Source organism: Variovorax sp. FW305-3-2-15-B-LB1, from assembly GCF_058787635.1.
Genome location: NZ_JBYSZY010000040.1, coordinates 1 through 54686, shown reverse-complemented (window position 1 = coordinate 54686; position 54686 = coordinate 1). Strand labels below are relative to the sequence as shown.

Sequence of the window (54686 nt, the reverse complement as noted above, 5' to 3'; positions counted from 1 at the left end):
GCCCCGGTCCCTGCCCCTTCGAGGAACACCGTGGAACCGGCTCTGCCGGGCCGCTGGTGTTGCCCCCGGAGGGGGTTGGCGTAGCGACACGAAGTGCGCGAAGCCTGGGGGAGAGCCCGTACTTTCCCTGTAAGCATTTGTCCGTACCGTCGCGGTCAGCCGACGGTCAGCCGCTGGCGACGACCCTCGTCCCTTCGAAAACAGAGGGTCGAGACAATGAAAATCAAGAGACAGGCGGACTTCTTCTCAGGAGTCATGTTCGCCGCCGTCGGTGGCGCGTTCGCCATCGGCGCCACCACCTACACCATCGGCGACGGCGCCCGCATGGGGCCGGGGTACTTCCCGCTGATGCTGGGCATCCTGCTGGCGCTGCTGGGCGCGCTGATCATGTTCCAGGCCATGGTGGTCGAGAGCGCCGACGGCGACAAGATCGGCAAATGGGCCTGGAAGCCGCTGGCTTTCGTGCTCGGCGCCAACCTGGCCTTCGGCGTGCTGCTGGGCGGCCTGCCCAGCGTCGGGCTGCCGGCGATGGGCATGATCATCGCGATCTACGCGCTCACGATCATCTCGAGCATGGCAGGCGAGCACTTCAAGCTGCGCGACGTGCTGGTGCTGGCGACCATCCTGGCAGCCGGCAGCTATGTGGCCTTCATCTGGGCGCTCAAGCTGCAGATCCAGGTCTGGCCCACGTTCATTTCGGGTTGAGGAGCACACCGCCATGGAACTGTTCCACAACCTGGCGACCGGCTTCGGCGTCGCCTTCACCTTCACCAACCTGCTGTACTGCCTGGTCGGCTGCATCCTGGGCACGCTGATCGGCGTGCTGCCGGGCATCGGCCCGGTCGCGACGATCGCGATGCTGCTGCCCGCCACCTACGCGCTGCCGCCCGTGTCGGCGCTGATCATGCTGGCCGGCATCTACTACGGCGCCCAGTACGGCGGCTCGACCACGGCCATCCTGGTGAACCTGCCCGGGGAGTCGTCCTCGGTGGTCACCTGCATCGACGGCTACCAGATGGCAAGGCAGGGCCGCGCAGGCCCTGCGCTGGCCGCGGCCGGCCTGGGCTCGTTCTTCGCGGGCTGCGTCGGCACGCTGATCCTGGCCGCCTTCGCGCCGCCGCTGACCGAGCTGGCCTTCAAGTTCGGCCCGGCCGAGTACTTCTCGCTGATGGTGCTGGGCCTGATCGGCGCGGTGGTGCTGGCCTCGGGCTCGCTGCTCAAGGCGGTGGCGATGATCGTGCTGGGCCTGCTGCTGGGCATCGTGGGCACCGACGTGAATTCGGGCGTGGCGCGCTTCAGCTTCGACATTCCCGAGCTCACCGACGGCATCGGCTTCGTGGTGATCGCCATGGGCGTGTTCGGCTACGGCGAAATCATCGGCAACCTCTCGCAGCCCGACGACGAGCGCGAGGTGTTCACGCACAAGGTCAAGGGCCTGTGGCCCACCAAGGACGACTTCAAGCGCATGACGCCCGCCGTGCTGCGCGGCACGGCGCTGGGTTCGGCGCTGGGCATCCTGCCGGGCGGCGGTGCGCTGCTGGCGGCCTTCGCGGCCTACGCGCTGGAGAAGAAGATCAAGATGCGCCCCGGCGAAGTGCCCTTCGGCAAGGGCAACATCCGCGGCGTGGCCTCGCCCGAGTCGGCCAACAACGCCGGCGCGCAGACCTCCTTCATTCCGCTGTTGACGCTGGGCATTCCGCCCAACGCCGTGATGGCGCTGATGGTAGGCGCGATGACGATCCACAACATCCAGCCCGGCCCGCAGGTGATGACCAGCAACCCCGAGCTCTTCTGGGGCCTGATCGCCTCGATGTGGATCGGCAACGCGATGCTGATCGTGCTGAACCTGCCGCTGATCGGCATGTGGATCAAGCTGCTGACGGTGCCCTACAAGTTCCTGTTCCCTGCCATCGTGCTGTTCTGCGCGATCGGCGTGTACTCGACCAACAACAACACCTTCGACGTGTGGATGGTGGCGATCTTCGGCTTCATCGGCTACCTGTTCCTGAAGCTGCGCACCGAGCCGGCCCCGCTGCTGCTGGGCTTCATCCTCGGGCCGATGATGGAAGAGAACCTGCGGCGCGCGCTGCTGCTGTCGCGCGGGGCGTGGAGCGTGTTCGTGACGCGGCCGCTGTCGGCAGGGCTGCTGATTGCCGCAGCCTTGCTGCTGGCCATCGTGCTGTTGCCCGCGATCAAGGCGAAGCGCGAAGAGGCCTTTGTCGAGGACTGACCTCGGCGCCCCGAAAAAAAGCCCCTGGCCAGACGCGAGGGGCTTTTTTTTATTTCAGGAACGCGTCGTAAGCCGTCTTCAGGATCAGCGCACTCACCACCACGATGAACACGATCCGCACGAAGCCCGCCCCGTGCTTCAGCGCCACGCGCGTGCCGACCAGGCTGCCGGCCACGTTGGCCACGGCCATCACCAGCCCGTAGTGCCACCAGACGTGGCCCTTGGCGGCCAGCAGGATCAGCGCGGCGGCGTTGGTCAGGGTGTTGATGACCTTGGCCGAGGCCGAGGCGTTGAGGAAGTCGTAGCCCATCCAGCGCACGAACAAAAACACCAGGAAGCTGCCCGTGCCCGGCCCGAAGAAGCCGTCGTAGAAACCGATGGTCAGGCCGATGGTGCTGGCCGCCAGCGTCTCGGCGCGGCCGCTGAAGCGCGGCGCATGCAGCCGGCCCATGTCCTTGCGCGCCAGCGTGTAGACCAGCACACCCAACAGGATGACCGGCAGCGCCCGGCGCAGGAAGTCGCCCGGGAAGACCGTGACGGTCCAGGCGCCGAGCATCGAGCCGCCGAAGCCCAGCAGCGCGGCCGGCCACATCGCGCTCCAGCGCATCTGCACCCGCTGGCTGAACTGGGCTGCCGAGGCCGCCGTGCCCCAGATGGACGCGCTCTTGTTGGTGCCCAGCAGCGTGGCGGGCGGCGCGCCCGGAAACACCGCAAAAAGGGCCGGCACCAGGATCAACCCGCCGCCGCCCACGATCGCATCGATAAAACCCGCGAGCAGTGAGGCGCCCGTGACCACCAGCATTTCCATGCGGGCGATTGTCTCACCGGAATCGCTATCGAAACGATAGCTGTGGTGGCCGATACCGGCTGGCCAGGAGGCTTGTTTGGCCTGGAGGAAAGCGCCTGCATTCGCGCTGCGAACAGGCAAAAAAAAGCGCCGACCAGCGGCGCTTTTCAAATATCAGACAGGCATCTCGTACGGAGCCTTTGAAGAATGTTCTTGTTGATCGATCGGAAGCTTGTCTCCTCGGACCCTCGGCAGTACGAGCAGGGCCCGTCGCGAGTGCGCAGATTGTGCAAGCGCGCACCCGCCCGGTGCATTAGGAATTACCCGCTTCGTGTTACTTCGACCCTCCGGTTGGGAAACCAAAGTGTTTCAGTCAGTTAACAAGATGGCATGACTCGTGCACACAGGCCTCTTGTCCACCACTCCAAGAAGAAACGGTCATGGCCCTGCTGGCACCCCAAGCCTCCCTGAACGCGGCCGACACCGCCTGGATGATGACCTCGACCGCGCTGGTGCTGCTGATGACGCTGCCCGGCATCGCGCTCTTCTATGCCGGCATGGTGCGGCGCAAGAACGTGCTGGCGACCATGGCCGGGGTGGTGGCGATCGCCGCCGTGGTCTCGCTGACCTGGTTCGCGCTCGGCTACTCGCTGGCCTTCACGCCCGGCTGGCCCTGGCTGGGCAAGCTCTCGCGCATCGGCTTCTCGGGCTTCGAGTACCTGAAGGAGGCCGGCCAGGTGGCTGTGAGCCACGTGGCGCCGAACGTGCCGGAATCGGTCTACGCCATGTTCCAGCTGAGCTTCGCGATCATCACGACCGCGCTGGTGCTCGGCGCGTTTGTCGAGCGCATGCGCTTCTCGGCGCTGCTGTGGTTCGCGCTGCTGTGGAGCGTGCTCGTGTATGCGCCCGTGGCGCACTGGGTGTGGGAGCCGGGCGGCTGGCTCGCGCAGATGGGCGCGCTCGACTTCGCGGGCGGCTCGGTGGTGCACGTCAACGCGGGCATCGCGGGGCTGGTGTGCGCCTATGCGCTCGGGCCGCGCCGGGGCTACGGGCGCGAGGCCTTCGAGCCCTACAGCCTGGCGCTCACCATGACGGGCGCGGGCCTGCTGTGGGTGGGCTGGTTCGGCTTCAATGCCGGCTCGGCGGTGGCGGCCGACGGGCGCGCCGGCCTGGCCATGCTGGTGACGCACATCGCGGCGGCGGCCGGCGCCATGAGCTGGATGATCGGTGAATGGATCGTGCGCCGCAGCCCCTCGCTCTTGGGCCTGTGCTCCGGTCTCGTGGCCGGGCTGGTGGCGATCACGCCGGCGGCCGGCTTCGTCACGCCGCTGTCGGCGCTGGCCATCGGCGCCATCGCCGGGCTGGCCTGCTACTGGGGCGCCACGGGCCTGAAGCACCTGCTCGGTGCGGACGACTCGCTCGACGTGTTCGGCGTGCACGGCATCGGCGGCATCGTGGGTGCGCTGCTCACTGGCGTCTTCGCCGACCCGCGCATCTCGGGCGCGACGGGCAATGTGCTGACACAGGCGATCGCGGTCGCCAGCGTGGCGATCTACAGCGCGGCGGGCACGGCCATCGTGTTGTTCCTGGTGCATGTGCTGGTCGGATTGCGCGTCGACCCCGAGAGCGAACTGGTGGGCCTCGATCTTGCTCAGCATCGTGAACACCTGGGAGCCTGACCACCCGAGGGAGACGCCATGCCATCCATGTCCGAAAGCGAACGCATCGCGCTTGCAGCACGCCTTCACGTGGCACTGCGGCGAAAGCACGGGCGCGTGACCGACACCGAATGGATGGCCACCAACGCCGAGTACGCCGCCGAGATCGTGCGCATGACGCGCCAGCACGCCGCCGAGACGAAAGACGACGAACTCGACCAGCTCGCCACGCGGCTCGAGCAGGCCATGGAGCCGCTGGCCCGCGCCGCGCGGCTGGCGGCGCGCCAGCCCGACGGCCTGCCGCCCACGCCGCCGCCGCGCTACATCGGCGGCCTGCGCTGACGACGCCTCAGTTCGCGGCCAGCGCGGCCTTGCGGATCGACGCCAGCGTGCTCGCGGGCGTGATCGCCTCCGGGTCCAGCAGGCAATGCAGGATCGCCGGCTTGCCGCTGGCGCGCGCACGCGCCAGTGCGGGGCCGAATTCTTCCGTCGTGGTCACGCGCTCGCCGTGCCCGCCGAACACCTCGGCATAGCCACGGAAGTCGGGGTTCTTCAGCTGCGTGGCGCTGATGCGGCCGGGGTAGTGCTTTTCCTGGTGCATGCGGATCGTGCCGTACATGCCGTTGTCCAGCAGCACCACGAGGATCGGCAGGCCGTACTGCACGGCGGTCGCGAACTCCTGGCCGTGCATCATGAAATCTCCGTCGCCCGCGAACACGACCACCTCGCGCTCGGGCCACAGCCGCTTGGCGCCTACGCCGGCCGGCAGGCCGTAGCCCATCGAGCCGCTGGTCGGGGCCAGTTGGCTCGCGAACGCGCGGAACGGCCAGAAGCGATGCACCCAGGTCGCGAAGTTGCCCGCGCCGTTGCAGAAGATGGTGTCGGCCGGCAGCACCTCGCGCAGGTGCTGCATGACCTCGCCCATCTGCAGCGGGCCGGGGATGCGGACCGCGGCCGGATCGCTCCAGCGCAGGAAGTCTTCGCGCGCGGTGTTCGTCTCGGCCTGCCACACGGGTGGCGACGCGGGGCGCAACGCGGACACCGCTTCGGCAAACGCCTGCGGCGTGGCGTGGATGCCCTGCGTCGGGCGGTAGAGCTTGCCGAGCTCGTCGGCATCGGCATGCACATGGACCAGCGCCTGCTTCGGCTGCGGGATCGCGAACAGCTCATAGCCTTGCGACGGCACTTCCGACAGGCGCCCGCCCACCAGCAGCACGAGGTCCGCATCGCGGATGCGCGCCAGCATGCGCGGATTGGCGCCGAGCCCCAGGTCACCCGCGTAGCAGGGGTGCTCGGCGGACATCAGCATCTGGCGGCGGAACGAGCAGTACACGGGCAGCGCATGCGCCTCGGCGAACTGAGCGAACTGCTGCGTCGCGGCTTCGGACCAGCGGCTGCCGCCCAGGATGACGACCGGCCGCTGCGCCTGCGACAGGCGCAGCTGCAACTCGGCGATCTGCGCCGCGCCCGGATGCGTTTCGGTGACGGCATACGGCAGCGCATCGGCCACCACGGCGGCTTCGGTCAGCATGTCTTCGGGCAGCGCGATCACCACCGGACCGGGCCGGCCCGAGGTCGCGACATGGAAAGCGCGCGACACCAGCTCGGGCACGCGCGCCGGGTCGTCGATCTGCACGACCCACTTGGCCATCGTGCCGAAGACCGCGCTGTAGTCCAGCTCCTGGAAGGCTTCGCGGCCCATCGCGTCGCGCGCGACCTGGCCGACGAACAGCAGGAGCGGCGTCGAGTCCTGGTGCGCGATGTGCACGCCCGCCGCCGCGTTGGTGGCGCCGGGGCCGCGCGTGACGAAGCAGATGCCGGGCTGGCCCGTGAGCTTGCCCTGCGCCTCGGCCATCATCGTCGCGCCGCCTTCCTGCCGGCACACCGTCACGTCGATCGATGCGTCGTGCAGCGCGTCGAGCACGGCCAGGAAGCTTTCGCCGGGCACGCAGAAGAGCTGCTGGACGCCATGGGTGATGAGCTGGTCGACCAGGATCTGGCCGCCGGTGCGGGAGGAAGTCATGAGGGTTCCAGTGGAATGAAGAGGAGAGGTCAGGAGAGCGCGGCGCAGGCGGCGGCGATGCGCGCGCACGCCTCTTCGAGCTGCGCCATCGACGTCGCATACGAGATGCGGAAATACGGTGCAAGCCCGAACACGCTGCCCGGCACCACCGCCACCTCGACCTCCTGCAGCAGGTAGCGGCAGAAGTCGCTGTCGGTCTGCAGCAGCGCGCCGGCGGCGGTGCGCTTGCCGAGCACGCCGGCGCAGCTTGCGAAGGTGTAGAAGGCGCCCTCGGGCACGCGGCAATGCAGGCCTGGCGTGCGGTTGAGCGCGGCCACGACGACATCGCGGCGCTGTTGAAAGGATGCGCAGCGCTCGGCCACGATGCCTTGCGGCCCGGTGAGCGCCTCGATCGCCGCGGCCTGGCTCACCGACGAGGGGCACGAGGTCGACTGGCTCTGCACCACGGCCATCGCGGCGATCAGCGCGCGCGGTCCCGCGCCGTAGCCGACGCGCCAGCCGGTCATCGCATAAGCCTTCGACACGCCGTTCACCGTCAAAGTGCGTTCGCGCAGCCGCGGCTCCACGGCCACCGGCGTTGCGAACGCGAGGCCGTCGTAGAGGATGTGCTCGTAGATGTCGTCCGCCAGCACCCAGACGTGGGGGTTGTCGAGCAGCACGTCGGTGATCGGTTTCAGCTGCGCCGCGCTGTAGGCCGCACCGCTCGGGTTCGACGGCGAGTTGAGAAACAGCCAGCGCGTGCGCGGCGTGATGGCCACTTGAAGCTGCGCCGCGGTCAAGCGAAAGCCGTTCTCCTCTCCGCACGCCACCGACACCGGCACGCCGCCACAGATCTGCACGATGTCCGCGTACGACGTCCAGTACGGCGCAGGCAGGATCACCTCGTCGCCCGGGTTCAGGCTCGCCATCAGCGCATTGAAGATCACCTGCTTGGCGCCCGCGCTCACGCTGATCTCGTCGAGTGCGAAGTCCAGCGCGTTGTCGCGCTTGAACTTCAGCTGCACCGCCGCCTTCATCGCCGGGCTGCCGTCGAGCACCGTGTAGCGCGTGTCGCCGCGCGCAATGGCCTGCGAGGCCGCATGCCGGATGTTCTCGGGCGTGTCGAAGTCGGGCTCGCCCGCGCCCAGCACGATCACCGGGCGGCCGGCGCGCTTGAGCGCCTGCGCATGGTCGGTGATGCGCAGGATCTCCGAGACGTGGATGGCGCGCACGCGTTGCGCCGGCGAGAACACGGCGGCGTCCGTCACTTGGCGTAGGTCTCCAGCGGCTTGTCGTTGGGTTCGAGCACGAGCTGCTTGAGCGCGGGGCTCATCGGCAGGTTGAGGCTGGTGTTCTTCGGCGGGATCGCGGCCACGAACCACTTGGTGTAGATCTTCTCGAGCTCGCCGCTCTTCATGAGCTTGCGCAGCGAATCGTCCACCGCCGCCTTGAAGGCCGGGTCGTCCTTGCGGAACAGGAGCGCGATCGGCTCCGAGCCCAGCGCCTCGCCGGTGATGCGGTAGGCCGTCGGGTTCTTCGAGTTCGCGATGATGCCGGCGAGCAGGTTGTCGTCGAGCACGAAGGCATCGGCGCGGCCCGACTCCATGAGCAGGAAGCTTTCCAGGTGGTCCTTGCCGAGCATCGTGTTGTACGAGACGTTCTGCGCACGCTCGCGCTTGCGCAGCAGCTGCACGGCGGTGGTGCCAGTCGAGGCCGACACGTTGCGGCCCGCGAGCTGGTCGAGCGTGGTGATGCCCGAATCGACCTTGGTCGCCATGCGCACTTCGCTCACGTACGTGGTGAGCGCGAAGGCCACCTGCTGCTGGCGCGCGGTGTTGTTGGTGGTGGGGCCGCAGCCGATGTCCAGCGTGCCGTTCTGCACCAGCGGGATGGTGTTCTGAGCGGTCACGGCCATGTACTCGAGCTTGGCGTTGGGCGTGATGTCCTTCAGCACGCGCTCGCAGAGCTCGACGTGGTAACCCACGTACTTCTCGCCCGCGCCCAGCATGTAGGCCATGGGCGGCGAGGCTTCGCGCACGCCGAGCACGACCTTGCCGCTGGTCTTGATCTTGTCGAGCGTGCCGCCCGTGGGCGCCTGCTGCGCGGTGGCGGTGGTGCCGAAAGCGAGCGCAAGCAGCGCGGCGGTGGCGAGGGTCTTCAGTTGCATCTTCATCTTTGCTGTCTCCTGGTGGTTTTTCTGGGGGGATAGGTGCGGCCGCTGCCTGGCCGCTGCGGCGAAATGCCGCGCAGCAGGCACCACGGGCCGGGGTTGTTCAGTCGCCGATGTCGAAGGTCACGCCTTGAGCCAAGGGCAATGCCGTCGAGTAGTTGATGGTGTTGGTGGCGCGGCGCATGTAGGCCTTCCAGCTGTCCGAGCCCGCTTCGCGCCCGCCGCCGGTTTCCTTCTCGCCACCGAAGGCCCCGCCGATCTCGGCGCCGCTCGGGCCGATGTTGACGTTGGCGATGCCGCAGTCGGAACCGGCGCTGGACATGAAGCGCTCGGCCTCGCGCACATTGAGCGTGAAGATCGACGACGACAGGCCCGCACCCACCGCGTTGTGCCATTCGATGGCTTCGTCGAGCGTGCGGTAGCGCACCACATAGAGGATGGGCGCGAAGGTCTCGCGCAGCACCGGGCCGTCGTGCGACTTCAGTTCGACCAGCGCGGGGCGCACATAGAACGCGTCCTGCGTCCCGATGCCCTCGACGCGCTGGCCGCCGTGCACCGTGGCGCCGGTCTCGCGGCTTTCGCTCAAGGCCTTCTGCATGCCGTCGAAAGCGGCGCGGTCGATCAGCGGACCGACCAGCGTGCCGGCCTCGCGCGGGTCACCCACCTGCACGTTGCCGTAGACCTTCACGAGCTGGGGCACCAGCTGGTCGTACACGCTCTCGTGCACGAACAGGCGCCGCAGCGTGGTGCAGCGCTGGCCGGCCGTGCCCATGGCCGCGAAGGCGATGCCGCGCAGCGTGAGGTCCAGGTCGGCCGAGGGCGTGACGATGGCAGCGTTGTTGCCGCCCAGTTCGAGGATCGCGCGGGCGAAGCGCGCCGCCAGCTTCGGTCCGACCTGCCGGCCCATCGCCGTGGAGCCCGTGGCCGAGAGGATCGGCACGCGGGGGTCGTCGACCAGCACCTCGCCGATGTCGCGCCGGCCCAGCAGCAGGCCGAGCAGGCCTTCGGGCGCGTCGCCGAAACGTTCGATGGCGCGCTGCGCGATGGCGTGCACGGCCAATGCGGTGAGCGGCGTTTTTTCCGACGGCTTCCAGACCACCGGGTCGCCGCACACCAGCGCGAGCGCCGCGTTCCACGACCACACGGCCACGGGAAAGTTGAAGGCCGAGATCACACCGCACACGCCCAGCGGATGCCATGTTTCCATCATCCGGTGCTCGGCGCGCTCGGTGGCCAACGTGAGGCCGTAGAGCTGGCGCGAGAGGCCGACCGCGAAGTCGCAGATGTCGATCATTTCCTGCACCTCGCCCGCGCCTTCGGACGGGATCTTGCCGGCCTCCAGCGTGACGAGGCGGCCCAGGTCGCGCTTGGCGGCGCGCAGCTCTTCACCCAGCAGGCGCACCAGCTCGCCGCGGCGCGGCGCCGGCACCAGGCGCCAGGCCTTGAAGGCCTCGTGCGCACGGCCGATGGCGCCGGTGGCTTCCACGGCCGTGGTCTGCGGCACCTGCGCGATCACCTCGCCGCTGACCGGCGAGCGCACCGTGAGGTCGCCGCGGGTGTGGGCGGTGCGGGGCACGCCCAGGCGATGCAGCAGTTGGTCGACCTCGGCGGGAAGGGACACGGGGGTCTGGACTTCTGGCATGGACGCTCCAGGGAGAAGGAAGGACAGAAGAAGAAATGCGACAGCAGGAACGGGCCAATATGTGCGAAACCCGCGCCCTTGCCTAGCGAAAAATTGGAAGGACTTGGTGCGTTTTGCGAATGAACTTCGTGGTGACACCTTCGTTCGACGCACGATAAGCGCCTGCCCGCACAATGCGCGCGTGCCTCAAAACCCGCCCGATCCCTCGCCGCCCCCACCCTATTGGCTCTACCTGCTGGAATGCGAAGGCGGCGTGTACTACGCGGGCATCGCGCTCGACGTGGAGCAGCGCTTCTTCCAGCATGTCTTCGGGCTCGGCGCCAAGTTCACGCGCGCGCGTCCGCCGCAGCGCGTGCTGGCGGCGCGCCAGTACCCCGACAAGGGCGCCGCGCTGCGGGCGGAGATCGCGCTCAAGGCGCTGCCTCGCGCGCGCAAGCTGGCGTTCTTCGACAGTTAGCCCCCCGCCGCGGGCGACCTGCGCAGCATCACCGGCAGGCACAGCAGATAGAGCACGGCGCCGGCCAGCCCTGCGCCGTGGGCTGGAGGAACAGGCGGCACCGCCCGATGCGGAAATTCGGCAGCAGGCGCTCGATGCCGCCGCGGCCTCGCGCCCGCTGCTGGCCAAGGCCTTCGCCAGCTACCGCAAGGCCGGCCCCGATGCGATGTTCGAGGTCGGCGTGGACCTCATGCTCGAAGGCGCCAAGGCGCCAAGGCGCGCCTGGAAGCTGACACCCAGCGCGGCACCAAGCCGCGCCGCTGAGCCGCCTCAGCGGTGGCGGTTATCTTCCAGGATCCAGCCCGCCGCCTTCTCCGCCATCATCAGCGTCGGGCTGTTGGTGTTGCCGCTCGTGATGGTGGGCATCGCGCCCGCATCGACCACGCGCAGGCCGTGCACGCCGCGCACGCGCAGGCGCGCATCGAGCACCGCCATCGGGTCGCCGTCGGCGCCCATCTTGGTGGTGCCGACCGGGTGGAAGATGGTGGTGGCGATGTCGCCGGCCAGCCGCGCGAGGTCTTCGTCGGTCTGGTATTGCACGCCGGGCTTCCACTCCTGCGGCTTGTACTTCGCGAGCGCGGGCTGCTGCGCGATGCGGCGCGTCACGCGCAGCGAATCGGCCGCGACCTTGCGGTCTTCCTCGGTGCTCAGGTAGTTGGGCGCGATGGCGGGCGCATCTTCGAAACGCGCGCTCTTGATGCGCACCGTGCCCCGGCTCGTCGGGTTCAGGTTGCACACGCTCGCGGTGAAGGCCGGGAAGCTGTGCAGCGGCTCGCCGAAGGCGTCGAGCGACAGCGGCTGCACGTGGTACTGGATGTTGGGCCACGCGCGGTCGGGCGAGCTGCGCGTGAAGGCGCCGAGCTGCGACGGCGCCATGCTCATCGGGCCGCTGCGTTTCAGCAGGTATTCGAGACCGATCTTCGCCTTGCCGACCAGCGACGAGGCCAGCACGTTGAGCGTGGGCGCGCCCTCGATCTTGTAGACCGCGCGGATCTGCAGGTGGTCCTGCAGGTTGGCGCCGACGCCGGGCGCGTCCAGCGCCACGTCGATGCCGTGCTGGCGCAGCAGATCGGCCGGGCCGACGCCCGACAGCTGCAGGATCTGCGGCGAGCCGATGGCGCCCGCGCTGAGGATCACTTCGCACTCGGCGTGCGCCGTGGTCATCTCGGTGCCGTCCCACACCTGCGCGCCGGTGCAGCGCTTCGTGCCGTCGGGCAGCGTCTCGAACAGCAGGCGCGACACCTGCGCGCCGGTCCACAGCTCGAAGTTGGGGCGGCCATAGCAGGTGGGCCGCAGGAAGGCCTTGGCGGTGTTCCAGCGCCAGCCGTTCTTCTGGTTGACCTGGAAGTAACCCACGCCTTCGTTGCTGCCGCGGTTGAAGTCGGCGGTGTGCGGCACGCCGGCCTGCACGGCCGCGTCAGCAAACGCATCGAGGATGTCCCAGCGCAGCCGCTGTTTCTCGACACGCCACTCGCCGCCCGCGCCGTGCATCTCGTCGGCGCCGAGGTAGAAGTCTTCGTGCTTGCGAAAGGCCGGCAGCACGTTCTCCCAGCGCCAGCCTTCGTCGCCCGTGAGTTCAGCCCAGTGCTCGTAGTCGCGCGACTGGCCGCGCATGTAGATCATGCCGTTGATGCTGGAGCAGCCGCCCAGCGTCTTGCCACGCGGATAGCGCAGCGTGCGGCCGTTCAGGCCCGCGTCGGGCTCGGTGTTGTAGAGCCAGTCGGTGCGCGGGTTGCCGATGCAGTACAGGTAGCCCACCGGAATGTGGATCCAGTGGTAATCGTCCTTGCGGCCGGCCTCGATGAGCAGCACACGCTTGGTCTTGTCGGCGCTCAGCCGGTTGGCGATGAGCGAGCCGGCGGTGCCGGCGCCGATGATGATGTAGTCGAAGGTGGTGTCGCTCATGGCGGCTGGCTTTTTGTCTCTCGTTGTTCTTCGGATGCGAAGCGCCGCGCGTGCGGCGCCCCCTTTTACCTTTACTTCGCCGTGGGCATCACGAACTCGGCGCCCTTGCCGATGCTCTCGGGCCAGCGCTGCATGATCGACTTCTGCTTCGTATAGAAGCGCACGCCCTCTTCGCCATACGCGTGCATGTCGCCGAACAGGCTCTTCTTCCAGCCGCCGAAGCCGTGCCAGGCCATCGGCACCGGGATCGGCACGTTGATGCCGACCATGCCGACCTGGATGCGGCGGCCGAACTCGCGCGCCACGTTGCCGTCGCGCGTGAAGCAGCTCACGCCGTTGCCGAACTCGTGCGCGTTGATGAGGTCGACGGCTTCCTTGAAGGTCGCGACACGCAGGCAGCCCAGCACGGGGCCGAAGATCTCTTCCTTGTAGATGCGCATCTCGGGCGTGACGTGGTCGAACAGCGTGCCGCCCATCCAGAAGCCATCGCCGCAGCCTTCGCCAGCCTTGTTGCCGTCGAACTGGCGGCCGTCGACCAGCAGCTTCGCGCCTTCCTTCTCGCCCTGCGCGATGTAGCCGGTGATGCGCTCGTGCGCGGCGCGCGTGACGATCGGGCCCATCTCGGCCGCGAGGTTCTCGCCGTTGAGCACCTTCAGCGTCTTCGTGCGCTCGATGAGCTTGGGCAGCAGGCGGTCGGCCACGTCGCCCACCAGCACCGCGACGCTGATCGCCATGCAGCGCTCGCCGGCCGAGCCGTAACCGGCGCCGATGAGGGCGTCCACGGCCTGGTCGATGTCGGCGTCGGGCATGACGACCATGTGGTTCTTCGCGCCGCCCAGCGCCTGCACGCGCTTGCCGTGGCGGGCGCCGGTCTCGTAGATGTAGTTGGCAATGGGCGTGGAGCCCACGAAGCTGATCGCCTTGACGTCGGGGTGCTCCAGCAGCGCGTCGACCGCGGCCTTGTCGCCCTGCACCACGTTGAACACGCCGTCGGGCAGGCCGGCCTTCTTGAGCAGCTCGGCCATCAGCAGCGACGGGCTGGGGTCGGTCGGGCTGGGCTTGAGCACGAAGGTGTTGCCCGCGGCGATGGCCACCGGGAACATCCACATCGGCACCATCACCGGGAAGTTGAAGGGCGTGATGCCGGCCACAACGCCCAGCGGCTGGCGCAGCGTCCAGTTGTCGATGCCGGTGCTCACCTGGTCGGTGAAGTCGCCCTTGAGCAGCTGCGGAATCCCGCAGGCGAACTCGACGATGTCGATGCCGCGGCTCACCTCGCCCTGCGCGTCGGTGAAGACCTTGCCGTGCTCGGCGGTGATGAGGTGGGCGAGCTCGTCCTTGTGCTGGTTGAGCAGCTCCAGGAACTTGAACATCACGCGCGCCCGGCGGATCGGCGGCGTGTCGGCCCAGGCCGGGAACGCGGCCTGCGCGGCGGCCACGGCGGCGGCCACCTGGGCGGCGTCGGCCAGGCCGACCTTGCCGGTGACGGCGCCAGTGGCGGGGTTGGTCACGTCCTGCGTGCGGCCGGAGGTGTTGGCGGCAGGGGCGCCGGCGATGTGGTGATCGATATTTCGGGTGCTGATGGACATGTGCGGGTCTCCTGAAGGCAATTTGGCCCAATCCACGAAGAGAAAGCCAATGAATTCGCGTCGATGGCGCTATAAATCAGTCTTATATGACTACGTCATCGATGGACCTCCAGATTCTGCGCGCCTTCATCCTGGCGGCGCGCGAAGGCAACGTCTCGCGCGCCGCCGAGAAGCTGCACCTGACGCAGCCTGCGGTGAGCCTGCAGCTCAAGCGTTTCGCGGAAGAAACCGGGCTGGTGCTCTTCACCCGCACGCCGCACGGGCTGGCGCTCACGGCCGACGGCGCGGCCATGCTGCCGCAGGCCGAGCGCGTGCTGGCGGCCGTGGGCGACCTGCAGCAGGCCGCGCGCAACCTGCAGGTCACGGTGCGCGGGGCGCTGCGCATCGGCACCATCCTCGACCCCGAGTTCACGCGGCTGGGTGTGTTCCTGCGCGAGCTGGTCGAGGCCGCGCCGCAGATCGAGACCGAGCTGCGCCACGGCATGAGCGGCAGCGTGCTGGCGCAGGTGCTGCGCGGCGAGCTCGACGTGGGCTTTCACCTCGACCCCGGCAATCCGGACGACACACCCGACGACGCCGCGCCGGCGCCGCTGGCGGTGCGCACCCTCACCCGCTTCAGTTACCGCGTGGTCGCGCCGGCCGGCTGGGGCCCGCAGGTGCTGGGGCGCGACTGGAAGGCGCTGGCCGCCCTGCCCTGGCTCGCCACGCCGCCCGAGTCGGCGCACCACCGTTTGCTGGAACGCGTGTTCGGCCCGCTCGGCCTGGCGCCCCGGCGCGTGGCGCTGGTCGACCAGGAGGCCTCGATGCTCGACCTGCTGAAGTCGGGCGTGGGCCTGAGCCTGGTGCGCGACTCGATCGCCATCCGCGAAAGCCAGGCCCACGGCCTCGTGCTGGCCGACCGCGTGCGGCTGGATTGCGCGCTGCGTTTCGTCTCGCTGGCCGCGCGGCGCGACGAGCCCGTGATCGCCAGCGCCTGGGATGCGCTGGCCCGGGCCTGGAGCTGAAGATTGGCTGAAAAAAACGGCGTCTGGCCCTACGCAAACGAAGGGCCAGACGCACACAAGTGCCGGATGCACGCGGTTACGATGCGCGCTCTCGCTTGGACCTTTGTTTACGTTTTGTCCCGCACCTTTGCCCATGTCGCCCACCCCGTCGCCCGCTGACGCCCCCGCCACCGACGACGCCTTCGCGCCGCCGCGCGCGCAGACGCAGGACGTGGACGGCCGCACCTGGGCCGTGGCCAGCGGTTGCTGGACCACGCTGGCGATGTCGACGCGCCCGGCCTGGGAGGCGTTGGCCAGGGACCTCGCGGCGCTGCCGCCCGCGGACGACCGGGCCTGGGACCTGCGCCCCATCGGCCAGCTCGACCACATCGGCGCCCAGCTGCTGTGGGAGCACTGGCGCCAGGCCTGGCCGGCCACGATCGAGCTGTCGCCGCAGCACCAGGCGGTGCTCGACCAGGTGGCGAAGTTCACGGTGGCCACGCCCGACGAGCCGCCCAAGTCGCTGAGCGACCGGCTGCACGCACTGGCCCACCACGGCCCGCGCGCGATGGTCGTGCTGCGCGACTTCGTCGGCCTCATCGGCCAGCTCGCGCTCGACCTGTGCACGCTGGCGCGCGCGCCGCACCGCGCGCCGTGGCGCGACTTCTCGGGCCACCTCTATCAGTTCGGCGCCACGGCGCTGCACATCACGGCGCTGGTCGGCCTCTTGATCGGCGTGGTGCTGGCGTACCTGATCTCCCAGCAGCTGCGCAACTACGGCGCCGAGGCCTTCGTGGTGAACATCCTCGGGCTGTCGCTGATCCGCGAGCTCGGGCCGGTGCTGGCCGCCGTGCTGATCGCGGGCCGCTCGGGCTCGGCGATCACGGCGCAGATCGGCGTGATGCGGGTCACCGAAGAGCTCGACGCGATGCGCGTCATGGGCATCCCGCACGGCTTCCGTCTCGTGATGCCGCGCGTGCTGGCGCTGGCCATCGCGATGCCGCTGATCAGCCTGTGGACCTCGATGGCGGCGCTGGCCGGCGGCATGCTCGCGGCCGACGCCGCGCTGGGCATCTCGCCGTCGTATTTCCTGTCGGCCTTGCCGCGCGCGGTGCCCATCTCCAACCTCTGGCTGGCCCTGGCCAAGTCGGCGGTGTTCGGCGTGCTGATCGCGCTGATCGGCTGCTACTTCGGCATGAAGGTCAAACCCAACACCGAGAGCCTGGGGCGCGGCACCACGTCGTCGGTCGTGACCTCGATCACCGCGGTGATCCTGGTCGACGCGCTCTTCGCAGTGCTGTTCAAGGGCATAGGATTCCGCGGATGAACGCCGCCGTGACGTCCCCGTCGAACACCGTGGTCGACATCCGCAAGCTCTGGACCGTGTTCAAGAGCCCCGATGGCGAACAGGTGGTGCACCGCGACCTCGACCTGCACCTCGACCGCGGCGAGGTGCTGTCGCTGGTCGGCGGCTCGGGCACCGGCAAGACGGTGCTGCTGCGGCAGATCCTCGGGCTGCAGAAACCCACGAAGGGCGCGGTCGAGGTGCTGGGCCGGGCGCCGGGCGAACTCAGCGCGGCCGGTGCGGCCAACGTGGGCATGCTGTTCCAGCACGGGGCGCTGTTCTCGGCCTTCAGCGTGCTGGAGAACATCGCCTTTCCGCTGCGCGAACTCAAGCTGCTGCCCGACGAGCTGATCCGCAACGCCGCGCTCGTGAAGCTGCAGATGGTGGGGCTGGAGCCGCAGCATGCGAACAAGAGCCCGTCGGACCTGTCGGGCGGCATGATCAAGCGCGTGGCGCTGGCGCGCGCGCTCATCATGGACCCGCCGCTGCTGCTGCTGGACGAGCCCACGGCCGGCCTCGACCCCGAAGCCTCCGACAGTTTCTGCGACCTGCTGCGCGGCCTGCACCGCGAGTTGGGCCTGACGGTCGTGATGGTCACGCACGACCTGGACACCCTGTTCGACCTGAGCACCCGCATCGCGGTGCTGGCCGACCAGAAGGTGATCGTGAGCGGCACGGCGCGCGAAGTCATCGCCTACCCGCATCCCTTCATCCACGAATACTTTCTCGGCGGGCGCGGCCAGCGCGCCCTGGAGGCGCTGCACGACAAGCCCGCCGCCGGCAAAGCACCACCCGCGCCGCAGCCCGAGGCCGCGCGCGCTGAAGAAAGGTAGGTCCCCTCATGGAAAACAAGGCCCATGCCCTCGCCGCCGGCGCCTTCGTGCTCGGCCTGATCGCCGCGCTCGTCGCGCTGGTGGTCTGGTTCACGCGCGACAACACCGTGCGCAACGTGTACGAACTCTCCACCCGCGACGCCGTGAGCGGCCTGCAGCCGCAGGCCCAGGTGCGCTACCGCGGCATCTCGGTCGGCAAGGTGACCTCGATCGACTTCGACCCCAAGACCAAGGGCAACGTGCGCGTGCGCATCACGGTCGACGAGCGCGTACCGCTCACCACCTCCAGCTTTGCCACGCTGAGCTACCAGGGTGTGACCGGCCTGGCCTTCATCGCGCTGGACGACGAGGGCGAATCGACCGTCGCGCTCAAGCCCGACAACAACAACCCGCCGCGCATTCCGCTCAAGCCCTCGATGCTCGCGAAGCTGCAGGACCGCGGCGAGGAAATCATCGACCAGGTGGAAGAAGTGACCAAGCGCGCCAACGCGCTGCTGGCCGACGCGAACCAGAAGCGCGTGGCCGACGCGCTGGAGAACATCGCGGCCGCCTCGGCCAGCGCCAATACGCTGCTCAAGCAGCTCGACAACACCGTCAAGACCGGCCTGAACCCGACGCTGGCCGCCATGCCCGAAACGCTGTCGACGGTGAAGAAGGCGGCCGGCGACGTCTCGCGCGTGGCCAACAACTTCAACTCCACCGTGGGCCGGCTCAACGCACCCGACGGCCCGGTCGAACGCCTGAGCGAGGGCACCAAGGCGCTGGCGCAGGCGGTCGACTCGTTCAACGCCGCCACCCTGCCGCGCGTGAACCGCGTGGCCGACGACACCGCCCACGCGGTGCGCCGCCTGGGCCGCGCGGCCGACAGCATCAACGACAACCCGCAATCGCTGCTGTTCGGCAATGGCGGCGCCGCCGCGGGCCCGGGCGAGCCCGGCTTCGTTGCACCCGCCGCACGCCACTGACCGGGAGCAGACACACCATGCGCATGAAGAACACCCTCCCCGCCCTCGCCAGCCTCGGCTGCGTGCTGCTGGTCGCCGGCTGCGGCATGCTGCCCGACAAGCCGGCGCGCGCCACGCTGTACGACTTCGGCCCCGGCCTTTCGGCCACTGCCCCTGCAGCAGCGCCTGCCACGGCGTTGCCGGCGCTGTCTCTCGCGGAGTTCGACAGCAACACGCGCCTGGACGGCACGCAGATCCTGTACCGCCTGGGCTACGCCGACGCCAACGAACTGCGCCCCTACGGCCAGTCGCGCTGGAGCCTGCCGCCCGCGCAGCTGCTGCGCCAGCGGCTGCGCGACACGCTGGCCGAGCGCCGCACCGTGCTCGGCCCCGAAGAAAGCGCGACGCTCGCGCGCACCGAGGGCATCGTGCCCGACACGCTGCGCATCTCGCTCGACGAGTTCAGCCACTACTTCGACGCGCCCGCCAGCAGCACGGGCCTGGTGCGCCTGCGCGCCACGCTGGTCCGCACCGCCACCGGCGGCGACCGCGTGATGGGCCAGCGGACCTTCACCGTGCGTCGCCCCGCCGCCAGCGCCGACGCGCCCGGCGGCGTGAAGGCGCTCATCGCGGCGAGCGACGCGGCCATGGCCGAGGTCGTGCAGTGGGTCGACCAGTTGCAGCAGCAGGAGCCGCCGCAGCCGCGCACGGCGGCGCCGCGGCGCTGAACCGTCGGCGACCTGCTTTTCTCTTCCTTCCAACCAACCCTGAGGAGACCCGTCCCATGAACGCAACGCGCATCGTCGGCATCCTGCTGGTCGTCGCCGGCATCGCCGGGCTCGGCCTGGGCGGCTTCAGCTTCACCAAGGAAACCCACCAGGCCAAGCTGGGCCCGCTGGAGTTCTCGGTGAAGGAAAAACAGACCATCAACATCCCGGCCTGGGCCGGCGTGGCGGCGATCGTGGTGGGCGGCGCGCTGGTGCTGCTGGGTGGCAAGAAGGGCTGAGCGCCCGCCAATCACTGCCATGGCCGACGCCTTCGTGCCGCTGGAAGGCGGCTGCACCTGCCGGCAGGTGCGCTACCGCCTGAACGCCCCGCCGCTGTTCGTGCACTGCTGCCACTGCCGCTGGTGCCAGCGCGAGACGGGCTCGTCCTTCGCGCTCAACGCGCTCATCGAACCCGAGCATGTGCAGGTGCTGCAGGGCGCGGTCGACCTGGTGCTCACGCCCTCGGCCAGCGGACGCGGCCAGAAGTACGCGCGCTGCCCGGCCTGCCACGTCGCGCTGTGGAGCCACTACGCCGGCGCCGGCGACGCCGTGAGCTTCATCCGCGTGGGCACGCTCGACACGCCCGACCGGTTGCCGCCGGACCTGCACATCTTCACGATGTCCAAGCAGCCGTGGGTGGTGCTGCCGCCCGGTGCCGCGGCGGTACACGAGTATTACGACCGCAAGGACTACTGGCCTGCCGAGAGCCTCGCGCGCTGGCGCGTGCTGCGCGAGAAGATGCGGGCCGACTAACGCTTCAGTCGCCCGCCATGCCGGCGACCAACTTCGGCAGCAGGTCTTCCGACGCCCCCCGCAACACCACCGCCGCCGCATCGTCCAGATGCGGCAATGGCTCGATGTTCAGCGTGACCAGCCGCGCACCGCGCGCCATCGCCAGCTTGGGCAGTTCGGCCGCCGGGTAGACGATGGTGGTGCTGCCGACCACCAGGAACAGGTCGGACTCCTGCGCCGCCACCTGGGCGTCGAGCAGCACGCCGGCGTTCAGCATCTCGCCGAACATGACCACGTCGGGCCGCGCGTGCGAGCCGCAGCGCAGGCAGCGGTGAAAGGGCCACGGGCCGCTGCGGTTGCCGCAGTGCTCGCAGCGCCAGCGGCGCAGCGAGCCGTGCAGTTCGAGCACATCCTGTCCGCCGGCCTTGCCGAGCAGGCCGTCGACGTTCTGCGTGATGAGCCGGGTCGCGGGGCGCAGCCGCTGCAGCTGTGCGAGCGCGAGGTGGCCGGGATTGGGCGATGCGGTCTCGATCAGCGGCAGGCGCTGGGCCCAGAACTTCGTGAAGCCGCCGGGGTCGCGCGCGAGGTCGTCGGCATGCGAGAACTTGAGCGCGTTCTGGCTCATCCACAGGCCGTCGGCGTCGCGGTAGGTCGGGATGCCCGAGGCCTTGGACAGCCCCGCGCCCGAGAAGACCACGATGCGCCGCGCACCGCGCAGCAGCGCCACGGTGCGGTCGATGCGCAGCGCGAGGTCGTCGGAGGAAGAAGAAGACGTGGAAGACAAGGCGGAAGAAAACAGGGTCATCGATCGGAAACGGAGGGCACCACGGCGCCGGTGGCGCTCGCCCCCAGGCGTTGCGACACCGTGCCCGCGCAGGCCTTGAGCGCGCGCGCGATCTCGCCGTCCCAGGCGGTGTGGAAGATGCCGGCCGGGCCGATGGCGGTCACGGCCAGCACGATGGCGCCGGTGTGGTCGAACACGGGCGCGGCCATGGCGCTCACGCCCTCGATCACCTCGCCGTCGGAGCGGCTGATGCCGTGGTCGCGCACTTCCTGGCACTGGCGTTCGAAGTCGCTCCACGAGGGCAGCGGCTGCACCGGCGGCATGCCGGCCGGCGGCGCGGGCTCGGCGGCGCCCTTGCGCTGCTTCTGGCGCTGGCGCTCGTCCTCGAGCTGCGCGCGCACCACCGCCGGGTCGAGGTAGGCGGCAAAGACGCGGCCCGAGGCCGTGTTGGTGAGCGAGAACACCGTGCCGTGGCGCATGTTCACGTGCACCGGCGAGGGCGACTCGGCCGTGCGCACGATGGTCGCGCCGCGCGCGCCCCACACGGCCAGCGCCACGGTGTGGCCGATCTGCTGCGCGAGCTGGCCGATCAGCGGCGTGGCGATGTGCACCGGGTCGGCCTGCTGCAGGCTGATCAGCCCCAGTTGCAAGGCCAGCGGGCCGAGCAGATAGTGGCCGCTGGCGCGGTCCTGCTCGATGAGGCCCAGCCGGCCGAAGCTCACCATGTACGGGTGGGCCTTGGCGGCCGTCATGTCCGCTTCGCGGGCAAGGTCTTTGAGCGCCATCGGGCGGCCGTGGTGCACCAGCGCGCGCAGCAGCTGCCCGCCGACTTCGATGCTCTGGATGCCGCGCTGGGCGCGGTCGGTGTCAGTCGCTGCCATGGCCACCTTGCCGTCTGGTTGTTCGTTCATGAAGAAGGCATTAGACATGAACTGATCTCGGGCTTACACTCCGCGCATTCGTTATCTGCAAACTCGTTCGCCTTAAACGAATAAGGCGAATCCCAAAACCACCCCACCGGAGACACACGATGAGCCAAGCCAAGAAATTCGCCAGCCAGGCCGACCTGGAAGAAAAGAAGATCACCTTCAGCCAGATCTCGGAGCACGCCTGGGCCTACACGGCCGAGGGCGACCCCAACACCGGGATCATCATCGGCGACGACTGCGTGCTGGTGGCCGACACCCAGGCCACGCCCGCCATGGCGGCCGACGTGGTGCGCCGCATCCGCGAAGTGACCGACAAGCCCATCAAGTACGTGGTGCTCACCCACTACCACGCGGTGCGCGTGCTGGGCGCGGCCGGCTACGGCGCCGAACACATCCTGGCCAGCCAGGACACGCGCGACCTGATCGTCGAGCGCGGCGAGGAAGACAAGGCCAGCGAAATCGGCCGCTTCCCGCGCCTGTTCCAGAACGTCGAGACCGTGCCCCCGGGCCTGACCTGGCCCACCATGACCTTCACCGGCAAGATGACCCTGTGGCTGGGCAAGCTCGAAGTGCAGCTGCTGCAGCTGGGCCGCGGTCACACCAAGGGCGACACGGTCGTCTGGCTGCCCCAGGAGCGCGCGCTGCTGTCGGGCGACCTGGTCGAGTTCGGCGCCACGCCGTACGCCGGCGACGCCTACTTCCAGGACTGGCCGCAGACGCTGGACAACATCGCCGCCCTGAAGCCCCTGGCCCTGGTGCCGGGCCGCGGCGCCGCGCTGACCACGCCCGAAGCCGTGGCCGAGGGCCTGAACGGCACGCGCGCCTTCATCTCCGACGTGTACGCCAGCGTGCAGGAAGGCGTGAAGGCCGGGCGCGACCTGAACGCGGTCTACAAGGAAACCTACGCGAAGCTGCAGCCCAAGTACCAGCAGTGGGTCATCTTCGACCACTGCATGCCCTTCGACGTGAGCCGCGCCTACGACGAGGCCTCGGGCCACGCCGACCCGCGCGTGTGGACGGCCCAGCGCGACATCGACATGTGGAAGGCCCTGGAAGGCTGATCACGCCGCGACCTTCCCCCGCGCGGGGAAGGCGACGGAAACGACAAGGACACGGAGACATCACGTGATCGACTATCAAAGCCTGCGCTTCGACTACACCCGCCACGCCGACCAGGACGCCGCCGCGCCCGCCCACCACCCCGTGGTGGTCGTGGGCGCCGGCCCGGTGGGCCTCACGCTCGCCATCGACCTCGCCCTGCGGCAGGTTCCCGTGGTGCTGCTCGACAACGACAACAGCCTGTCCAGCGGATCGCGCGCGATCTGCTTCGCCAAGCGCACGCTCGAGGTGTTCGACCGCCTCGGCTGCGGCGACCGCATGGTGGACAAGGGCGTGTCGTGGAACGTCGGCAAGGTGTTCTTCCATGACGAGCAGGTCTACCGCTTCGACCTGCTGCCCGAGCCCGGTCACGAGCGCCCGGCCTTCATCAACCTGCAGCAGTACTACGTCGAGGGCTACCTCGTCGAACGCGCCGCGGCGCTGCCGCTGATCGACCTGCGCTGGAACAACAAGGTCACCGGCATCGAGCAGGGCGACGACGGCGCGGTGCTGACCGTGGAAACGCCCGAGGGCGAGTACCGCCTGCAGGCCGGCTACGTCGCCGCCTGCGACGGCTCGCGCTCCAACCTGCGCCAGATGCTGGGGCAGGAAGCCAAGGGCCGCGTGTTCCGCGACCGCTTCCTGATCGCCGACATCACGATGGACGCGCAGCTGCCCACCGAGCGCCGCTTCTGGTTCGACCCCTCGTTCCACCCCGGCCAGAGCGTGCTGCTGCACAAGCAGGCCGACGGCATGTGGCGCGTCGACTTCCAGCTCGGCTGGGACGCCGACCCGGTGGAAGAGCGCAAGCCCGAGCGCATCACGCCGCGCGTGCGCGCGCTGCTGGACAGCATCGGCTTCGAAGGCGTGCAGTTCCAGATCGGCTGGGCCAGCGTCTACACCTTCGCCTGCCAGCGCATGGAGCGCTTCCGCCACGGCCGCGTGCTGTTCGCGGGCGACTCGGCGCACGGCGTGTCGCCCTTCGGTGCGCGCGGCGCCAACTCGGGCGTGCAGGACGCCGACAACCTCGCCTGGAAGCTCGCGGCCGTGCTGGCCGGCGACGCGCCCGACGCGCTGCTCGACAGCTATGCCAGCGAACGCGAATTCGCGGCCGACGAGAACATCCGCAACTCCACGCGCGCCACCGACTTCATCACGCCCAAGAGCGAGGTGAGCCGCCTCTTCCGCGACGCGGTGCTCGAGCTCACCAAGCGCCACGCCTTCGCGCGCTCGCTGGTCAACAGCGGACGGCTGTCGGTGGCCACGGTGCTGCGCGACTCGCCGCTCAACACGCCCGATGCCGACACCTTCGCCGGCGCGATGGTGCCCGGCGCGGCCGCGGCCGACGCGCCCGTGCGGCGCGCCGACGGCAGCACCGGCTGGCTGCTGCGCGAATGCCATGTGGCGCGCTTCACCGCGCTGGTGTTCGGCACCGGCGACGCCGCCGAGCGCAGCCTGCAGGCGTTGAAGAGCAGCGACCTCGCGCTGCATGTGGTGCGCGTGGAAGGCACCGGCGCCGACACCGAACTCGCCACGCAGCGCTACGACGCGCAGCCCGGCACCGTCTACCTGCTGCGGCCCGACCAGCACGTGTGCGCGCGCTGGCGACAGCCCACGGCGGCGAACCTGCGCGCGGCCCTCGACCACGCACTGGCAAAGGCATGACCCCGATGCAACAACAGCTGATCACCACGCCGAACCTCGAAGCGCCCGACGATTTCTACGAGGCGCTCATCGAGGCCCACCAGGGGCTTTCCACCGAAGAAAGCCACGCCTTCAACGCACGGCTCGTGCTCGTGCTGGCCAACCACGTCGGCTCGCTGGCCGTGCTGCGCGAAGCCTTCGACGCGGCGCGCGCCGGCTGAACGGCCGCACGTTCCCACCTCATCGCGACTTTCGAAAGACAAGCCCATGACCCAAGCAACACCCGCCGCCGAACGGCGCTACCAGAGCGGCTTCGGCAACGAGTACGCCTCCGAGGCCGTGCCCGGTGCGCTGCCGCAAGGCCGCAACAACCCGCAGCGCGGCCCCTTCGACCTGTACACCGAGCTGCTCTCGGGCACCGCCTTCACGGCGCCGCGCCACGAGAACCGCCGCACCTGGCTGTACCGCCGCCAACCCTCGGTGGTGTCGGGCCGCTACCAGCCCTACGCGCAGGCGCACTGGACCACCGGCGCCGACCGCGAGATCGCGCTGCCGCCCGAGCCGATGCGCTGGGGCCCGCTGCCGCTGGACGGCGCGGCCGACGTCGACTTCATCGACGGCATGCACACGCTGGCCGCCAACGGCGACGCCGAGTCGCAGGTGGGCATCGGCTCGCTGATGTACCTCGCGGGTCGCTCGATGGAGCAGCGCGCCTTCGTCAACGCCGACGGCGAGATGCTGGTGATGCCCCAACAAGGCCGCCTCGTCGTCACGACCGAACTCGGCGTGCTCGACGTCAAGCCCGGCGAAATCGTGGTGCTGCCGCGCGGCATGGCCTTCAAGGTCGCATTGCCCGACGGCCTCTCGCGCGGCTACGTGTGCGAGAACTACGGCGCGCACTTCCGCCTGCCCGAACTCGGCCCGATCGGCTCGAACGGCCTGGCCAACGCGCGCGACTTCCAGGCGCCCGTCGCAGCCTTCGAGGCAGACGGCGGCGCCTACGAGCTGGTGAAGAAATTCGGCGGCCGCTTCTGGACCACACCGACCAAGCAGTCGCCCTTCAACGTGGTCGCCTGGCACGGCAACCTCGCGCCGGTGAAGTACGACACGGCGAACTTCATGGTCATCGGCTCGATCAGCTTCGACCATCCCGATCCGTCGATCTTCACCGTGCTGACCTCGCCCAGCGACACGCCCGGCACCGCCAACTGCGACTTCGTGATCTTCCCGCCGCGCTGGATGGTGATGGAAAACACCTTCCGTCCGCCGTGGTTCCACCGCAACCTCATGAGCGAGTTCATGGGCCTGGTGCTGGGCGAGTACGACGCCAAGCCGGGCGGCTTCAAGCCCGGCGGCGCCAGCCTGCACAACTGCATGGTGCCGCACGGACCGGACGAGGAAGCCTTCGACAAGGCCACGCACGCCGACCTCAAGCCGCACAAGCTGGACAACACGCTGGCCTTCATGTTCGAGAGCCGCTACCGTTTCATCCCGACGAACTTCGCGCTGCAAAGCCCGGCGCTCGACACCGACTACACCGACTGCTGGGCCGGCCTCAAGGACCAATTCAAGCCATGAAGATGAAGAAGAGCGCTTTCGCCCTCACCCGCCGCGCGGCGGCCGTCGCACTGCTCGCGGCGCCGTTCCTGCTGGCGCACGCGGCCGACTTTCCGTCCAAGCCCATCAAATTCATCGTGCCCTACACGGCCGGCGGCACCACCGACCTGGTGGCGCGCACCGTGGGCCAGAAGGTATCGGAGAAGCTGGGCCAGCCGGTGCTCATCGACAACCGCGGCGGCGCGGGCGGCAACATCGGCATGGACGCCGTGGCCAAGGCCGCGCCCGACGGCTACACGATCGGCTTCGGCGCGATCTCGACCAACGCGCTGAACCCGCACATCTACAAGTCGATGGCCTTCGATCCGCGCAAGGACTTCACGGCCATCAGCCTGCTGGGCATGTCGACCATCGTGCTCGAAGTGCCCGCAAGTTCGGCCATCAAGACCGTGCCCGAGCTCATCGCCGCCGCGAAGAAGAACCCCGGCCTGCCCTACGCCACCGCGGGCGCCGGCACCTCGATGAACCTGGCCGGCGTGATGTTCGCGCAGATGACCGGCACCGAGCTCACGCACGTGGCCTACAAGGGCAGCGGCCCGGCCATCACCGACATGCTGGGCAACACCATCGGCGTGATGTTCGACAACCTGCCGGCGTCGCTGCCGCACATCCAGGCCGGCAAGCTGCGCGCACTGGCGGTGGCGGGCTCCACGCGCTCGCCCTCGCTGCCCGACGTGCCGACGATGGCCGAAGCCGGCCTCAAGGGCTATGCGCTGGAGCCGTGGTTCGGCGTGTACGGTCCGGCGAAGCTGCCGGCGCCGATCGTGAAGGCGCTGAACGAGGCCTTCGTCGAAGCGCTCGCGATGCCCGACGTGAAGGCCAAGCTGCAGCAGGCCGGCTTCTCGCCGCGCGGCTCGAGCGCGCAGGAGCTGAGCGTGCTCACCGACACCGAATACAAGCGCCTGGGCGACGTCGCCAAAAAAGCGGGCATGACCGCAGACTGATCCGATTCAACGAAAGACCTCCATGACCGCACTCAACGCCACCCACGACCCGAAGCTGCGCAGCTGGGTCGCTGCCGCCAACGTGGCCGGCACCGACTTCCCGATCCAGAACCTGCCCTTCGGCCGCTTCCGCACGGCCGGCAGCAACGAGGCCTTCCGCATCGGCGTGGCCATCGGCGACCAGATCCTCGACCTGCGCGCCACCGGCCTCATCGACACCGACGACATGAACGTGCTGATGAACGCCTCGGTGAAAGACCGCCAGGCGCTGCGCGCCGCGATCTCCGCGGGCCTGGCCGAAGGCAGCGGCCAGCAGGCCGCGTGGTCGAAGGCGCTGCTCGCGCAAGCCCAGGCCGAGATGACCGTGCCCTGCCGCATCGGCGACTACACCGACTTCTACACGGGCATCCACCACGCCACCACCATCGGCAAGCTGTTCCGCCCCGACCAGCCGCTGATGCCCAACTACAAGTGGGTGCCCATCGGCTACCACGGCCGCGCCTCGTCGATCGGCGTGAGCGGTCAGACCTTCAAGCGCCCGCAGGGCCAGACCAAGGCGCCCGATGCGGTGGCGCCGAGCTTCGGCCCCTCGAAGCGGCTCGACTACGAACTGGAGCTGGGCTTCCTCGTGGGCCGCGGCAATGCGCTGGGCGAACCCATCGCCATCGGCGACGCCGAAGACCACCTGTTCGGCGTGACCCTGCTCAACGACTGGTCGGCGCGCGATCTGCAGGCCTGGGAATACCAGCCGCTGGGCCCGTTCCTCGCGAAGAACTTCGCCAGCACGCTGTCGCCCTGGATCGTGACGACCGAAGCGCTGGCGCCGTTCCGCGCGAAGTTCGAGCGCCCCGCCGAAGACCCGCAACCGCTGCCCTACCTCGATGCGCCTTCGAACCGCGACAGCGGCGCGCTCGACATCACGCTCGAAGTGCTGCTGCAGACCGCGAAGATGCGCGCCGACGGCGTGGCGCCCGTGCGCCTCACGCTGGGCAACACCACCGAGGCCGCCTACTGGACCGCCGCGCAGCTCATCACGCACCACACGGTGAACGGCTGCAACCTGCAGCCCGGCGACCTGCTGGGCTCGGGCACGCTGTCGGGCCCGCAGCCCGACCAGGCCGGCTCGCTGATGGAACTCACGCTGGGCGGCAAGCAGCCGGTCACGCTGCCGAACGGCGAGAAGCGCACCTTCCTGGAAGACGGCGACACGCTGGTGATGCGCGGCTGGTGCGAGCGCGAAGGCGCGGTGCGCATCGGCCTGGGTGAAGTCGCCGGGACGGTGGTCTGACCCTGGCCTGAGAGACGGTGCGCCCCGCGGGGCGCGCCTGTCAGGGCGTCGGCGCCGCCGACGATGCCGCGCCCGCCGGTGCCGGCACCGCGGCCGCCGCGGGCCAGGCCACCTCGCTGGCCACGCGCGGCTTGCCCATCGGCGCGCCCGCGCGGCCGATGCGCACGGCGGCCATGTCGGCCTCGCTCGGGTATTGGTCCATGAGCCAGTAGTCGAACACGCGGCGCGCCAAAGGCGCCGCGGCACCCGCGCCCCATCCGGCGTTCTCGACGATGACGGCGAGCGCGATCTTCGGGTTGTTGGCCGGTGCGTAGGCCATGAACAGCGCGTGGTCGCGCTGGTGTTCTTCGAGCGCGCGCGCGTTGTACTTGGTGTTCTTGGCCTGCGTCACGGCCTGCGCCGTGCCGGTCTTGCCGGCCGCCTGGTAGCCCGCGCCCGCGAACACACCGCGCGCGGTGCCGCTGGTGACCACGCTGGTCAGGCCTTCGCGGATCACCGCCACGTTGGCCGCCGTGTAGCCCAGGTTCTCGGCCGGCGGCTGCGGCAGCGGCACGACCTGCCCGCTGACCGTGTTGCGCATCGCCAGCGCCAGGTGCGGCCGGTGCTTCATGCCGCCGTCGGCCACGATGGCCGTGGCCTGCGCCAGCTGCAGCATGGTGAAGGCGTTGTAGCCCTGGCCGATGCCCAGCGAGATGGTCTCGCCCGCGTACCACTTCTTCTGCTCGGGCCGCTTGTAGGCGTTGCGCTTCCACTCGGTGCTGGGCAGCACGCCGCGCACTTCGCCGCCCAGGTCGATGCCGGTGATCTGGCCGAAGCCCATCGGCTTCATGAAGTCGTGGATCAGGTCCACGCCCATCTCGTTGGCCAGCGAGTAGTAGTAGATGTTGCTCGACACCTGGATCGAGCGGCGCATGTCGACGCCGCCCAGGTAGCCCTCGGGGCTGCCGAAGCGGTGGCCGCCGAAGTTGAAGTAGCCGGGGTCGTTCACCACCACGCTCGCGGCACGCTTGCCGGTCTGCAGCGCCGCCAGCGCCATGAAGGGCTTGTAGGTGGAGCCCGGCGGGTAGGTGCCGCGCAGCGCGCGGTTGAGCAGCGGCTTGTCGATCGATTCGGTGAGCGCCTGCCAGCTCTCGGTGTCGATGCCCTCGACGAACAGGTTCGGGTCGAAGGTGGGCTTGCTCACGAAGGCCAGCACCTCGCCGGTCTTGGGGTCGATGGCCACGAGCGCGCCGCGCCGGTCGCCGTACATGTCTTCCACCAGCTTCTGCAGCTTGATGTCCAGCGACAGCATGACGGTGTTGCCCGGCGTGGCCGGGTGGCTGGCGAGCCGGCGCACGGCGCGCCCGCCGGCCGAGGTTTCCATCTGCTCGACGCCGGTCTGGCCGTGCAGCATCTTCTCGTAGCTCTGCTCGATGCCCAACTTGCCGATGTAGTCGGTGCCCTTGTAATTGGCCTGGTCTTCCTCGTCCCAGTCTTCCATCGCGGTCTTCTCGCGCTGGTTGATGCGGCCGATGTAGCCCAGCACGTGCGAGGCCAGCTCGCCCTGCGGGTAGTTGCGGAACAGGCGCGCCTTGATCTCCACGCCCGGGAAGCGGTAGCGCTGTGCCGCGAAGCGCGCCACTTCCTCGTCGCTCAGGCGGGTACGGATCGGAATGGAGTCGAAGCTGCGCGAGTCTTCGCGCAGGCGCTTGAAGCGGCGGCGGTCGCGCGGCGACACCTCGAGCACGCTGGTCAGACTGTTGATGGTCTCCTCGACGTCGCCGACCTTCGAGGGCGTGATCTCCAGCGTGTAGGCCGAGTAGTTGGAGGCCAGCACGATGCCGTTGCGATCGAGGATGAGCCCCCGGTTCGGCACCACCGGCACCACGGCCGTGCGGTTGCTCTCGGCCTGCTCGGCCAGGTCGGCATGGCGCACGACCTGCAGGTAGACCAGCCGCGAGCCCAGCAGGCTGAAGGCGAACAGCACCGCCAGGCCGATGACGATCACGCGGCGCTTGAAGCGCGCCAGGTCGGCGGCAACGTTGCGGATTTCGGTCATGGCGTCAGGAAGCTTAGGCGTGCGCAGGTGCGATGGCAAATGCGAGGGGCGGCCGCCGCCGGGCCGCCCCAAGGCGGGCCGCGCCTCCCCCTTGGGGGGTGGAGTTACACGCAGCGAAGCGAAGTGAAAAGCCGGGGGGCACCATGACTAGAGGGGGCGGTTCTCGTCGGGTTCGGGCGTGCGGCGCTGGGGCGCCAGCAGCAGCGCGGTGGCCAGCGGCCACAGCGCCGCCTCGAGGGCCGGCGAGACCAGCACGCCCCAGCCCGGGAACACGCCGCCGCCGATCATGCGCGTGATCACCTCGATGAACTGCGACAGCGCAAACAGCGGCAGCACCTGCAGCGCCTGCGAGAGCACCGGGTACCACAGCAGGCGCCGGTGGATCATGATCGCAAAGAAGCCCAGCGTGGTGTAGGACAGCGCATGCTGGCCCAGCATCGACGACTGGTGCACGTCCATGAGCAGGCCGAACATGAAGGCCGCGCCGATGCCCACGCGCGCGGGCTGGTGCACGCCCCAGAACACGATCACCAGCGCCAGCAGGTCGGGCATCCAGGCGGCGCGGCCGATGGGGATCATGTTGACCAGCAGCGCCACGAGCAGGCTGGTCCACATGAAGACGGGGCTGACGGGCAGCAAGAGCTGCTGCTGGCCGGGGCGCTTGATCATCGCGTGGCTCCCGCCGGTTTCTTCTCGTTCTTGCCGGCGCCCGGCTTGCCTTCGGGGCGCTTGCGCTGGGTGGAGGCGGCCTCGACGTGCGGCGGCGCCACCGGGGCGCCCGAGGGCTCGAGCACCAGCACGTAGCGCGCCGCGGTCACGCGGGCCAGCGGCACGCAGTAGATGCGCGCGAAGGCCGAATCGGCGCGGCGCTCGATGCGTTCGATCTTGGCCACCGGCAGGCCGGCCGGGTAGATGCCGTCGACGCCGCTGGTGGACAGCAGGTCGCCCTCCTGCAGGTCGGCATTGGCCGCCATGAAGCGCAGCTCCATGCCGCCGCCGTGCGCCGAGGCGTCGCCGAAGGCCACGCTGCGCACGCCGGTGCGGGTGTTCTGCACGGGAATGGCCAGGTCGCGGTCGATCACCAGCGTGACCTCGCTCGTGAAGGGCAGCACCTGGGTCACCTGGCCCAGCACGCCGCGCGCGTCGATCACCGGCGAGCCGGCGGCCACGCCCTGCGCGAGGCCCTGGTCGATGACGATCTTGCGCGTGTAGGGGTCGGCCGCGTCGTACAGCACCTCGGCCGGGCGGCCCGGCGTGGTGGTGGTCTGGCGCAGTTCGAGCAGCTCGCGCAGGCGGGCGTTGTCTTGCGCGAGCGTGTCGGCGCGGCTGGCGGTCTCGGCCTGCAGCATCAGGGCCTTGCGGGCCTCGTCTTCGTTGCGCTGCGCGGTCTGCAGCTCTTCGAAGTAGCGGCTTCCGCCCATCACCAGCATGACCGGCTTGAGCGCCGCCATCTGCACCGGGTAGAGCACCGCGCCGATGGCCGAGCGGATCGGCTTCACGAGGTGAAAGCGTGCGTCGGCGACCATGAGGAAGAGCGAGAGCGCGCCGAAGAAGATCAGCTTGCTGAGTGCCGATTGCCCCTGGTTGAACAGGGGTGGCGCTGTGCGATCGAGCGTGCCCAGAGGCATGTAGTCAGACCCGGCGGTGGTGCGGCATCAAATAACAAAAAGCCGGCCTGCGCAAGCAGAGGCCGGCCGATGATGGCTTTCGCCTTTTACTCGCTCGTGAAGATGCTGCCCAGACGGTCCATGCGCTCCAGGGCGATGCCGCAGCCGCGCACCACGCAGGTCAGCGGATCTTCGGCCACGAGCACCGGCAGGCCGGTTTCCTCGGCGAGCAGGCGGTCGAGGTCGCGCAGCAGCGCGCCGCCGCCGGTGAGCATCATGCCGCGCTCGGCGATGTCGGCGCCCAGTTCGGGAGGCGTCTGTTCCAGCGCGTTCTTCACGGCCGAGACGATGTTGTTCAGGGGGTCGGTCAGGGCTTCCAGCACTTCGTTGCTGCTGATGGTGAAGCTGCGCGGCACGCCTTCGGACAGGTTGCGGCCCTTGACTTCCATTTCCTTGACTTCGGAGCCCGGGAAGGCCGAGCCGATGTTCTTCTTGATGACTTCGGCCGTCGGCTCGCCGATCAGCATGCCGTAGTTGCGGCGGATGTAGTTGATGATGGCTTCGTCGAAGCGGTCGCCGCCCACACGGACCGAGCCCTTGTAGACCATGCCGCCCAGCGAGATCACGCCCACTTCGGTGGTGCCGCCGCCGATGTCCACCACCATCGAGCCCGAGGCTTCGCTGACGGGCAGGCCGGCGCCGATGGCCGCGGCCATGGGTTCCTCGATGAGGTAGACGGCGGTGGCGCCGGCGGCTTCGGCCGCGTCCTTGATGGCGCGGCGCTCGACCTGGGTCGAGCCGCAGGGCACGCAGATGATGATGCGCGGGCTCGGCGTGAGCAGCGTGCGCGGGTGCACCATCTTGATGAACTGCTTGATCATCTGCTCGGTGATCACGAAGTCGGCAATGACGCCGTCCTTCATCGGGCGAATGGCCTCGATGTTGCCGGGCACCTTGCCCAGCATGGCCTTGGCTTCGCGGCCGACGGCCTGGATCACCTTCTTGCCATGGGGACCGCCTTCGTGGCGGATCGCGACCACGGAGGGCTCGTCCAGCACGATGCCCTTGTTGCGGGCGAAGATCAGGGTGTTGGCGGTGCCGAGGTCGATCGCCAGGTCGGTGGAGAAGTACCGACGGAAAGCTCCAAACATGTGCGGAATCCTCTGAGCACGGCCTGCGCATCGGCAGGTCGTCGCTCTATTTTTGGGTCGTTTGACGGGGTGAATTGATCGTTTTTGGCGCAAAAGCCGGCGCGTTCGCGGGGGTTGCGGCAAAGGCGGGATAATAACCGAATCCCCTCTGAATCCCGTGTCGGCACCCTCTTCGGCGTGCGATTGCCTCCGGTTTTTTCGACCCGTCAGCCATCTATGTCTCTTTCCGCTTCCGATATTGCACGCATCGCCTCCCTGGCGCGGCTGCAGCTTGCCCCAGATGAAAGCGAGCGCATGCTCACTCAAATCAACGGCTTCTTCGATCTGGTCGAACGCATGCGCGCGGTCGACACCACCGGCGTCGAGCCGCTGGCGCACCCCGTGGCCGCGCTCGAAGACGTGACGCTGCGCCTGCGCGACGACGTCGTGAGCGAGCCGAACAACCGCGAAGCCAACCAGAAGAGCGCCCCGGCCGTCGAAGCCGGCCTGTTCCTCGTGCCCAAGGTGATCGAATGATGAGCAGCGGTGAACTGCACCAATTGAGCGTGGTCGCGCTGGCCAAAGCGCTGGCCGATCGCAAGGTGTCGGCCGTCGAGGCCTCGCAGGCGTTTCTCGGCCGCATGAAGGCCCACGAGTCGCTCGGCACCTTCGTCGACGTCAACGAAGAAGTCACGCTGGCCCAGGCCCGCGCGGCCGACGCGCTCATCGCCAAGGGCAACGCGCCCGCGCTGGCCGGCGTTCCGATCGCGCACAAGGACATCTTCGTCACCACCGATTTCGCCACCACCGCCGGCTCGAAGATGCTCGCGGGCTACCGCTCGCCCTTCGATGCGACCGTGGTGCGCCGCCTGGCCGAAGCCGGCGCGGTCACGCTGGGCAAGCTCAGCTGCGACGAGTTCGCGATGGGCTCGGCCAACGAGAACGTCGCCGTGCCCGCCGTGGGCCACGACCAAGCCGTGCCGGTGCGCAACCCCTGGAACCTTGACCGCATTCCGGGCGGCTCATCGGGCGCCAGCGCCGCGGCCGTGGCCGCGCGCCTTGCACCAGCCGCCACCGGCACCGACACCGGCGGCTCGATCCGCCAGCCCGCGTCGTTCTGCGGCATCACCGGCATCAAGCCGACCTACGGGCGCGCCTCGCGCTACGGCATGGTGGCCTTCGCCTCCAGCCTCGACCAGGCCGGCCCGATGGCCCGCTCGGCCGAAGACTGCGCGCTGCTGCTGTCGGCCTTCTGCGGCCCCGACCTCGACCGCGACTCGACCTCGCTCGACAAGCCCGCCGAAGACTTCGGCCGCTCGCTGAACGATTCGCTCGACGGCCTGCGCATCGGCGTGCCCAAGGAGTTCTTCGGCGACGGCGTGGCGCCCGGCGTGCGCGCCGCCATCGATGCGGCGCTCGCGCAGTACGAGAAGCTCGGCGCCAAGCGCGTCGAGGTCTCGCTGCCGCGCACCGAGCTGTCGATTCCCGTGTACTACATCCTGGCCGCGGCCGAAGCCTCGAGCAACCTGAGCCGCTTCGACGGCGTCAAGTTCGGCCACCGCGCCAAGCAGTACAAGGACCTGGCCGAGATGTACGAGCGCACGCGCGCCGAAGGCTTCGGCGACGAGGTGAAGCGCCGCATCATGATCGGCACCTACGTGCTCTCGCACGGCTACTACGACGCCTACTACCTGCAGGCGCAGAAGGTGCGCCGCATGATCGCGGACGACTTCCAGCAGGCGCTGACGCAATGCGACGTGATCGCCGGCCCCGCCGCGCCGACCACCGCTTGGAAGATCGGCGAACACGGCGACGACCCCGTGGCCGACTACCTCGCCGACATCTTCACGCTGCCCGCATCGCTCGCAGGCCTTCCGGGCATGAGCGTGCCCGCGGGCTTCGACGGCGGCATGCCCGTGGGCCTGCAGCTGATCGGCAACTACTTCGGCGAAGCGAAGCTGCTCAACGCAGCGCACCGCTTCCAGCAAGCCACCGACTGGCACACGCGCACGCCGGAGGGCTTCTGACATGAGCGAGACCGTGAACACATTCGAAGCACAACAACAAGGCCGCCCGACCGGCCCGCTGGTGCGCGGCTATGAAGTCATCATCGGCTTCGAGACGCACGCGCAACTGTCGACCGCAAGCAAGATCTTCAGCCGCGCCTCCACCGCCTTCGGCGCCGAGCCCAACACGCAGGCCTGCGCGGTCGACCTGGCGCTGCCCGGCACGCTGCCCGTGATGAACAAGGGCGCGGTCGAACGCGCCATCAAGCTGGGCCTGGCGCTGGGCTCGCACATCGCGCCGCGCAGCGTGTTCGCACGCAAGAACTACTTCTACCCCGACCTGCCCAAGGGCTACCAGATCAGCCAGTTCGAGATCCCGGTGGTGCAAGGCGGCGCGGTGTCGTTCTTCCTCGGCGAAGAAAAGAAGACCGTGCGCCTCGTGCGCGCCCACCTCGAGGAAGACGCGGGCAAGTCGCTGCACGAAGACTTCATCGGCCAGAGCGGCATCGACCTGAACCGCGCCGGCACGCCGCTGCTGGAGATCGTGACCGAGCCCGACATGCGCTCCACCGCCGAGGCCGTGGCCTATGCGAAGGAGCTGCACAAGATCGTCACGTGGATCGGCATCTGCGACGGCAACATGCAGGAAGGGAGCTTTCGCTGCGACGCCAACGTGTCGGTGCGCAAGCCCGGCGAAAAGCTCGGCACGCGCCGCGAGATCAAGAACCTGAACAGCTTCAAGTTCATGCAGCAGGCGATCGACTACGAGATCAACTCGCAGATCGACGAGCTCGAAGAGGGCCGCGCCATCGAGCAGGCCACCGTGCTGTTCGACCCCGCCACCGGCGAGACGCGCACCATGCGCACCAAGGAAGACGCGGCCGACTACCGCTACTTCCCCGATCCCGACCTGCCGCCCCTCGTGGTGGCCGCCGAGTGGATCGAGCGCGTGCGCGCCACGATGCCCGAGCTGCCGCGTGCCACGGCCGAGCGCTATGTGCGCGACCACGGCCTGTCGGAATACGACGCCGCGCAGCTCACGCAGGGCGCGGCACTGGCGCAGTACTTCGACGACGCGGTGAATGCCGGCGCAGCGCCCAAGCTGGCCAGCAACTGGATCACCGGCGAGATGGCCCGCCGCCTGAACGCCGCCGAGATCGGCATCGAGGCCGCACCCGTGAAGGCCGCGCAGCTCGCGCAGCTGGTGACGCGCATCGCCGACGGCACGCTGCCCAACAACGCCGCGCGCCAGGTGTTCGAAGCGCTGTGGAGCGGCGAAGGCAGCGATGTCGACGCGATCATCGAAGCGAAAGACCTGAAGCCGATGAACGACGCCGGCGCGCTCGACAAGATCCTCGACGAGGTGATTGCCAAGAACGCGAAGAACGTCGAGGAATACCGCGGCGGCAAGGAGAAGGCGCTCAACGGCCTCGTGGGCCAGGTCATGAAGGCCAGCGGGGGCAAGGCCAACCCTGCGCAGGTCACCGAGCTGCTGAAAGCCAAGCTGGGCTGATCACGAACGAGCCCCGGGGCCTGGCGTCAGGCCCCGGCGGGTTCGTTCAGCGCGGGTTGCCGCCGTTCTGCGGTGACCAGAGCGTCTTCAGGCGCCCGCGCTCTTCGTCGAAGCGCGCATTCACACGCTTCTTCTCTTCTTCCTGCTCCGTGATGAAGCGGTTCTGCACGGCCACGCTCTGCGTGTTGTCCTCGATGCGGCGGCGCACGGCGCCGGGCGCCTTGCTCGTGTCCTGCTTGTAGAACTCGAGCTCTTCGTCGATCTTCTTGCGGTCGTCGGCGAGCTCGACGAGGCGCTTCTTCGCGGCCTGGATCACCGCATCGATCTGCGACAGCGCCTCGACGCGCTCGCGGTCGTGCGTGGTGGCGTTGGGGTAGCGCACCAGCAGCGCGCGCTCGCGGCGGCGCTCGTCGATGAGCCGTGCGGCCTGGATGGCGGCTTCGCGCGCGCGGTCCTCGCGCTCCTGCTGCTCGCGCGCCGTGTAGGTCGGCTCCAGCTTGCGGCGCACCGTGCCGCTCGGGCTCAGTTCGCGCTGCTCGCGGTCGCTGCACTCGGCGATCGGCCGGTCGGCCGTGAGCGTGCGCCCGCGCGCGTCGACGCAGGTGTAGATGCCGACACCGGGCCCGTCCGTCTTGGCGGGCTGGGCCAGCACCGTTGCGCACGACGACAGGGCCGCCAGGCCCAGCCACAGCGACGCCACGGCGGCGGCAGAAGAGGGTTCGCGCGCGGGGCGTCGCATCGGCGCTGCGTCTCAGGCGCCGTAGCGCGTGCGGTAGGCCAGCACGCGCTCGCGGTGCGCGCCGAGGTCGGCGGCGGCGTTGCCCGAGAGGTAGCTCAGCAGGTCGTCCAGCGTGGCGATGGGCACCACCGCGAGGCCGAGCTGGTTGCGCACGTACTGCACGGCGCTGTGGTCCACGTCGACGCCGTTCTCGGTGGCTTTTTCCTGCCGGTCCAGGGCGATGGCCACGGCATGCGGCGTGGCGCCGGCAGCCTGGATCGCGGCGATCGATTCACGCACCGCGGTACCGGCCGACATCACGTCGTCGACGATGAGCACGCGGCCCTTGAGGGGCGCGCCCACCAGATTGCCGCCTTCGCCGTGCGCCTTGGCTTCCTTGCGGTTGTAGGCGAAGGGGTAGTTGCGCCCGCGCCGGGCCAGCTCGGCGGCCACGGTGGCGCCCAGCGGGATGCCCTTGTAGGCGGGGCCGAAGATCATGTCGAACTCGAGGCCGCTTTCGACCAGGCGGTCTGCATAGAATCCCGCGAGCCGCGCGATCTTGGCGCCGTCGTCGAAGAGGCCCGAATTGAAGAAATACGGGCTCATGCGACCGGCTTTGGTCTTGAATTCGCCGAAGCGAAGCACGCCGGCGTCGAGCGCGAACTGGACGAAGTCCTGTGCCACCGCGCTGCTTGTCTGACCGTCTACAGCCATTGGAAATTCCTTGTGTTCAAACTGACCAGTCTCAATCTCAATGGCCTGCGCTCGGCGGCCACCAAGGGCGTCGCCGACTGGGTGGCCGAACTCGCGCCGGATTGTATTTGCATGCAGGAGATCCGCGTCCAGGCCAGCGATGTCGAGGGCCGCTTCGAGCAGATGGCCGGCCTGCAGGGCCACTTCCACTTTGCCGAGAAAAAAGGCTACGCGGGCACCGCCATCTACACGAAGCATGCGCCCAGCGCCGTGGTGGTGGGCTGGGGTGATCCCGAATTCGACGCCGAAGGCCGCTACCTCGAGCTGCGCTTCGACACGCCGAAACGCAAGCTCTCGGTCATCAGCTGCTACTTCCCGAGCGGCAGCTCGGGCGAGGAGCGCCAGGCCGCCAAGTTCCGCTTCCTGAAGGGCTTCTTCCCGCACCTCTTGGCGCTGAAGAAGGAGCGCGAGTTCATCCTGTGCGGCGACATCAACATCGCGCACCAGGAAATCGACCTGAAGAACTGGCGCGGCAACCAGAAGAACAGCGGCTTCCTGCCCGAAGAACGCGCCTGGATGACGCGCCTGCTCGACGCCGGCACCGAAGGCGCGGGCCTGGTGGACGTGTACCGCCGCCTCAAGCCCGACACCACGGCCGAGGCCTACACCTGGTGGAGCAACCGCGGCCAGGCCTACGCGAACAACGTGGGATGGCGGCTGGACTACCACCTGGCCACGCCGGCCATGGGCGCGCTGGCGCGCACCGAGGCGATCTACAAGACGGTCAAGTTCAGCGACCACGCGCCGATCACGGTGGAGTACGACTTCACGCTGTAAGTCGCCCGCCCGTCGATGCCGATCCCGACTCCGTCTCCGTCCACGAACCCGTCCTCGCCGCCCACGGCCGCGGCGACGGCGGTGTACCTGCCGCGCGACGTGGTGAACGCGCCCGAAGTGAAGGCCGCGATCGCGCGCCGCAGCGCCGAGCGCGGCGACGACGCCGACATGGCGGCCTGGCTGCTGAACCACTTCTTCCGCTGGGCCATCGGCAGCTTCGGCAATGTGCTGCCGGTGCAGTCGCCCGCCGACTACCTGGCCGCGGCCGGGCCCGACAAGCCGCTGCCCGAGTGGCTGGCCAAGCAGCTGCAGCCGCGCGCCCCTGTCGCGGTGAACGCGGCGTCCGTGCAGGACAAGGAAAAGTCCAAGGGCCACAAGGGCAACACGGCCGAATCGCCCGCCGCCGAAGCCGCCCCGAAGACTTTCTACTACCTCGACCCCGACCACCTGCTGCTGGTCGACCGCGAACGCATGCTGGTCGAGTTCTTGCGCTCGCGGCGCGGCACGCGGCTCGAACAGAAACTGCAGCGCATCACCTGCTTCATGGCCATGGCCCTGTGGGAGCAGGAGCACCAGCGCATGCAGGCCAAGCGCAACAAGGGCTGGGTGCCCAGCAGCGGCCTGGCGCTGAAGGAAGTGCTGCGCACGCCCAACGGCGTGATCTTCGAGTTCATCGGCAGCCATGCGGCCTTGCGCGAGGAGATGGCCTACGAGTCGTTCCACATGCAGCACTGCCTGGGCCAGTTCGCCAACATCAAGAAGCTGAACGGCGGCTATGGCGAGCAGTACGCGAGCGCCGCGCAGAGCGGCCGGCTGCGCCTGTTCACGCTGCGCAGCGCGGGCAACCTGCCGCACGTGACCATCAGCCTCGAAGTGCATCCGGACGGGCTGCGCGTCGACCAGATCAAGGGCAAGCAGAACCGCCACCCGATCCGCAAGTACGCCGACGACGTGCTGCAGTTCCTGCGCACGCTGCCGCCGCGCGGCGAGCGCCACAGCGACTGCGAGGGCATGGGCCTGGTGTTCGAGCCCGAGGCCTCGGACGCCGCCCGGGGCGAATGGAAGTTCGTCACCGACGTACAGAGCCCCGACTTCCTGCTCAGCGTGATGAGCGGCAACTTCCACCTGATCGAGCACTTCGAGCAGCCGCCGCCGGCGCTGCAATGGCTGCTGCTGCGCATCGCGCCGCACGAGCTGGCGCGGCTGCGGCAGATGGACGTGGCGGTGGCCGCCGCCGCCCGGCTGACGCTGCCCCCGAACCGGTTGCCGCCGTCGCTGCAGGCGGCCCCTACGCCGGCGCCCGCCGCGATGCTGGAGATCGAAGGCATCTCGCTGAGCGCCGCCGTGTGCGCGCCGCCGCTGGGAGCGGCATTGCCATGACGCAGGCCATCGTCATCGTTGTGTTCCTGGGCCTGCTGTACCTCGGGGTGCGCATCGCGTGGTTCGTCGTGCGCACGGCATTCCGTATCGTCGTGCACGGCTCGGGCACGGCGATCGGCCACATGGAAAAGGCCAACGCCGACCTCGCGGTGCGCGCCGCGCAGGCCCGGGCCGACGCCGGCAAGGTGGTGCCCAACCGCCGCCGCTGGGCGCTGGCGCTCGGCGACATCCTGCTGCTGCGCAACGGCCTGCGCTGCGACAGCGACACGCTGGCGCTCGACGTGCCCGCCGAGCAGCGCCAGCGGCTGGCCAAGCAGGTGCTGCGCGAAATGAACATGGCCGCCGACCTGCCCGAGCGCGACATCGCCACGCAGATGCAGGCCGCGCTGGTCGGCTGGGTCGGCGGGCTCGGCCGCACCCACGCCAATTTCTACGAACAGCTCGCGGCCGAAGGCCAGGTGCGCGACGCGCTGGCCTTCGACTGCGCGCGCACCGCCTTCCTGGTGCGCTGCATCGCGCTGCTGGGCTGGGTGCCCGAGTCGCAGGCCTGGCTGGTGCTGTTCCTCAATGCGCAGCGCGCGCAGGACAGCTTCGAAAGCTGGGAAGACTTCGGCCACGCCTATGCGCGGGCGCGGCTGCACTGGCTGCGCATCAGCAGCCAGGACGGCCCCGCCTCGTCGCGCGCCACGCTGGAGGTGCAAGAGCACCTGCAGAACACCCAGGGCAACTGGCTCACGCTGCCCTGGAAGCGCTACCGCATCTTCGATCCCCAACCCGTCACCCTCGCCCCTGCCGCGTCGGCCTGACGCGCGAGCCCCGCCCATGACCACCCACACGCCCTCCGCCGCAGCGACCGTGATTCCCCCTGCGCCCGCGCGCTGGAAGCTCTGCGACATCGACACGCTGCTGCGCGCCGGCGATTACGCCGCACTCGACCAGCGGCTCGACGACGCGCTGGCCGCCAGCTTTCAAGACCGCGACGAGGAAGAGCGCTACTACGGCGCCTTGCCCGACGACCTGGCCGGCTGCACCGCCGACGGCGCCGAAGGGCTGGCCCGCCTGGCCGCATGGCAGGCCGCCCGCCCGCAATCGGCCCACGCCTGGCTCTGCGAAGCGCACTACTGGTACCACTGGGCCTACGAGTACCGCGGCTCGGGCTGGGCCAGCACGGTCACCGCGCTGGGCTGGGAATGCGCCCATGCCTGCGCCACGCGCTGCGCCGTGGCCGCCCTGCGCGCCCTCACGCTCGCGCCCACGATGTGGACCGCCTGCGCCCTGCTGCTGCAGAGCACCTCGGCCTTCAACGAGCCCGACTGGCTGACCGAGCTGGTCCGCAGCGGCCGCGGGCCCGACAAGCCGCTGCAGCACGACTTTTCGCTGGACGACGACGAGGCCACCCGCGACGAGTTGCTGGCGCAACTCGCGCGCTCCGGCCTGGCGCACGACGAGCGCATCGCCTGCCCCGAGGCCGTGCCCACCGCCCTGCCCTCGCCCGTGCAGGGCCGCAAGGTGATCAGCGGCACGTCCTACTGGATCCACGCCACGCTGCACGTGCACCCGCGGCTGTTCTTCTTCATGCGCCAGTGCGTCTGGTTCCAGCAGCCGCGCTGGGGCGGCAGCCACGAGCGCGTGCGCGCCTTCATCGCCTCGCCCGCCTGCGCCCACCTGAGCGAGGTCGAGAAAGACCGGCTGCGCCACGAGATCTGGCGCGACGACTACCAGGGCAACAGCGTCGACAAGGACGAAGACCCGGCCGAAGCGCAGCAGCGCATGGCCGCCACGCGCCAGCGCGCCCAGGAGGCCCTCTACCCCTACCACCGCTGGGAAACCCTGCGCTGGCTGGCCGTGAGCCACTACATGCTCGACCAGCACGCCGAGGCACTGGCCTGCCTGCGCGAGGCCGAGAGCCACCATCCCATCGACGACGACTACGCCATGAACATGGCGGTGCACGTCGCCCTGGAGCAGGACCCCGGCGGCCAGTGGCTGGGCCAGGCCATCTGCAACAGCGCCAACGCCTACGAATGCAACACCGCGCTGATCCTGCACGGCTACTGCAGCCTGAAGGGCGCCTTCGGCTTCGTGCCCAACGCGGCGACCGGCAACGCCTGGCTGGCGGCCGCGCGCGAACGCAACGCCGGCACCGAGAACTGGGACGACCTGGCCCGCGCGCTGTGGCGCGTGCCGCGCAACCAGGAAGCCTTCGAGATCCTGGAAATGGGGCTGGCCGCCGGCGACAAATCGTGCCTGCTCACGCTCGGCATCTTCCACGCGGGCGGCGAGCACGGCACCAAGGACCGGCAGCAGGCGATGCACTGCTACGGCCAGGCGGCACAGGCCGGCAACAGCGTCGCAGCCTACAAGCTGGGCTACCTCTGCCACGACATGGCCTGGGAAGACGCCACGCCCGCGGCGCAACGCCCCGCGCTGCAGGCGCAGGCGGTCGAGGCCATGCTGAAGGCCCGCGAGCTGGGCCACGACGACGCCACCGAAGGCGCGTTGATGTTCATCAGCGACCTGTCCGACATCCCCGTGCGCCACCGCCACCTGGACTTCGTGCGCGAGCACGCCACCAATGGCGACGCCATCGCCATGGCCACGCTGTCGACCCTGCTGGCCGACGCCAACGACAAGGTGCTCTACAACTACCGCGAGAGCGTGCGCTGGATCATGGGCGCGCAGGCCGTGGCGCCCGAGGACGAGTTCGTGGTGAACGTCACCAAGAACACCCACCAGGACGGCTTCCTGTCGTCCACGCTCTACAAGCTCACGCGCCGGCAGATCAAGGCGCACGAGATCCCGGGCGGCGACAACGCGATGGTGTAACGGCTAGCGGGACAACACCGGCAAGGCCTTGGCCAGCGTCTCGCTGAAGGCGCGCATCGCCTCGGTCTCGTGCGTGCCGCGCTTGGTCAGGCGAAAGAAGTCCATGCCCACGCGCGGCTTCAGCAGCACGTCGGTCTTCACGCGGTGACGGCGGCAGGCCGCCAGCGCGAAGGTGGGCATCACGGCGGTGCCGAAGCCGGCCTCGACCATCGAGATCAGCGTGCCGAAGAAGTTGAAGGCGGGCCGCTGCGCGTCGGCCAGGCCGATCTCGCCGAGCTGGCGTTCGATCACCTTCTGGATCGGGTTGCCGGGCGGCAGGCCGATCAGCGTGGCGCCGCGCAGCGCGGACCAGGGTGCGGTGCCGACCGGTTCGCCGTCGGCCGTGGCCTGCGTGACGCGCATCAGCTCGAAGCGCCCCACGGGCGTGCGGTCGAGCCCCGCCGCGGCCTTGAAGAAGAAGCCCAGGCCGAGGTCGGCCTCGCCCGCGGCCACCATCGCTTCCACGTCGCGCAGGTCGGCGTCGAAGAGGCGCAGCACGACCTGCGGATGCGCCTGGCGAAAACTCGCGAACACCCAGGGCAGCAGGTGCGAGGACACCAGCGGCGTGGCCGCGATGCGCAGCGTCTGGCGCGCCGCGTCGCCCTCGGCGCCGAGTTCGGCGGCCACGTCATCGAGGTCGGTGACGAGCCGCTCCACCACCGGCAACAGCCGGCGCCCGGCCGGCGTGAGGCTCACCATGCGCGTGGTGCGGTCGAACAGGCGGCAACCGAGCTGCTTCTCCATCTCGCGGATCAGGATGCTCAGGCCGGCCTGGGTGATGTGCGCCTGCTCCGCCGCGCGGGTGAAGTTGCCGATGCGCGCCACCTGCAGAAAGGCGCGCATCTGGCGCGTGGTCAGGTTCATAAGGATCCATGATAAATCCATATCACATCTAAATTTCCCATATGCATCGTTTGCGGTCCCAATACGGACCCCATGAGCACCGCACCTAACGAAGTCATCATCCTCGGCGCCGGCATCGGCGGCCTGACCCTCGCCCTGAGCCTGCACCAGGCCGGCATCGCCTGCCGTGTGTACGAGGCCGTGCCCGAGCTGCGCCCGCTCGGCGTGGGCATCAACCTGCTGCCGCATGCGGTGCGCGAGCTGTCCGAGCTGGGCCTGCTCGACGCGCTCGACGCCGTGGGCGTGCGCACGCAGGAGGCGGTCTTCTTCACCGAGCACGGCCAGCTCGTGTTTCGCGAGCCCGCCGGCCAGCATGCGGGCTACGACTGGCCGCAGTACTCGATCCACCGCGGCGACCTGCAGACCGTGCTGCTGAACGAAACGCGTAAGCGCCTGGGCCCCGACAGCGTGCAGTGCGGCCACCGCTGCACCGGCGTCGAACAGGACGCCGACGGCGTGACGGTGCACTTTGCCGACGGCCGCGCGCCGGTGCGCGGCGCGGTCGCGGTGGGCTGCGATGGCATCCACTCGGCGCTGCGCAAGCAGCTGTATCCGAACGAGGGCGCGCCGCGCTATTCGGGCATCAACATGTGGCGCGGCACCGCGGCCTGGAAGCCCTTTCTCTCGGGCGGCAGCATGGTGCGCGCGGGCTGGCTCACCGTCGGCAAGATGGTGATCTACCCGATCCGCAACGACATCGACGACCAGGGCCGCCAGCTCGTGAACTGGGTCGCCGAGATCCACGCGCCCCAGCCCGCGATGCGCGACTGGAGCCGCGCCGGCCGCCTCGAGGACTTCCTGCCCGCCTTCGCCGACTGGCACTTCGACTGGCTCGACGTGCCCGCGCTGATCCTGGCCTCAGACACCATCCTGGAGTACCCGATGGTCGACCAGGACCCGCTGCCGCGCTGGAGCCACGGACGCCTCACGCTGCTGGGCGATGCCGCGCACCCGATGGTGCCGCGCGGCTCCAACGGCGCGGGCCAGGCGATCATCGACGCGCGTTTTCTCGCAGGCGCGATGAAGCGCGAAGGCGTGGGCATCGCAGCGCTCGACACCTACGACCGCGTGCGCGTGAAGGCCACCACCGACGTGGTGCTGACCAACCGCAGCAACCCGCCCGACACCATCCTGCGTGAGGTGTTCGAGCGCTCGGGCGGCCAGCGCGTCGAGAACCTCGACGCGATCGTCACGCAGCAGGAACTGCAGGCGATCTCCGACCACTACAAGCGCGTGGCCGGCTACGACCCGGCGGCGCTGAAGGCGCGCGCGTCGTACCTCTGAGCGCCGGCACATTCACAGATCAAGACGGAGACAAGACACGATGAAATTTCTGACCAGGACCTTCGCCACCCTGATGGTTGCGGCCAGCGCCGCCGCCGCCCATGCCTGGCCCGACCAGCCGGTGACGCTGGTGGTGCCCTACACGCCCGGCACCGGCATCGACCTGATCGCACGCCAGCTCTCGGCCCGCCTGCCCGCCGTGCTCGGCCAGCCGGTGATCGTGGAGAACGTCGCCGGCGCCAGCGGCAACATCGGCAGCGAGAAGGTGGCGCGCGCCAAGCCCGACGGCTACACGCTGCTGGTGCAGGTCAACACGCTGGTGATGAACAAGGGCCTGTACAAGTCGCTCGCCTACGACCCGGTGGCCGACTTCACGCCGGTGTCGCAAACCTCGTGGGGCACGCTGCTGCTGGTGACCAACCCGGCCACCCAGAAGGCGGGCTCGCTCGCGCAACTGGTGGCCACCGCCAAGGCCAACCCCGGCAAGCTGACCTACGCCACGCCCGGCGTCGGCACGCCGCACCACCTGTCGATGGCGCTCCTGATGCAGGGCACCGGCACCGACCTGCTGCACGTGCCCTACAAGGGCACGGCCGGCGCCGTCACCGACCTGCTCGGCGGGCGCATCGACGCGATGTTCCTGCCGGTGCACGTGGCGCTGCAGCACATCCAGGCCGGCAAGCTCAAGGCGCTCGCCACCGGCAGCGGCCACCGCCTGCCGCAGTTGCCCGATGTGCCCACCCTGGCCGAGGCCGGCGTGACCGCCGACAACGTCGACATGTGGTACGGCGTGCTCGCGCCCAAGGGCACGCCGGCCAACGTGGTGGCGCGGCTCAACACTGAGATCGCCGCGGTGCTGAAGTCGCCCGAGGTGGCGAAGTCCTTCGAGTCGCAAGGCATGGTGCCCGCCAGCTCGACGCCGGCGGCGTTCGGCGCGCTGATCCAGAAGGACGCGCAGCGCTGGGCGGCGGTGGTGAAGAAGGGGAACATCACCGCCGACTGAGCGGAGCCGGGGCGAGCAGCCGGCTACTTGCGCGCAGCCGCCCGGTACAGGTTCTCGACCTTCGGCACGTTCGCCTCGAGCTTGGCGATGCGGTCCGGCCCGCTCGGGTGGGTCGACAAGAAGCTCAGGCCGCCCTGGTTCTTGGAGGCGGTGGCCATCTTCTTCCACAGCGACACCGAGGCCTGCGGGTCGTAGCCCGCGCGCGCGGCGAGCTCCAGGCCCACGAGGTCGGCGTCGGTCTCGTCGCTGCGGCTGAACTTCAGGGTGATGAGCTGCGTGCCGGCGCGCGCCGCGAGGTCGCCGACCTGGCCGAGCCCCAGCAGCTGCGCGCCGATGGACAGCGCCGCGCCGGTACCGACGCTCTTGGCCATGCGGGCGCGGGCGTGTTCGCGCAGCGCGTGCGCCATTTCATGGCCCATGACCATCGCGACCTCGTCGTCGCTCAGCTTGAGTTGCTCGAGGATGCCGGTGAAGAAGGCGATCTTGCCGCCGGGCATGCAGAAGGCGTTGATCTGCTTGCTGCCGATCAGGTTCACCTCCCACTTCCATTCGCGGGCGCGGGTGTTCCACGGCAGGGCGAAGGGAATGAGCCGCTGCGCGATGGTGCGCAGGCGCTGCAGCTGCGGGTTGCCGTCGCCGGCCAGTGCGCCCTTGGCGCGCGCCTGTTCGAGCAGCTGGCCGTACTGCTGCACGCCGGCCGCCTCGATCTGGTCGGCGGGCACGAGGTTGCGCGCCACCGAGGCATTGCCGACATTGACCTGCGCCAGCGCCGGTGCGCTCAGCGCCGCACCGGCGGCGGCCAGCAGGAAGGCCCGGCGCGGGTTCCAGGCCGAGGCTTCGGAGAGGGCGGAAAGGGGGCGTTCGCATCGTGTGCACATAGGTGCCCGGATGATAGGAACAAATGGAGACGAGCGGGCGCGCCGATGTCCTCCATAGCTCATGGACAATCCCCCACTCATGTCCGCACCGCCCGCCGAACCCACCCAAGCCCCCGCGAGCGCCGCGCTGCCCTGGCGCGACGCGCTCAAGGTCTACCTCGAACCCGCCACCCTGCGCATGCTCGCGCTGGGCTTCTCGGCCGGCCTGCCGCTGTTGCTGGTGCTGGGCACGCTGAGTTTCCGGCTGCGCGAGGCGGGCATCGACCGCACCACCATCGGCTACCTGAGCTGGGTCGGGCTGGCCTATGGCTTCAAGTGGGTCTGGGCGCCGCTGGTCGACCGGCTGCCGCTGCCGCCGCTGACCACGCTGCTCGGGCGTCGGCGCGGCTGGCTGCTGCTGGCGCAGGGCATGGTGATCGTCGGGTTGGTCGGCATGGCGATGAACGACCCGCGCCTGGGGCTGCAGCCGCTGATCTGGTGCGCGCTGCTGGTGGCCTTCGGCTCGGCCACGCAGGACATCGCGCTGGACGCCTTCCGCATCGAATCGGCCGAGACGCGCAAGCAGGCCGCGCTGGCCGCCGCTTATCAAACGGGCTACCGGCTGGCGATGATCTGGGCCGGCGCCGGCGTGCTGTGGGTCGCGGCCTGGGCCGAGGTGGCGCCCGCCGTGGCGGTCACCGGCGCAGCGGCCTACCAGAACGGCGCCTGGAAGACGGCCTACCTCGTCATGGCGGCCTCGATGGCGGTCGGCGTGCTCACGGTGCTGCTGTCGCCCGAACCGGTGCGGCGCGCGCTGCCGAAGGCGAAGAACGCGGGCGAATGGCTGCGAAGCGTGCTGATCGAGCCTTTTGCCGACTTCATCCGCCGCTACAAGTGGCAGGCGGCGCTGATCCTGGCGCTGATCGCCATCTACCGCATCAGCGACGTGGTGATGGGCATCATGGCCAACCCCTTCTATGTGGACATGGGCTTCACCAAGGACCAGGTGGCCACGGTCAGCAAGATCTACGGCGTGATCATGACGCTGGTGGGCGCCTTCGTGGGCGGCGTGCTGTCGATGCGCCTGGGCGTGATGCGGGTGCTGATGCTGGGCGCGGTGCTGAGCGCCGCGAGCAACCTGCTGTTCGCCTGGCTGGCCACGCGCGGGCACGACCTGACGGCACTGATCGCGGTGGTCTCGGCCGACAACCTGGCCGGCGGCATCGCCTCGGCGGCCTTCATCGCCTACCTGTCGAGCCTGACCAACATCAGCTACTCGGCCACGCAGTACGCGCTGTTCAGCTCGCTGATGCTGCTGCTGCCGAAGTTCATCGCCGGTTATTCGGGCGCGTTTGTCGACGCCTACGGCTACAGCACCTTCTTCACCGCCACCGCGCTGCTGGGCGTGCCGGTGCTGCTGCTGGTGGCGCTGGCCTCGCGCATGGCGGCCCGCACAGGCGACGGCGAGCGTCAATAGGGCCTGCGCCGGAGCTGTCATCTATAGGAAACAGCCGACGCAACCTGATACGCAACGCTGGTAGGCTGCGACATTCATTGCGTGAAAATTGCGCTTTCCCGCTTTTTCTTCTGTCGCCGACGCCCTTTCGCCTGTCGCCTGCCCCCACATCCATCGTGCCGTCCCGAATTTCTCCCCTTCAAATCAGTGCCTACACGGCCACCTCGGCCGTCGGCGTCGGCAAGGAAGCGCACGCCGACGCACTCGCGCACTCGCGCAGCGGCCTGCGCGCCAACGATTTCGGCGAAGCGCCGCTGCCGACCTGGATCGGCCGCGTCGACGGCCTGGAAGACGTCCGCCTGCCCGAATCGGCCGCGTTCTGGGACTGCCGCAACAATCGGCTGGCCTGGCTGGGCCTGCAGGCCGACGGCTTCCTCGAGGCGGTCGCGGCCGCGCGCCAGAAGTACGGCGCGGCGCGCATCGCGCTGGTGCTCGGCACCTCCACGGCCAGCATCGGCGAGACCGAGCTGGCCTACACGCAGCTCGACGCCGACGGCAACTTTCCGCCGGACCAGCGCCGCGCGGCCGTCCACACGCCGCATTCGCTGGCCATGTTCGTGCAGCAGGTGCTGGGCATCGACGGCCCGAGCGAGACGATTTCGACCGCCTGCTCGTCCAGCGCCAAGGTGTTCGCCTCGGCCGAGCGGCTGATCCGCCTGGGCCTGGCCGACGCGGCCGTGGTCGGCGGCGCCGACACGCTGTGCGGCAGCGTGCTGTTCGGTTTCAACTCGCTGGAGCTGGTCTCCACCGAGCCCTGCCGCCCCTTCGACGCCGACCGCAAGGGCATCAGCCTGGGCGAGGCGGCCGGCTTCGCGCTGGTCGAGCGCGTGCAGGCCGGCGAGAGCGCCACGCAGCTGCTGGGCTACGGCGAGGCGAGCGACGCACACCACATGTCGACGCCACACCCCGAGGGCCTGGGCGCCGAGCGCGCACTCGACGACGCGCTGGCGCGCGCGGGCCTGGCCGCCGACGCCATCGACTACATCAACATGCACGGCACGGCGAGCCAGAAGAACGACGAGGTCGAGGGCGCGCTGGTGGCACGCCGCTTCCCGGCGCGCACGCACGCCAGCTCGACCAAGGGCTTCATGGGCCACACGCTGGGCGCCGCGGGCATCGTCGAGGCCGTGGTCTGCCTGCTGGCGATCGAGCGCGGCCTGATGCCGGGCACGGTCAACACGCGCACGCTGGACGAAGGCTTCGGCCCGCAGATCAAGCTCGAACCCGCCACGGGCGAGGTGCGCTACGCGCTCTCCAATTCCTTCGGTTTCGGCGGCAACAACTGCGCGCTGGTCTTCGGCAAGGCGGTCAACGCATGAACACGCCTCCGACGCTCTACATCGAAGGCCCCGCCTTCTGGACCCCCACGCTGCCCGGTTGGGAGGCCGCGCGCGCGGCCTTCCGCGGCGAAGGCGCGCTGAGCGATCCGCCCGCCAAGCGGCCCTCGCCGCAGGTGCTGGCCCCGGCCGAGCGCCGCCGCGCGCCCGACACCGTGGCGCTGGCGCTCGAAGTGGCCGCCGCGGCCATCGCGGGCGCCGACCGCCCCGCGGCCGACGTGCCCTGCGTGTTCACGTCGGCGCACGGCGACCTGTCGATCAACGACTACATGTGCAGCACGCTCGCGGGCGACCCGAAGATGCTGTCGCCCACCAAGTTCCACAACTCGGTGCACAACGCGGCCGTGGGCTACTGGACCATCGGCACCGGCTGCATGGCGGCCAGCAACGCCGTCTCGGCCTACGGCCACAGCTTTGCCGCCGGCCTGCTCGAAGCGGCCGTGCAGTGCGCGGCCGACCAGACGCCGGTGCTGCTGGTGGGCTACGACGCTCCCACGGTCGGCGCGCTGGCCTCGGTGACCGACAGCCGCGGCCTGCTGGCCGTGGCGCTGGTGATCGCGCCCGAGCGCACGGCCCGCACGGTGGCCAGCCTCGACTGGTCGCTGGTCGGCGACGGTGCGGCGACCGCGCCGCGCTCGGCCGCCGCCGCCACGCTGAAGGACATCAACCCGATGGCCGACGCCCTGCCCCTGTTCGAGGCGCTGGCCCAGGCCCCGGGCAGCGCCAACGCGCCCATCGACCTGCCGCTGTCGGCCGCGCTGGCCCTGCGGCTGCGCCTGCAGGCCGCGGGCTGACCGGCCTGCGCCCGGGGGCGGCGGTGCGTGTTGACACACGCAACCGCGCCCCGGTACGTCATCATTGCCGCATGGCGCCCACGCAACCTGGGCGAGGCGCTATGTTTTTCGCAGCGATCCAGGTTGACAGGGCGATGCTGCGTTTACCCAACTTTACGGAGCGTTCAAGCCCGCTTGCTCCCGGTGAACGACCATGAAGCGCATGAGCACCCCCCAACTCCTGATGATCGAAGACGACGCCCGCCTGGCGCAGATGGTGGGCGAGTACCTGACGCAGTCGGGTTTCGCCTTCAACCACGCCGGCGACGGCGCCACCGGCCTGGAGCAGCTGCAGCAGCACGCGCCCGACCTGGTGATCCTCGACCTGATGCTGCCCGACACCGACGGGCTCGAGGTCTGCCGCCGCATCCGCGCCCTGCCCGGCCCGCTGGCCAAGGTGTCGGTGCTGATGCTCACGGCCAAGGGTGACCCCATGGACCGCATCATCGGCCTGGAGATCGGCGCCGACGACTACCTGCCCAAGCCCTTCGAGCCGCGCGAGCTGCTGGCGCGCATCCGCGCCGTGCTGCGCCGGCGCAGCGAGAACGCCACCGAGGCCGAAGCCTCCACGGTGATGCGCTTCGGCACGCTGGAGATCGACCGCAACGCGCGCACCGTGTCGGTGGCCGGCGCGCTGGCCGACCTCACCTCCTACCAGTTCGACCTGCTGGTGGCGATGGCCGAGCGCGCGGGCCGCGTGCTCACGCGCGACCAGATCATGGAAGCCGTGCGCGGCCGCGAGCTCGAGGCCTTCGACCGCTCGATCGACGTGCACATGGGCCGCATCCGCGCCGCCATCGAGGTCGACGCGAAGAACCCCAAGCGCATCCTCACCGTGCGCGGCGTGGGCTACGTGTTCGCCAAGCAACAGGACTGACCTGACAGGACCGCCCCGCGATGCTGCGCAGCCTCTACCGCCGCCACCTCTACGTCCGCATCTGGCTCGCGGTGGTCGGCGGCGTGGTCATCCTCACGCTGATGGCCAACTGGATCGTGCGCGTGGCCGCCGAAGCCGAGCGCGAACGCCTGGCGCCGGTGCCGCGCGAGGTGGTCGTGCTCGACAGCCAGGACCGCACCATCGGCACCGGCAAGGCCATGCGCGTGCCCGGCCAGGGCCTGGAGTTCGATGTGCAGCTGAGCGACGGCCGCGACATGACGCTGCGCGTGGCGCCGCGCGAGCGCCCTACCGGCACCGGCGGCTTCGCGCCCTGGCGCACCCCGTTCGGGCTGGGCTGGATGATTGCGCTGGTGGGCGTGGCGGTGGCGCTGGGCGTCTACCCGATCGTGCGGCGCATCACCCAGCGGCTCGAGACCCTGCAGCGCGGCGTGCAGCGCTGGGGCGAGGGCGACCTCTCGGCGCGCGTGATCGAGGAAGGACAAGACGAAGTGGCCGATCTCTCCAAGCGATTCAATGCCTCCGCCGAACGCATCGAGCAGCTCGTGCGTTCCCACAAGTCGCTGCTGGCGAACGCCTCGCACGAGCTGCGCTCGCCGCTCACCCGCATCCGCATGGGCCTGGAGCTCATGGGCGACCAGCCCAGCCCGGCGGCGCGCGAGGAGATCTCGCGCAACATCGGCGAGCTCGACCAGCTCATCGACGAGATCCTCTTGGCCAGCCGGCTCGACGCCAGCGAGGCCGACATGGGCACCATCGAAGCCGTCGACCTGACCGGCCTGGCCGCCGAAGAGTGCGCGCAGGTGAACGCCGAACTCGACCTGGCCGAAGGCACCGACAACGCCACGCTCACCGTGCCGGGCGTGTCGCGCCTGCTGCGCCGCGCGATCCGCAACCTGCTCGAGAACGCCCGCCGCTACGGCGCCGGCGAGATCAGCGTCGAACTCGGCAGCGCCGGCGGCTACGCCACGGTGCGGGTCAACGACCGCGGGCCGGGCGTGCCGGCGACGCTGCGCGAACGCATCTTCGAGCCCTTCTACCGCCTGCCCGGCGCCAGCGAGCGCAACGGCGGCGTCGGCCTGGGGCTGGCGCTGGTGAAGTCGATCGCCGAGCGCCACGGCGGATCGGTGCGCTGCGAAGACCGGCCGGGTGGCGGCGCGAGCTTCGTGATCTGCCTGCCAGCCCAAGGCCCTGCCGCCGCAGCGCACTGAGCGCCTTCGGGTGCGCAGGGACAAGTCAGGTTCGGCCGAGGGGCCGCACCTAAAATCCCGGCCCTATGCAGAGATCGCACATCGTTCGGCCCGCGGCCATGTTCTGGGGGCTGGTGGTGTTCATGCCGGTCGGCGTCACCTACCTGTCGGCCATCGTGCTGCTGCTTGCCCTGCTGGTGGGCGGCGGCTTGCGCGAGCGCTGTGCGCGGCTGCGCGCCAACCCGCTGTGGTGGCCGGTGGTCGCCTACGTGGCGTGGACCTTCATCGTGCTGGCCGTGCGGCCGCACTACCCCGAGACCCCCTCCAACCTGTTCCACGGACTGCGCATCGCCTTCACCTTCCTGATGGCGATGGCGCTCACGCGCGAGGAGGCGCTGTGGGCGCTGCGCGGCTTCCTCTTGATCGCGGCGCTCAACATCGTGCTCATCGTGCTGCACTACAGCCTGGGCTTTCCGGTGCCGGGCGCGCTGCGCGGCGTGGTGATGGAAGTGGGCAACAAGTCGATCAGCAACGCGCTGCTGTTCAGCATCGTCGCGGCCAGCGCCGCGGTCTACGGACTGTCGCAGATCACGGGGCACCGGCCCCTGCGCGCACTGGCGGCCTTCGCGCTCGTGCTCGGGCTGGGCGCCGTCGTCGCGCTGCCGCTCACGTCGCGCACCTCGGTGCTCGCGCTGCTGCTGGTGATTCCGGTGGTCTGCCTGCACCAGTGGAAGAACCACCTGAAGGCGCTGTCGGCGGCGCTGATCCTGGGCGCGGTGGTGATCGGCGCGAGCCTGTACCAGCTGCCGCAGCTGCAGCAGAAGGTCGAGACCGGCATCGAGGAGCTCGAGAAGGCGCAGACCGGCGCCGTGTTCCACGGCAGCTGGATCATCCGCTACTACATGTACCGCGACACCGGCGCCATGATCGCCGACCAACCCGTCGCGGGCTGGGGCATCGGCGGCTGGACCGACCAGTGGCACAAGCGCGGCCCGGCGCTGTTCGCCGACTCCAACATGCCGCACAACGACTTCCTCTGGGTGGGCGCGCAAAGCGGCATCCCCGGCATCCTGAGCCTGCTGGCGATCATGCTCGTCGCCGTCTGGCAGGCCTGGCGCCGGCCCGACATCGCCGGCCGCTACGCGCTGGCCGCGACGCTCATCGCGCTCATCGCGTCGAGCGTGAATTCGGCGATGCGCGATGCGCAGATCGGGCTGGCCGTGCTGTGGATCGCGATGGTCTACCTGCGGCTGGCGCAGGAATCGCAGGACCCCGATCCGTGGCGTGGCCTGTGGCCGAGGGCCCAGCGAAGCTGAAACGAAAAAACCGGCCGCGAGGGCCGGTTTCTTTTTTCCGCCTGGCCGCTCAGTGGCGGCTGAACACGGTCTCGCCCGCCTTCAGGCGGTACACCGTGCCGCAGTACGGGCACTTGGCTTCGCCGGTGCGCGCCACGTCGAGGTAGACCTTCGGGTGGCTGTTCCAGAGCTTCATGTCGGCCTTGGGGCTGGGGCAGAACACGCCGCCCTGGTGGTTGAGCTCCTTCGCGAGGAGTTCGACGACTGCATTGGTGGACATGTTGTTCCTCAGACCTTCGTGAGCCAGTGGGCGTACTTGGGGTTCTTGCCGTTCACGATGTCGAAGAAGGCCGACTGGATCTTCTCGGTGACCGGGCCGCGCGCGCCGCCGTCGCCACG

At 69.5% G+C, this 54686-nt stretch carries 51 protein-coding genes and 1 pseudogene; 33 read left to right on the top strand and 19 right to left on the bottom strand.

The window, feature by feature from the left end:
* Nucleotides 1–216: 216 nt before the first annotated feature.
* Together AC3WQR_RS22285 and AC3WQR_RS22280 are read left to right on the top strand one after the other, a co-directional pair.
* Nucleotides 217–705: a tripartite tricarboxylate transporter TctB family protein gene (locus tag AC3WQR_RS22285; protein ID WP_062472776.1), complete on the top strand. Its 489-nt coding sequence runs from the start codon at nt 217–219 to the stop codon at nt 703–705.
* Nucleotides 706–718: 13 nt separating this feature from the next.
* Complete coding sequence (locus AC3WQR_RS22280) at nt 719–2230, top strand: tripartite tricarboxylate transporter permease (RefSeq protein ID WP_095949765.1); 1512 nt, start codon at nt 719–721, stop codon at nt 2228–2230.
* Between the two features lie 49 nt (nt 2231–2279).
* Here the strand turns inward: AC3WQR_RS22280 and AC3WQR_RS22275 are convergent, their stop codons facing one another.
* Nucleotides 2280–3038, bottom strand: coding sequence for a sulfite exporter TauE/SafE family protein (locus AC3WQR_RS22275; protein ID WP_139703963.1), 759 nt, complete (start codon nt 3036–3038; stop codon nt 2280–2282).
* Between the two features lie 419 nt (nt 3039–3457).
* On the opposite strand from AC3WQR_RS22275, the gene AC3WQR_RS22270 reads away from it, so the two are divergent.
* Nucleotides 3458–4696, top strand: coding sequence for an ammonium transporter (locus AC3WQR_RS22270; protein WP_492743739.1), 1239 nt, complete (start codon nt 3458–3460; stop codon nt 4694–4696).
* A gap of 18 nt (nt 4697–4714) precedes the next feature.
* Complete coding sequence (locus tag AC3WQR_RS22265; RefSeq protein WP_159273528.1) at nt 4715–5017, top strand: hypothetical protein; 303 nt, start codon at nt 4715–4717, stop codon at nt 5015–5017.
* Between the two features lie 7 nt (nt 5018–5024).
* On the opposite strand, the gene AC3WQR_RS22260 is transcribed toward AC3WQR_RS22265, so the two are convergent.
* From AC3WQR_RS22260 to amaB, 4 genes are all read right to left on the bottom strand, one after another.
* Nucleotides 5025–6698 carry a thiamine pyrophosphate-binding protein gene (locus AC3WQR_RS22260; RefSeq protein WP_492743736.1) on the bottom strand — a complete coding sequence of 558 codons (1674 nt, stop codon included), beginning with the start codon at nt 6696–6698 and terminating at the stop codon, nt 5025–5027.
* Nucleotides 6699–6727: 29 nt separating this feature from the next.
* Entirely contained in the window at nt 6728–7945 is a 1218-nt protein-coding gene (locus tag AC3WQR_RS22255) for a pyridoxal phosphate-dependent aminotransferase (RefSeq protein ID WP_492743734.1), read from the bottom strand.
* Nucleotides 7942–8850, bottom strand: a complete 909-nt coding sequence (locus tag AC3WQR_RS22250) for an amino acid ABC transporter substrate-binding protein (RefSeq protein ID WP_492743732.1) — start codon at nt 8848–8850, stop codon at nt 7942–7944. The genes AC3WQR_RS22255 and AC3WQR_RS22250 overlap by 4 nt, the downstream gene beginning before the upstream one ends.
* Nucleotides 8851–8950: 100 nt before the next feature.
* The gene (amaB, locus tag AC3WQR_RS22245; RefSeq protein ID WP_492743730.1) at nt 8951–10489 is read right to left on the bottom strand and encodes an L-piperidine-6-carboxylate dehydrogenase; all 1539 of its coding nucleotides are present in this window, start codon (nt 10487–10489) and stop codon (nt 8951–8953) included.
* A 181-nt stretch (nt 10490–10670) separates the two neighbouring features.
* Between amaB and AC3WQR_RS22240 the strand changes: the two genes are divergently transcribed.
* Entirely contained in the window at nt 10671–10946 is a 276-nt protein-coding gene (locus AC3WQR_RS22240) for a GIY-YIG nuclease family protein (protein WP_492743728.1), read from the top strand.
* A gap of 309 nt (nt 10947–11255) precedes the next feature.
* Here the strand turns inward: AC3WQR_RS22240 and AC3WQR_RS22235 are convergent, their stop codons facing one another.
* The gene (locus AC3WQR_RS22235; protein ID WP_492743726.1) at nt 11256–12890 is read right to left on the bottom strand and encodes a GMC family oxidoreductase; all 1635 of its coding nucleotides are present in this window, start codon (nt 12888–12890) and stop codon (nt 11256–11258) included.
* Nucleotides 12891–12961: 71 nt separating this feature from the next.
* Nucleotides 12962–14479: a CoA-acylating methylmalonate-semialdehyde dehydrogenase gene (locus AC3WQR_RS22230; protein ID WP_492743724.1), complete on the bottom strand. Its 1518-nt coding sequence runs from the start codon at nt 14477–14479 to the stop codon at nt 12962–12964.
* Between the two features lie 86 nt (nt 14480–14565).
* On the opposite strand from AC3WQR_RS22230, the gene AC3WQR_RS22225 reads away from it, so the two are divergent.
* The 7 genes from AC3WQR_RS22225 to AC3WQR_RS22195 all read left to right on the top strand — a co-directional run bounded on the left by AC3WQR_RS22225 (nt 14566) and on the right by AC3WQR_RS22195 (nt 20104).
* A complete protein-coding gene (locus AC3WQR_RS22225; protein ID WP_492743722.1) occupies nt 14566–15483 on the top strand; it encodes a LysR family transcriptional regulator in 918 nt (305 codons plus the stop codon).
* 133 nt (nt 15484–15616) lie between these two features.
* Nucleotides 15617–16789, top strand: a complete 1173-nt coding sequence (locus AC3WQR_RS22220) for an MlaE family ABC transporter permease (protein WP_139703979.1) — start codon at nt 15617–15619, stop codon at nt 16787–16789.
* A complete protein-coding gene (locus tag AC3WQR_RS22215; protein ID WP_492743720.1) occupies nt 16786–17640 on the top strand; it encodes an ABC transporter ATP-binding protein in 855 nt (284 codons plus the stop codon). The genes AC3WQR_RS22220 and AC3WQR_RS22215 overlap by 4 nt, the downstream gene beginning before the upstream one ends.
* An 8-nt stretch (nt 17641–17648) precedes the next feature.
* Nucleotides 17649–18605, top strand: a complete 957-nt coding sequence (locus tag AC3WQR_RS22210; protein WP_139703980.1) for an MlaD family protein — start codon at nt 17649–17651, stop codon at nt 18603–18605.
* 23 nt (nt 18606–18628) lie between these two features.
* Nucleotides 18629–19312, top strand: a complete 684-nt coding sequence (locus AC3WQR_RS22205) for an ABC-type transport auxiliary lipoprotein family protein (protein WP_492743717.1) — start codon at nt 18629–18631, stop codon at nt 19310–19312.
* A 56-nt stretch (nt 19313–19368) separates the two neighbouring features.
* Nucleotides 19369–19590 carry a hypothetical protein gene (locus AC3WQR_RS22200; protein ID WP_070063477.1) on the top strand — a complete coding sequence of 74 codons (222 nt, stop codon included), beginning with the start codon at nt 19369–19371 and terminating at the stop codon, nt 19588–19590.
* Nucleotides 19591–19609: 19 nt separating this feature from the next.
* Nucleotides 19610–20104, top strand: a complete 495-nt coding sequence (locus AC3WQR_RS22195; protein ID WP_492743715.1) for a GFA family protein — start codon at nt 19610–19612, stop codon at nt 20102–20104.
* Nucleotides 20105–20108: 4 nt separating this feature from the next.
* Here the strand turns inward: AC3WQR_RS22195 and AC3WQR_RS22190 are convergent, their stop codons facing one another.
* Together AC3WQR_RS22190 and AC3WQR_RS22185 are read right to left on the bottom strand one after the other, a co-directional pair.
* Complete coding sequence (locus AC3WQR_RS22190) at nt 20109–20867, bottom strand: SIR2 family NAD-dependent protein deacylase (RefSeq protein ID WP_492743713.1); 759 nt, start codon at nt 20865–20867, stop codon at nt 20109–20111.
* Nucleotides 20868–20884: 17 nt separating this feature from the next.
* Nucleotides 20885–21748, bottom strand: coding sequence for an IclR family transcriptional regulator (locus AC3WQR_RS22185; protein WP_062472735.1), 864 nt, complete (start codon nt 21746–21748; stop codon nt 20885–20887).
* A gap of 149 nt (nt 21749–21897) precedes the next feature.
* Between AC3WQR_RS22185 and AC3WQR_RS22180 the strand changes: the two genes are divergently transcribed.
* The 6 genes from AC3WQR_RS22180 to fahA all read left to right on the top strand — a co-directional run bounded on the left by AC3WQR_RS22180 (nt 21898) and on the right by fahA (nt 28387).
* Entirely contained in the window at nt 21898–22857 is a 960-nt protein-coding gene (locus AC3WQR_RS22180; RefSeq protein ID WP_062472733.1) for an MBL fold metallo-hydrolase, read from the top strand.
* 64 nt (nt 22858–22921) lie between these two features.
* Nucleotides 22922–24559, top strand: a complete 1638-nt coding sequence (locus AC3WQR_RS22175) for an FAD-dependent oxidoreductase (RefSeq protein ID WP_492743711.1) — start codon at nt 22922–22924, stop codon at nt 24557–24559.
* Between the two features lie 5 nt (nt 24560–24564).
* Nucleotides 24565–24759, top strand: coding sequence for a DUF2783 domain-containing protein (locus AC3WQR_RS22170; RefSeq protein ID WP_070063480.1), 195 nt, complete (start codon nt 24565–24567; stop codon nt 24757–24759).
* Nucleotides 24760–24805: 46 nt separating this feature from the next.
* Entirely contained in the window at nt 24806–26116 is a 1311-nt protein-coding gene (gene hmgA, locus AC3WQR_RS22165; RefSeq protein WP_492743709.1) for a homogentisate 1,2-dioxygenase, read from the top strand.
* A gap of 2 nt (nt 26117–26118) precedes the next feature.
* A complete protein-coding gene (locus AC3WQR_RS22160; protein ID WP_492743742.1) occupies nt 26119–27099 on the top strand; it encodes a Bug family tripartite tricarboxylate transporter substrate binding protein in 981 nt (326 codons plus the stop codon).
* A 22-nt stretch (nt 27100–27121) separates the two neighbouring features.
* Nucleotides 27122–28387, top strand: coding sequence for a fumarylacetoacetase (gene fahA / locus AC3WQR_RS22155; RefSeq protein WP_492743707.1), 1266 nt, complete (start codon nt 27122–27124; stop codon nt 28385–28387).
* Nucleotides 28388–28427: 40 nt separating this feature from the next.
* Here fahA and mrdA read toward each other — a convergent pair whose 3' ends face one another.
* The 4 genes from mrdA to AC3WQR_RS22135 all read right to left on the bottom strand — a co-directional run bounded on the left by mrdA (nt 28428) and on the right by AC3WQR_RS22135 (nt 33183).
* Nucleotides 28428–30425, bottom strand: a complete 1998-nt coding sequence (gene mrdA, locus AC3WQR_RS22150) for a penicillin-binding protein 2 (protein ID WP_062472723.1) — start codon at nt 30423–30425, stop codon at nt 28428–28430.
* A 147-nt stretch (nt 30426–30572) separates the two neighbouring features.
* A complete protein-coding gene (gene mreD, locus AC3WQR_RS22145; RefSeq protein ID WP_062472721.1) occupies nt 30573–31094 on the bottom strand; it encodes a rod shape-determining protein MreD in 522 nt (173 codons plus the stop codon).
* The gene (gene mreC / locus AC3WQR_RS22140; protein ID WP_095743224.1) at nt 31091–32053 is read right to left on the bottom strand and encodes a rod shape-determining protein MreC; all 963 of its coding nucleotides are present in this window, start codon (nt 32051–32053) and stop codon (nt 31091–31093) included. The genes mreD and mreC overlap by 4 nt, the downstream gene beginning before the upstream one ends.
* Nucleotides 32054–32139: 86 nt before the next feature.
* Nucleotides 32140–33183, bottom strand: coding sequence for a rod shape-determining protein (locus tag AC3WQR_RS22135; protein WP_056583929.1), 1044 nt, complete (start codon nt 33181–33183; stop codon nt 32140–32142).
* Nucleotides 33184–33399: 216 nt separating this feature from the next.
* On the opposite strand from AC3WQR_RS22135, the gene gatC reads away from it, so the two are divergent.
* From gatC to gatB, 3 genes are read left to right on the top strand one after another with little or no spacing between them, the layout of a single operon-like run.
* Nucleotides 33400–33699, top strand: a complete 300-nt coding sequence (gene gatC, locus AC3WQR_RS22130) for an Asp-tRNA(Asn)/Glu-tRNA(Gln) amidotransferase subunit GatC (protein WP_056583926.1) — start codon at nt 33400–33402, stop codon at nt 33697–33699.
* A complete protein-coding gene (gene gatA, locus AC3WQR_RS22125) occupies nt 33699–35189 on the top strand; it encodes an Asp-tRNA(Asn)/Glu-tRNA(Gln) amidotransferase subunit GatA (RefSeq protein WP_492743705.1) in 1491 nt (496 codons plus the stop codon). Before gatC ends, gatA begins: the two co-directional genes overlap by 1 nt.
* Nucleotide 35190: 1 nt before the next feature.
* Nucleotides 35191–36681 carry an Asp-tRNA(Asn)/Glu-tRNA(Gln) amidotransferase subunit GatB gene (gene gatB / locus AC3WQR_RS22120; RefSeq protein WP_492743703.1) on the top strand — a complete coding sequence of 497 codons (1491 nt, stop codon included), beginning with the start codon at nt 35191–35193 and terminating at the stop codon, nt 36679–36681.
* 46 nt (nt 36682–36727) lie between these two features.
* Here the strand turns inward: gatB and AC3WQR_RS22115 are convergent, their stop codons facing one another.
* Both AC3WQR_RS22115 and pyrE read right to left on the bottom strand, forming a co-directional pair.
* Nucleotides 36728–37420, bottom strand: a complete 693-nt coding sequence (locus AC3WQR_RS22115; RefSeq protein ID WP_492743701.1) for a DUF4124 domain-containing protein — start codon at nt 37418–37420, stop codon at nt 36728–36730.
* A gap of 12 nt (nt 37421–37432) precedes the next feature.
* Nucleotides 37433–38113: an orotate phosphoribosyltransferase gene (pyrE, locus tag AC3WQR_RS22110; protein WP_056583914.1), complete on the bottom strand. Its 681-nt coding sequence runs from the start codon at nt 38111–38113 to the stop codon at nt 37433–37435.
* Nucleotides 38114–38125: 12 nt separating this feature from the next.
* On the opposite strand from pyrE, the gene AC3WQR_RS22105 reads away from it, so the two are divergent.
* The 4 genes from AC3WQR_RS22105 to AC3WQR_RS22090 are packed head-to-tail and all read left to right on the top strand — an operon-like array spanning nt 38126 to nt 43135.
* Nucleotides 38126–38929 carry an exodeoxyribonuclease III gene (locus AC3WQR_RS22105; RefSeq protein ID WP_492743699.1) on the top strand — a complete coding sequence of 268 codons (804 nt, stop codon included), beginning with the start codon at nt 38126–38128 and terminating at the stop codon, nt 38927–38929.
* A gap of 15 nt (nt 38930–38944) precedes the next feature.
* A complete protein-coding gene (locus AC3WQR_RS22100) occupies nt 38945–40309 on the top strand; it encodes a hypothetical protein (protein ID WP_492743697.1) in 1365 nt (454 codons plus the stop codon).
* Nucleotides 40306–41115 carry a DUF1266 domain-containing protein gene (locus AC3WQR_RS22095; RefSeq protein ID WP_492743695.1) on the top strand — a complete coding sequence of 270 codons (810 nt, stop codon included), beginning with the start codon at nt 40306–40308 and terminating at the stop codon, nt 41113–41115. Before AC3WQR_RS22100 ends, AC3WQR_RS22095 begins: the two co-directional genes overlap by 4 nt.
* A 16-nt stretch (nt 41116–41131) precedes the next feature.
* Entirely contained in the window at nt 41132–43135 is a 2004-nt protein-coding gene (locus tag AC3WQR_RS22090) for a DUF4034 domain-containing protein (RefSeq protein WP_492686609.1), read from the top strand.
* A 3-nt stretch (nt 43136–43138) separates the two neighbouring features.
* Here the strand turns inward: AC3WQR_RS22090 and AC3WQR_RS22085 are convergent, their stop codons facing one another.
* On the bottom strand, nt 43139–44038 hold the full coding sequence (locus AC3WQR_RS22085) for a LysR family transcriptional regulator (protein ID WP_492743693.1): 900 nt from the start codon (nt 44036–44038) through the stop codon (nt 43139–43141).
* A gap of 72 nt (nt 44039–44110) precedes the next feature.
* Between AC3WQR_RS22085 and AC3WQR_RS22080 the strand changes: the two genes are divergently transcribed.
* Both AC3WQR_RS22080 and AC3WQR_RS22075 read left to right on the top strand, forming a co-directional pair.
* The gene (locus tag AC3WQR_RS22080) at nt 44111–45361 is read left to right on the top strand and encodes a flavin-dependent oxidoreductase (protein WP_492743691.1); all 1251 of its coding nucleotides are present in this window, start codon (nt 44111–44113) and stop codon (nt 45359–45361) included.
* A 40-nt stretch (nt 45362–45401) separates the two neighbouring features.
* The gene (locus AC3WQR_RS22075) at nt 45402–46364 is read left to right on the top strand and encodes a tripartite tricarboxylate transporter substrate binding protein (RefSeq protein ID WP_492743689.1); all 963 of its coding nucleotides are present in this window, start codon (nt 45402–45404) and stop codon (nt 46362–46364) included.
* Between the two features lie 23 nt (nt 46365–46387).
* Here the strand turns inward: AC3WQR_RS22075 and AC3WQR_RS22070 are convergent, their stop codons facing one another.
* Nucleotides 46388–47242, bottom strand: a complete 855-nt coding sequence (locus AC3WQR_RS22070; RefSeq protein ID WP_070063492.1) for a M48 family metallopeptidase — start codon at nt 47240–47242, stop codon at nt 46388–46390.
* Nucleotides 47243–47303: 61 nt separating this feature from the next.
* Here AC3WQR_RS22070 and AC3WQR_RS22065 point away from each other — a divergent pair, with 61 nt between their 5' ends.
* The 6 genes from AC3WQR_RS22065 to AC3WQR_RS22040 all read left to right on the top strand — a co-directional run bounded on the left by AC3WQR_RS22065 (nt 47304) and on the right by AC3WQR_RS22040 (nt 54308).
* A complete protein-coding gene (locus tag AC3WQR_RS22065; RefSeq protein ID WP_492743686.1) occupies nt 47304–48698 on the top strand; it encodes an AmpG family muropeptide MFS transporter in 1395 nt (464 codons plus the stop codon).
* A 155-nt stretch (nt 48699–48853) separates the two neighbouring features.
* Nucleotides 48854–50056, top strand: coding sequence for a beta-ketoacyl-[acyl-carrier-protein] synthase family protein (locus AC3WQR_RS22060; protein ID WP_492743683.1), 1203 nt, complete (start codon nt 48854–48856; stop codon nt 50054–50056).
* Complete coding sequence (locus AC3WQR_RS22055) at nt 50053–50868, top strand: beta-ketoacyl synthase chain length factor (RefSeq protein ID WP_492743680.1); 816 nt, start codon at nt 50053–50055, stop codon at nt 50866–50868. The genes AC3WQR_RS22060 and AC3WQR_RS22055 overlap by 4 nt, the downstream gene beginning before the upstream one ends.
* Nucleotides 50869–51061: 193 nt before the next feature.
* Nucleotides 51062–51784: a response regulator gene (locus AC3WQR_RS22050; RefSeq protein ID WP_062476797.1), complete on the top strand. Its 723-nt coding sequence runs from the start codon at nt 51062–51064 to the stop codon at nt 51782–51784.
* Nucleotides 51785–51804: 20 nt separating this feature from the next.
* Nucleotides 51805–53013 carry an ATP-binding protein gene (locus AC3WQR_RS22045; protein ID WP_492743678.1) on the top strand — a complete coding sequence of 403 codons (1209 nt, stop codon included), beginning with the start codon at nt 51805–51807 and terminating at the stop codon, nt 53011–53013.
* A 65-nt stretch (nt 53014–53078) separates the two neighbouring features.
* Nucleotides 53079–54308, top strand: a complete 1230-nt coding sequence (locus tag AC3WQR_RS22040; protein WP_492743676.1) for an O-antigen ligase family protein — start codon at nt 53079–53081, stop codon at nt 54306–54308.
* 49 nt (nt 54309–54357) lie between these two features.
* Here AC3WQR_RS22040 and AC3WQR_RS22035 read toward each other — a convergent pair whose 3' ends face one another.
* Nucleotides 54358–54567, bottom strand: coding sequence for a zinc-finger domain-containing protein (locus AC3WQR_RS22035; protein WP_492743674.1), 210 nt, complete (start codon nt 54565–54567; stop codon nt 54358–54360).
* Nucleotides 54568–54575: 8 nt separating this feature from the next.
* Nucleotides 54576–54686, bottom strand: a pseudogene (locus AC3WQR_RS22030) (branched chain amino acid aminotransferase); the annotation flags it as partial.

What these genes read in the sequence shown, in the direction of transcription:
- AC3WQR_RS22285 (WP_062472776.1), top strand. Translation starts at nt 217, where the DNA reads ATGAAAATCAAGAGACAGGCGGACTTCTTCTCAGGAGTCATGTTCGCC.
- AC3WQR_RS22280 (WP_095949765.1), top strand. Translation starts at nt 719, where the DNA reads ATGGAACTGTTCCACAACCTGGCGACCGGCTTCGGCGTCGCCTTCACC.
- AC3WQR_RS22275 (WP_139703963.1), bottom strand. Translation starts at nt 3,038, where the DNA reads ATGGAAATGCTGGTGGTCACGGGCGCCTCACTGCTCGCGGGTTTTATC.
- AC3WQR_RS22270 (WP_492743739.1), top strand. Translation starts at nt 3,458, where the DNA reads ATGGCCCTGCTGGCACCCCAAGCCTCCCTGAACGCGGCCGACACCGCC.
- AC3WQR_RS22265 (WP_159273528.1), top strand. Translation starts at nt 4,715, where the DNA reads ATGCCATCCATGTCCGAAAGCGAACGCATCGCGCTTGCAGCACGCCTT.
- AC3WQR_RS22260 (WP_492743736.1), bottom strand. Translation starts at nt 6,698, where the DNA reads ATGACTTCCTCCCGCACCGGCGGCCAGATCCTGGTCGACCAGCTCATC.
- AC3WQR_RS22250 (WP_492743732.1), bottom strand. Translation starts at nt 8,850, where the DNA reads ATGAAGATGCAACTGAAGACCCTCGCCACCGCCGCGCTGCTTGCGCTC.
- amaB (WP_492743730.1), bottom strand. Translation starts at nt 10,489, where the DNA reads ATGCCAGAAGTCCAGACCCCCGTGTCCCTTCCCGCCGAGGTCGACCAA.
- AC3WQR_RS22235 (WP_492743726.1), bottom strand. Translation starts at nt 12,890, where the DNA reads ATGAGCGACACCACCTTCGACTACATCATCATCGGCGCCGGCACCGCC.
- AC3WQR_RS22230 (WP_492743724.1), bottom strand. Translation starts at nt 14,479, where the DNA reads ATGTCCATCAGCACCCGAAATATCGATCACCACATCGCCGGCGCCCCT.
- AC3WQR_RS22225 (WP_492743722.1), top strand. Translation starts at nt 14,566, where the DNA reads ATGACTACGTCATCGATGGACCTCCAGATTCTGCGCGCCTTCATCCTG.
- AC3WQR_RS22220 (WP_139703979.1), top strand. Translation starts at nt 15,617, where the DNA reads ATGTCGCCCACCCCGTCGCCCGCTGACGCCCCCGCCACCGACGACGCC.
- AC3WQR_RS22215 (WP_492743720.1), top strand. Translation starts at nt 16,786, where the DNA reads ATGAACGCCGCCGTGACGTCCCCGTCGAACACCGTGGTCGACATCCGC.
- AC3WQR_RS22210 (WP_139703980.1), top strand. Translation starts at nt 17,649, where the DNA reads ATGGAAAACAAGGCCCATGCCCTCGCCGCCGGCGCCTTCGTGCTCGGC.
- AC3WQR_RS22205 (WP_492743717.1), top strand. Translation starts at nt 18,629, where the DNA reads ATGAAGAACACCCTCCCCGCCCTCGCCAGCCTCGGCTGCGTGCTGCTG.
- AC3WQR_RS22200 (WP_070063477.1), top strand. Translation starts at nt 19,369, where the DNA reads ATGAACGCAACGCGCATCGTCGGCATCCTGCTGGTCGTCGCCGGCATC.
- AC3WQR_RS22195 (WP_492743715.1), top strand. Translation starts at nt 19,610, where the DNA reads ATGGCCGACGCCTTCGTGCCGCTGGAAGGCGGCTGCACCTGCCGGCAG.
- AC3WQR_RS22185 (WP_062472735.1), bottom strand. Translation starts at nt 21,748, where the DNA reads ATGGCAGCGACTGACACCGACCGCGCCCAGCGCGGCATCCAGAGCATC.
- AC3WQR_RS22180 (WP_062472733.1), top strand. Translation starts at nt 21,898, where the DNA reads ATGAGCCAAGCCAAGAAATTCGCCAGCCAGGCCGACCTGGAAGAAAAG.
- AC3WQR_RS22170 (WP_070063480.1), top strand. Translation starts at nt 24,565, where the DNA reads ATGCAACAACAGCTGATCACCACGCCGAACCTCGAAGCGCCCGACGAT.
- hmgA (WP_492743709.1), top strand. Translation starts at nt 24,806, where the DNA reads ATGACCCAAGCAACACCCGCCGCCGAACGGCGCTACCAGAGCGGCTTC.
- AC3WQR_RS22160 (WP_492743742.1), top strand. Translation starts at nt 26,119, where the DNA reads ATGAAGAAGAGCGCTTTCGCCCTCACCCGCCGCGCGGCGGCCGTCGCA.
- fahA (WP_492743707.1), top strand. Translation starts at nt 27,122, where the DNA reads ATGACCGCACTCAACGCCACCCACGACCCGAAGCTGCGCAGCTGGGTC.
- mrdA (WP_062472723.1), bottom strand. Translation starts at nt 30,425, where the DNA reads ATGACCGAAATCCGCAACGTTGCCGCCGACCTGGCGCGCTTCAAGCGC.
- mreD (WP_062472721.1), bottom strand. Translation starts at nt 31,094, where the DNA reads ATGATCAAGCGCCCCGGCCAGCAGCAGCTCTTGCTGCCCGTCAGCCCC.
- mreC (WP_095743224.1), bottom strand. Translation starts at nt 32,053, where the DNA reads ATGCCTCTGGGCACGCTCGATCGCACAGCGCCACCCCTGTTCAACCAG.
- AC3WQR_RS22135 (WP_056583929.1), bottom strand. Translation starts at nt 33,183, where the DNA reads ATGTTTGGAGCTTTCCGTCGGTACTTCTCCACCGACCTGGCGATCGAC.
- gatC (WP_056583926.1), top strand. Translation starts at nt 33,400, where the DNA reads ATGTCTCTTTCCGCTTCCGATATTGCACGCATCGCCTCCCTGGCGCGG.
- gatA (WP_492743705.1), top strand. Translation starts at nt 33,699, where the DNA reads ATGAGCAGCGGTGAACTGCACCAATTGAGCGTGGTCGCGCTGGCCAAA.
- gatB (WP_492743703.1), top strand. Translation starts at nt 35,191, where the DNA reads ATGAGCGAGACCGTGAACACATTCGAAGCACAACAACAAGGCCGCCCG.
- AC3WQR_RS22115 (WP_492743701.1), bottom strand. Translation starts at nt 37,420, where the DNA reads ATGCGACGCCCCGCGCGCGAACCCTCTTCTGCCGCCGCCGTGGCGTCG.
- pyrE (WP_056583914.1), bottom strand. Translation starts at nt 38,113, where the DNA reads ATGGCTGTAGACGGTCAGACAAGCAGCGCGGTGGCACAGGACTTCGTC.
- AC3WQR_RS22100 (WP_492743697.1), top strand. Translation starts at nt 38,945, where the DNA reads ATGCCGATCCCGACTCCGTCTCCGTCCACGAACCCGTCCTCGCCGCCC.
- AC3WQR_RS22095 (WP_492743695.1), top strand. Translation starts at nt 40,306, where the DNA reads ATGACGCAGGCCATCGTCATCGTTGTGTTCCTGGGCCTGCTGTACCTC.
- AC3WQR_RS22090 (WP_492686609.1), top strand. Translation starts at nt 41,132, where the DNA reads ATGACCACCCACACGCCCTCCGCCGCAGCGACCGTGATTCCCCCTGCG.
- AC3WQR_RS22085 (WP_492743693.1), bottom strand. Translation starts at nt 44,038, where the DNA reads ATGAACCTGACCACGCGCCAGATGCGCGCCTTTCTGCAGGTGGCGCGC.
- AC3WQR_RS22080 (WP_492743691.1), top strand. Translation starts at nt 44,111, where the DNA reads ATGAGCACCGCACCTAACGAAGTCATCATCCTCGGCGCCGGCATCGGC.
- AC3WQR_RS22075 (WP_492743689.1), top strand. Translation starts at nt 45,402, where the DNA reads ATGAAATTTCTGACCAGGACCTTCGCCACCCTGATGGTTGCGGCCAGC.
- AC3WQR_RS22070 (WP_070063492.1), bottom strand. Translation starts at nt 47,242, where the DNA reads ATGTGCACACGATGCGAACGCCCCCTTTCCGCCCTCTCCGAAGCCTCG.
- AC3WQR_RS22065 (WP_492743686.1), top strand. Translation starts at nt 47,304, where the DNA reads ATGGACAATCCCCCACTCATGTCCGCACCGCCCGCCGAACCCACCCAA.
- AC3WQR_RS22055 (WP_492743680.1), top strand. Translation starts at nt 50,053, where the DNA reads ATGAACACGCCTCCGACGCTCTACATCGAAGGCCCCGCCTTCTGGACC.
- AC3WQR_RS22050 (WP_062476797.1), top strand. Translation starts at nt 51,062, where the DNA reads ATGAAGCGCATGAGCACCCCCCAACTCCTGATGATCGAAGACGACGCC.
- AC3WQR_RS22045 (WP_492743678.1), top strand. Translation starts at nt 51,805, where the DNA reads ATGCTGCGCAGCCTCTACCGCCGCCACCTCTACGTCCGCATCTGGCTC.
- AC3WQR_RS22040 (WP_492743676.1), top strand. Translation starts at nt 53,079, where the DNA reads ATGCAGAGATCGCACATCGTTCGGCCCGCGGCCATGTTCTGGGGGCTG.
- AC3WQR_RS22035 (WP_492743674.1), bottom strand. Translation starts at nt 54,567, where the DNA reads ATGTCCACCAATGCAGTCGTCGAACTCCTCGCGAAGGAGCTCAACCAC.